46 protein-coding genes and 1 pseudogene are annotated in these 49,934 nt (G+C 70.6%); 29 read left to right on the top strand and 18 right to left on the bottom strand.

Translation table 11 applies throughout. The annotated features are described in order from the left end of the window. Positions 1-95: 95 nt before the first annotated feature. Positions 96-1,451, bottom strand: coding sequence for an amino acid deaminase (locus tag IG54_RS0133855; protein ID WP_420712310.1), 1,356 nt, complete (start codon positions 1,449-1,451; stop codon positions 96-98). 97 nt (positions 1,452-1,548) lie between these two features. On the opposite strand from IG54_RS0133855, the gene IG54_RS0133850 reads away from it, so the two are divergent. The 4 genes from IG54_RS0133850 (at position 1,549) to IG54_RS0133835 (ending at position 5,385) form a co-directional block, all read left to right on the top strand. Beyond that, positions 1,549-2,631 (top strand): sugar kinase, encoded by a 1,083-nt coding sequence (locus IG54_RS0133850; protein ID WP_030793762.1) that lies wholly within the window; start codon positions 1,549-1,551, stop codon positions 2,629-2,631. Further along, complete coding sequence (locus IG54_RS0133845; protein ID WP_030793760.1) at positions 2,628-3,404, top strand: IclR family transcriptional regulator; 777 nt, start codon at positions 2,628-2,630, stop codon at positions 3,402-3,404. Before IG54_RS0133850 ends, IG54_RS0133845 begins: the two co-directional genes overlap by 4 nt. A gap of 7 nt (positions 3,405-3,411) precedes the next feature. Then, positions 3,412-3,822, top strand: a complete 411-nt coding sequence (locus IG54_RS0133840; RefSeq protein WP_030793757.1) for a RidA family protein — start codon at positions 3,412-3,414, stop codon at positions 3,820-3,822. Between the two features lie 117 nt (positions 3,823-3,939). After that, the gene (locus tag IG54_RS0133835) at positions 3,940-5,385 is read left to right on the top strand and encodes a GntP family permease (RefSeq protein ID WP_030793754.1); all 1,446 of its coding nucleotides are present in this window, start codon (positions 3,940-3,942) and stop codon (positions 5,383-5,385) included. 196 nt (positions 5,386-5,581) lie between these two features. On the opposite strand, the gene IG54_RS0133830 is transcribed toward IG54_RS0133835, so the two are convergent. After that, positions 5,582-6,922: a M14 family metallopeptidase gene (locus tag IG54_RS0133830; protein WP_030793751.1), complete on the bottom strand. Its 1,341-nt coding sequence runs from the start codon at positions 6,920-6,922 to the stop codon at positions 5,582-5,584. Between the two features lie 207 nt (positions 6,923-7,129). Between IG54_RS0133830 and IG54_RS0133825 the strand changes: the two genes are divergently transcribed. The 14 genes from IG54_RS0133825 (at position 7,130) to IG54_RS0133755 (ending at position 19,816) form a co-directional block, all read left to right on the top strand. Beyond that, positions 7,130-8,461 (top strand): Nramp family divalent metal transporter, encoded by a 1,332-nt coding sequence (locus tag IG54_RS0133825; RefSeq protein WP_030793748.1) that lies wholly within the window; start codon positions 7,130-7,132, stop codon positions 8,459-8,461. 129 nt (positions 8,462-8,590) lie between these two features. Beyond that, complete coding sequence (locus IG54_RS0133820) at positions 8,591-9,484, top strand: hypothetical protein (RefSeq protein ID WP_030793745.1); 894 nt, start codon at positions 8,591-8,593, stop codon at positions 9,482-9,484. A 92-nt stretch (positions 9,485-9,576) separates the two neighbouring features. Further along, positions 9,577-10,287, top strand: coding sequence for a Flp pilus assembly protein CpaB (cpaB, locus tag IG54_RS0133815; protein ID WP_030793742.1), 711 nt, complete (start codon positions 9,577-9,579; stop codon positions 10,285-10,287). A 221-nt stretch (positions 10,288-10,508) separates the two neighbouring features. Then, positions 10,509-12,134, top strand: a complete 1,626-nt coding sequence (locus IG54_RS0133805) for an AAA family ATPase (protein WP_030793735.1) — start codon at positions 10,509-10,511, stop codon at positions 12,132-12,134. Between the two features lie 401 nt (positions 12,135-12,535). Continuing rightward, positions 12,536-12,862 carry a TadE/TadG family type IV pilus assembly protein gene (locus IG54_RS0133800; RefSeq protein ID WP_030793732.1) on the top strand — a complete coding sequence of 109 codons (327 nt, stop codon included), beginning with the start codon at positions 12,536-12,538 and terminating at the stop codon, positions 12,860-12,862. A gap of 33 nt (positions 12,863-12,895) precedes the next feature. Continuing rightward, positions 12,896-14,233: a CpaF family protein gene (locus IG54_RS0133795; RefSeq protein ID WP_030793729.1), complete on the top strand. Its 1,338-nt coding sequence runs from the start codon at positions 12,896-12,898 to the stop codon at positions 14,231-14,233. A gap of 34 nt (positions 14,234-14,267) precedes the next feature. Further along, positions 14,268-15,215 carry a type II secretion system F family protein gene (locus IG54_RS0133790; RefSeq protein WP_030793726.1) on the top strand — a complete coding sequence of 316 codons (948 nt, stop codon included), beginning with the start codon at positions 14,268-14,270 and terminating at the stop codon, positions 15,213-15,215. Positions 15,216-15,228: 13 nt separating this feature from the next. Beyond that, a complete protein-coding gene (locus IG54_RS0133785; RefSeq protein WP_030793724.1) occupies positions 15,229-16,119 on the top strand; it encodes a DUF5936 domain-containing protein in 891 nt (296 codons plus the stop codon). Positions 16,120-16,461: 342 nt separating this feature from the next. After that, positions 16,462-16,665, top strand: coding sequence for a hypothetical protein (locus tag IG54_RS0133780; RefSeq protein WP_030793722.1), 204 nt, complete (start codon positions 16,462-16,464; stop codon positions 16,663-16,665). A 35-nt stretch (positions 16,666-16,700) separates the two neighbouring features. Then, a complete protein-coding gene (locus IG54_RS0133775) occupies positions 16,701-17,270 on the top strand; it encodes a pilus assembly protein TadG-related protein (protein WP_030793719.1) in 570 nt (189 codons plus the stop codon). Positions 17,271-17,302: 32 nt separating this feature from the next. Then, positions 17,303-17,890 (top strand): hypothetical protein, encoded by a 588-nt coding sequence (locus IG54_RS0133770; RefSeq protein WP_030793716.1) that lies wholly within the window; start codon positions 17,303-17,305, stop codon positions 17,888-17,890. Between the two features lie 2 nt (positions 17,891-17,892). Further along, positions 17,893-18,531 (top strand): OmpA family protein, encoded by a 639-nt coding sequence (locus IG54_RS0133765; RefSeq protein WP_030793713.1) that lies wholly within the window; start codon positions 17,893-17,895, stop codon positions 18,529-18,531. A gap of 79 nt (positions 18,532-18,610) precedes the next feature. Further along, positions 18,611-19,405, top strand: coding sequence for a class I SAM-dependent methyltransferase (locus tag IG54_RS0133760; protein WP_030793709.1), 795 nt, complete (start codon positions 18,611-18,613; stop codon positions 19,403-19,405). 48 nt (positions 19,406-19,453) lie between these two features. Further along, on the top strand, positions 19,454-19,816 hold the full coding sequence (locus IG54_RS0133755; RefSeq protein ID WP_030793706.1) for a winged helix-turn-helix transcriptional regulator: 363 nt from the start codon (positions 19,454-19,456) through the stop codon (positions 19,814-19,816). 211 nt (positions 19,817-20,027) lie between these two features. On the opposite strand, the gene IG54_RS0133750 is transcribed toward IG54_RS0133755, so the two are convergent. After that, positions 20,028-20,402, bottom strand: a complete 375-nt coding sequence (locus tag IG54_RS0133750) for a DUF192 domain-containing protein (RefSeq protein WP_199809628.1) — start codon at positions 20,400-20,402, stop codon at positions 20,028-20,030. A 332-nt stretch (positions 20,403-20,734) separates the two neighbouring features. Here IG54_RS0133750 and IG54_RS39510 point away from each other — a divergent pair, with 332 nt between their 5' ends. Next, positions 20,735-21,244, top strand: a complete 510-nt coding sequence (locus IG54_RS39510) for a hypothetical protein (protein WP_158708979.1) — start codon at positions 20,735-20,737, stop codon at positions 21,242-21,244. 52 nt (positions 21,245-21,296) lie between these two features. Here IG54_RS39510 and mgrA read toward each other — a convergent pair whose 3' ends face one another. Continuing rightward, complete coding sequence (gene mgrA / locus IG54_RS0133740) at positions 21,297-22,334, bottom strand: L-glyceraldehyde 3-phosphate reductase (protein ID WP_030793696.1); 1,038 nt, start codon at positions 22,332-22,334, stop codon at positions 21,297-21,299. 130 nt (positions 22,335-22,464) lie between these two features. Between mgrA and IG54_RS0133735 the strand changes: the two genes are divergently transcribed. The 4 genes and pseudogenes from IG54_RS0133735 (at position 22,465) to IG54_RS38580 (ending at position 27,297) form a co-directional block, all read left to right on the top strand. Continuing rightward, a complete protein-coding gene (locus IG54_RS0133735; protein ID WP_030793693.1) occupies positions 22,465-23,226 on the top strand; it encodes an isoprenyl transferase in 762 nt (253 codons plus the stop codon). A gap of 330 nt (positions 23,227-23,556) precedes the next feature. Beyond that, positions 23,557-24,879 carry a PhoH family protein gene (locus IG54_RS0133730; protein WP_030793690.1) on the top strand — a complete coding sequence of 441 codons (1,323 nt, stop codon included), beginning with the start codon at positions 23,557-23,559 and terminating at the stop codon, positions 24,877-24,879. A 380-nt stretch (positions 24,880-25,259) separates the two neighbouring features. Beyond that, complete coding sequence (locus IG54_RS0133725; protein ID WP_199809626.1) at positions 25,260-26,006, top strand: lytic transglycosylase domain-containing protein; 747 nt, start codon at positions 25,260-25,262, stop codon at positions 26,004-26,006. Between the two features lie 134 nt (positions 26,007-26,140). Then, positions 26,141-27,297: pseudogene (locus IG54_RS38580) on the top strand (AI-2E family transporter). A gap of 60 nt (positions 27,298-27,357) precedes the next feature. Here the strand turns inward: IG54_RS38580 and IG54_RS0133715 are convergent. After that, a complete protein-coding gene (locus IG54_RS0133715; RefSeq protein ID WP_030793685.1) occupies positions 27,358-27,888 on the bottom strand; it encodes an alkyl hydroperoxide reductase in 531 nt (176 codons plus the stop codon). Positions 27,889-27,903: 15 nt separating this feature from the next. After that, complete coding sequence (locus IG54_RS0133710) at positions 27,904-28,458, bottom strand: peroxiredoxin (protein WP_030793682.1); 555 nt, start codon at positions 28,456-28,458, stop codon at positions 27,904-27,906. A gap of 133 nt (positions 28,459-28,591) precedes the next feature. On the opposite strand from IG54_RS0133710, the gene IG54_RS0133705 reads away from it, so the two are divergent. Next, entirely contained in the window at positions 28,592-29,545 is a 954-nt protein-coding gene (locus IG54_RS0133705; RefSeq protein WP_420712309.1) for a LysR substrate-binding domain-containing protein, read from the top strand. Positions 29,546-29,593: 48 nt separating this feature from the next. On the opposite strand, the gene IG54_RS0133700 is transcribed toward IG54_RS0133705, so the two are convergent. The 3 genes from IG54_RS0133700 to IG54_RS0133690 are packed head-to-tail and all read right to left on the bottom strand — an operon-like array spanning position 29,594 to position 33,218. Further along, positions 29,594-32,011: an FtsX-like permease family protein gene (locus tag IG54_RS0133700; protein ID WP_030793676.1), complete on the bottom strand. Its 2,418-nt coding sequence runs from the start codon at positions 32,009-32,011 to the stop codon at positions 29,594-29,596. After that, complete coding sequence (locus tag IG54_RS0133695) at positions 32,008-32,694, bottom strand: ABC transporter ATP-binding protein (RefSeq protein ID WP_030793673.1); 687 nt, start codon at positions 32,692-32,694, stop codon at positions 32,008-32,010. Before IG54_RS0133695 ends, IG54_RS0133700 begins: the two co-directional genes overlap by 4 nt. Then, positions 32,691-33,218, bottom strand: coding sequence for a PadR family transcriptional regulator (locus IG54_RS0133690; protein ID WP_030793671.1), 528 nt, complete (start codon positions 33,216-33,218; stop codon positions 32,691-32,693). Before IG54_RS0133690 ends, IG54_RS0133695 begins: the two co-directional genes overlap by 4 nt. 278 nt (positions 33,219-33,496) lie before the next feature. On the opposite strand from IG54_RS0133690, the gene IG54_RS0133685 reads away from it, so the two are divergent. After that, a complete protein-coding gene (locus IG54_RS0133685) occupies positions 33,497-35,758 on the top strand; it encodes a transglycosylase domain-containing protein (RefSeq protein ID WP_030793669.1) in 2,262 nt (753 codons plus the stop codon). Positions 35,759-35,824: 66 nt separating this feature from the next. On the opposite strand, the gene IG54_RS0133680 is transcribed toward IG54_RS0133685, so the two are convergent. The 4 genes from IG54_RS0133680 to IG54_RS0133665 form a co-directional block, all read right to left on the bottom strand. Then, the gene (locus IG54_RS0133680) at positions 35,825-37,858 is read right to left on the bottom strand and encodes an ATP-binding SpoIIE family protein phosphatase (protein WP_030793666.1); all 2,034 of its coding nucleotides are present in this window, start codon (positions 37,856-37,858) and stop codon (positions 35,825-35,827) included. Positions 37,859-37,920: 62 nt separating this feature from the next. After that, on the bottom strand, positions 37,921-38,562 hold the full coding sequence (locus tag IG54_RS0133675; protein ID WP_234336449.1) for a methyltransferase domain-containing protein: 642 nt from the start codon (positions 38,560-38,562) through the stop codon (positions 37,921-37,923). A 116-nt stretch (positions 38,563-38,678) separates the two neighbouring features. Further along, complete coding sequence (locus IG54_RS0133670) at positions 38,679-39,368, bottom strand: DUF402 domain-containing protein (protein WP_030793661.1); 690 nt, start codon at positions 39,366-39,368, stop codon at positions 38,679-38,681. A 65-nt stretch (positions 39,369-39,433) separates the two neighbouring features. Continuing rightward, on the bottom strand, positions 39,434-40,846 hold the full coding sequence (locus IG54_RS0133665; protein ID WP_030793657.1) for a class II fumarate hydratase: 1,413 nt from the start codon (positions 40,844-40,846) through the stop codon (positions 39,434-39,436). Between the two features lie 133 nt (positions 40,847-40,979). Here IG54_RS0133665 and IG54_RS0133660 point away from each other — a divergent pair, with 133 nt between their 5' ends. After that, on the top strand, positions 40,980-42,518 hold the full coding sequence (locus tag IG54_RS0133660; protein WP_030793654.1) for a ricin-type beta-trefoil lectin domain protein: 1,539 nt from the start codon (positions 40,980-40,982) through the stop codon (positions 42,516-42,518). 95 nt (positions 42,519-42,613) lie between these two features. On the opposite strand, the gene IG54_RS0133655 is transcribed toward IG54_RS0133660, so the two are convergent. After that, positions 42,614-44,281: a fumarate hydratase gene (locus tag IG54_RS0133655; RefSeq protein ID WP_030793652.1), complete on the bottom strand. Its 1,668-nt coding sequence runs from the start codon at positions 44,279-44,281 to the stop codon at positions 42,614-42,616. Positions 44,282-44,459: 178 nt separating this feature from the next. Between IG54_RS0133655 and IG54_RS0133650 the strand changes: the two genes are divergently transcribed. Further along, positions 44,460-45,146, top strand: coding sequence for a DUF1707 SHOCT-like domain-containing protein (locus IG54_RS0133650; protein WP_030793648.1), 687 nt, complete (start codon positions 44,460-44,462; stop codon positions 45,144-45,146). 125 nt (positions 45,147-45,271) lie between these two features. After that, positions 45,272-45,646: a WhiB family transcriptional regulator gene (locus tag IG54_RS0133645; RefSeq protein WP_030793646.1), complete on the top strand. Its 375-nt coding sequence runs from the start codon at positions 45,272-45,274 to the stop codon at positions 45,644-45,646. A gap of 97 nt (positions 45,647-45,743) precedes the next feature. Here IG54_RS0133645 and glpX read toward each other — a convergent pair whose 3' ends face one another. Continuing rightward, positions 45,744-46,775 (bottom strand): class II fructose-bisphosphatase, encoded by a 1,032-nt coding sequence (gene glpX / locus IG54_RS0133640; RefSeq protein WP_030793645.1) that lies wholly within the window; start codon positions 46,773-46,775, stop codon positions 45,744-45,746. Positions 46,776-46,939: 164 nt separating this feature from the next. On the opposite strand from glpX, the gene IG54_RS0133635 reads away from it, so the two are divergent. Continuing rightward, positions 46,940-47,458, top strand: a complete 519-nt coding sequence (locus IG54_RS0133635; protein ID WP_030793644.1) for a DUF4245 domain-containing protein — start codon at positions 46,940-46,942, stop codon at positions 47,456-47,458. A gap of 94 nt (positions 47,459-47,552) precedes the next feature. Here IG54_RS0133635 and IG54_RS0133630 read toward each other — a convergent pair whose 3' ends face one another. From IG54_RS0133630 to xseA, 3 genes are all read right to left on the bottom strand, one after another. Then, entirely contained in the window at positions 47,553-48,143 is a 591-nt protein-coding gene (locus IG54_RS0133630; protein ID WP_030793643.1) for a malonic semialdehyde reductase, read from the bottom strand. 128 nt (positions 48,144-48,271) lie between these two features. After that, a complete protein-coding gene (locus IG54_RS0133625; protein ID WP_030793641.1) occupies positions 48,272-48,520 on the bottom strand; it encodes an exodeoxyribonuclease VII small subunit in 249 nt (82 codons plus the stop codon). A gap of 9 nt (positions 48,521-48,529) precedes the next feature. Next, complete coding sequence (xseA, locus tag IG54_RS0133620) at positions 48,530-49,747, bottom strand: exodeoxyribonuclease VII large subunit (protein WP_030793639.1); 1,218 nt, start codon at positions 49,745-49,747, stop codon at positions 48,530-48,532. Positions 49,748-49,934: the final 187 nt, after the last annotated feature.

Genomic DNA, 49,934 nt, shown 5'->3' with positions numbered 1-49,934 from the left:
GGTGGGCGGGAGACGGCCGTCGCGCAGCGACGGGACAGGGGATGACGCCGAGCAACGGGCCGGGTGGCGGAGGCAGTTCCCCCCAGACCCCCCGGTCAGAAGAACGTACGGATGTAGTCCGTGACCGCCCCATCCCCCTCCACCAGAGGAATCAGCTGCCACTTGTCGAACACCGTGCACGGATGGGAGAGGCCCATCCCCACCCAGTCGCCCACGGCGAGTTCCGCCTCCGGCGAGGTCCGCAGCCATCCGTGCTGGTCGGAGAGGCCCGTCACCGTGATGCCGGTCGCGGGGCCCTCCACCCCGCCCCGGCGGACGACCTGCGCCTCGGGCAGGTCGAGGTCGTACGCCGCGTCCCGCTTCCCCGCGTTGGTGAACGCCTGCTCCGAAGAGGGACGCGACACCACCTGCGACCAGAGACGGAACGCCGGTTCCAGGCCGCCCTCCCCCGGGACGCGGTTGAAGGGCGTCAGCTTCCGGTAGTGGCCGTCGTCATGCGAGACGTACGCACCCGAACGCAGCAACTTCAGTACCGGCGAGGAGAGTTCCGGCACCTCGGCGAAGACCGACGCCACCGCGTCGAACCACGCGCTGCCCCCCGCGCTGAGCACGACCTCCGGAAGGTCCGCGAACCGCCCCGACCTGTCGAGTTCGACGAGCAGCGCGACGAGCCGCCGCAGCCACGCGGTGACCCGCTCCGTGGAGGGCCGCGGCACCTCTCCCTCGTATCCGGCGACGCCCACGAGCCGCAGCGTGTCCGCGCCCGCGACGGCGTTGGCGATCTCGAAGCACTCGGCCTCGGTCCGCACCCCGGTCCGTGCCTCGTCGCCCGCCGCCAGTTCGATCACGACGTCCACGGGGCGGCTCGCCCCCGCCTCGCTGAGCGCGGCGTGCATCAACTCGATACCGCGTACGGAGTCGACGTAACAGATGAAGCCGAAGGACGGGTCGGCGCTCATCTCGCCGGCCAGCCAGCGCAGCGCCGCCGCGTCGACCAGTTCGTTCGCGAGGAAGATCCGCGAGGTGCCGAACGCCCGCGCCACCCGCACCTGATGGGGCACCGCGAGCGTGATGCCCCACGCCCCGCGCTCCATCTGCCGGGCGAAGAGCTGCGGCGCCATCGACGTCTTGCCGTGCGGCGCGAAGGCCAGACCGTGCCGCTCGGCGTACGTCTCCATGAGGGCGAGGTTGTGTTCCAGGCGTTCCGCGGAGAGCGCGAGGACGGGCGTGGTGAACCCGCCGGCGAAGAGGTTCCGGCGCTGGGCCGCCAGCTCGCCGACAGTAAGGCCCGCCGCGTCCGGCGGCAGGCCCTTGAAGCGGTGGTCGATCCGCTCGTCCGCGAGCGCGGCCAGCGGATCGGCGGACCGGGCGACGGCGTTACCGGTGTCGGCGGCGGTCTCGTCGGCGTGGTCGGCGGCCATGGGCGCCTCCTCCAGAGTGCGTTGCAGCATCTGCAACAGTCATTGCGTATGGCGTTTACTGCTGTCTAACATCCGAGCCAACGCCGGGTCAACGGATCCGGAGGGACGGTTGAGGGGCTGGAAGAACGTGACCGCACAGGCAGCCGCGCAGGCGCCCGCGCAGGCAGCAGTCGACGTCGTGGCGCTCGGCGAGTCCATGGTCACCTTCCTGCCCGCGCGACCCGGCCGCCTCGCCGACGTGCCCTCCTTCGACCGCGGAATCGGCGGCGCCGAGTCGAACGTCCTGTGCGCGCTCGCCGCGGCCGGGCACACCACCCGCTGGGTCAGCCGCGTCGGCGCCGACGGCTTCGGCGACCACCTCGTCGAGGCGATCGCGCGCTATGGAGTGGACACCTCCGCCGTCCGCCGCGACCCCCACCGCCCCACCGCCATCTACTTCCGCACCGCCGACGACCGCGACACCGACGCCCACGAGGTCGTCTACTACCGCGCGGGCTCGGCCGCCTCCGCCATGGCGCCGGGCTCGGTCGACGAGGACGCGCTCGCCTCGGGCCGCGTCCTGCATCTGTCGGGCATCACACCCGCCCTCTCCGCCGACTGCCTCGATCTCGTACGCCACCTCTGTACCCGGCGCGCCGACCGCGGGCCGCTCGTCTCCTTCGACGTCAACTACCGGCCGCGGCTGTGGGAGGCCGCGGACGCCGGCTCCTCCCGCGCGCCGGGTGTCCTGCTCGACCTGGCCCGCGGCGCCGACCTCGTCTTCGTCGGCGAGGACGAGGCCGCCAGGGCCTGGGGCGTGACCGGCGGCCCCGCCGCCCTGCGCGCCGTACTGCCCGAACCCGACACCCTCGTCGTCAAGCAGGGCGGCCGCGGCGCCACCGTCCTGCGCCACGGCGAGGACCCCGTCTTCCAGCCTGCCCTGCGCGTGGACGTCGTCGCGCCCGTCGGCGCCGGTGACGCCTTCGCCGCCGGGTTCCTCTCCGCCGCCCTGCGCGACCTGCCCACCAACCGGCGCCTGCGCCACGGCCACCTCATGGCCGCCGCGGCCCTCACCGTCCCCGGCGACCTCGCCGCACCCCCCGCCCGCCCACACGCCGACCGCCTCGCCGCTCTGGACGACGCCGCCTGGGAGACACTTCGTCTCGGTCCCGGCTGGACGGCGAACGCCCCGGAGGAACCCGGGGCCGACGAGGAGGTACGTACCCCATGAGCCAGACCGTCGACCGCGCGCTCTCGATCCTGCCGCTGCTCGCCGAGGGCCCCGCCGACCTGGGTCAGGTGGCCGACCGGCTCGGCGTCCACAAGTCCACGGCGCTCCGGCTCCTGCGCACCCTCCACGAGCACGGCCTGGTCTTCCGCCAGTCCGACCAGCGCTACCGCCTCGGCGCGCGCCTCTTCGCGCTCGCCCAGGAGGCCGTCGAGAACCTCGACGTGCGCGAGATCGCCCACCCCCACCTCCTCGCCCTCAACGAACGCTGCGGCCACACTGTCCACCTCGCCGTCCACGAGGACGGGGAAGTCCTCTACATCGACAAGGTCGAGAGCCGCTACCCGGTACGGATGTACTCCCGCATCGGCAAACCGGTCGCCATCACCGTCGCCGCCGTCGCCAAGCTGCTGCTCGCCGACTTCCCGGAAGCCGAGCGCCGCGCCTTCGCGGAGAAGCTCGACTACCCCACCTACACGTCCCGTTCCACCCCCAACGCCGCCGCTTTCCTGCGGGAGTTGGAGAAGGTGCGCGAACAGGGCTGGGCCACCGACCTCGGTGGCCACGAGGAATCCATCAACTGCGTCGCGGCCCCCGTCCGCGGCGCCGACGGCCGCGTCGTCGCCGCCATGTCGGTCTCCGCGCCGAACGTCGTCGTCACCGCCGAGGAACTCCTCTCCCTCCTCCCGCTGGTGCGCCGCACGGCGGAAGCCATCAGCCGGGAGTACTCCGGCGCCGCTCCCGACGCGAGAACCGCCCCTACCAAGGAAGCCTGATCAGCAGATGACCGAGAAGACAGCCCTCACCCCGGCCACCCACACCACCCCGCCCGCGAAGTTCTCCCACGGCGTCAAGAAGGGCAACATCCTCCAGGTCGCCGGGCAGGTCGGCTTCCTCCCGGGCGAGGAGGGCAAGGCGCCCACCCCCGCGGGCCCGACCCTGCGCGAGCAGACCCTCCAGACCTTCGCCAACGTCAAGGCGATCCTCGAAGAGGGCGGTGCCACCTGGGACGACGTGATGATGATGCGCGTCTACCTCACGGACGTGGACCACTTCGCCGAGATGAACGAGATCTACAACGCCTACTTCGAGGAGCAGGGCCTCACGGCCCCCGCCTCGGCCCGCACCACCGTCTACGTGGGACTGCCCAAGGGCCTGCTCATCGAGATCGACGCACTCGCCGTGCTCGGCTGACACCCCTTCACTTCCCGCAAGCCGTACGTCGTCACGGCACGGCACCCCCTTCCCCCGGGGGCGCCGTGCCGTGATCCGCCCTGCCCACGAAAGCCCCATGCACTTACGAGGTCAACCATGTCCCCGTCCCACACCGGCGGTCTCCTCGCCCTGATCGACGGCACGGCGGGCCTGCTGACCGTCGCCGCGCTCGGCATCGCGCTCCTGCTCCTGCTGATCATCAAGGTCAGACTCCAGCCCTTCGTGGCGCTGCTCGCGGTCTCCATAGCCGTCGGCCTCGCGGCCGGCCTCTCCGTCACCGAACTCTTCGGCACCGTCCAGAGGTCCGACGCCGTCTCGGTGGTCGAGTCGGGCATGGGCGGCATCCTCGGGCATGTGGCGATCATCATCGGCCTCGGTACGATGCTCGGCGCGATCCTCGAGGTCTCGGGCGGCGCGGAGGTGCTGGCGTCGCGCCTGCTGGGCTTGTTCGGCGAGAAGCGCGCGCCGCTGGCCATGGGCCTGACGGGCCTGATCTTCGGCGTCCCGGTCTTCTTCGACGTGGGCATCTTCGTCCTGGCCCCCATCGTGTACGCCGCCGCCAAGCGCAGCGGCAAATCGATCCTGCTGTACTGCCTGCCCCTCCTCGCGGGCCTGTCGATGACCCACGCGTTCCTGCCCCCGCACCCCGGCCCCGTGGCCGCCGCGGGCCTGCTGAAGGTGGACCTCGGCTGGGTCATCCTGATGGGCGTCGTCTGCGGCATCCCCGCGGTGCTCGCCGCCTGGGTGTTCTCCGCGTGGGTCGGCAGGCGCATCTTCGTGCCCGTCCCGCAGGACATGGTCGAGGCCGCCGAGGAGGCGAGGGCGGCGGTCGTCGCCGAGCAGCGCGCCGCCGGGGTGGAGCCGTGCGAGAAGCCGGTGCCGCTGGGAATGGTCTTCGCGATCATCGGCACGCCGCTGTTCCTGATCCTCCTCGCGACCTTCTCGTCGATCGCCTTCGACCCCTCGACCCCGCGCAGCGTCATCGAGTTCTTCGGCAGCCCGTTCGTGGCCCTGACCATCGCGCTCCTGATGGCGTACTACCTGCTGGGCATCCGGCGCGGCTGGTCCCGCAAGTCCCTGGAGAGGGTCTCGACCTCGTCCCTGAAGCCGGTCGGCAACATCCTGCTGGTGGTCGGCGCGGGCGGTGTCTTCGGCGCGGTCCTCAAGGCGAGCGGTGTCGCGAAGGCCCTCTCGGACACGTTCCAGGACGTGGGCCTGCCCATCATCGTCCTCGCCTACCTGCTCTCCCTGGTGCTGCGTGTCGCCCAGGGCTCCGCGACGGTCGCGATCGTCACGACGGCCGGCATCGTCGCCCCGCTCCTCGCGGAGGGCGACCACTCACAGGCCTTCGTGGCCCTGGTCATCATGGCGATCTCGGCGGGCTCCATCTTCGCCTCGCACGTCAACGACGGCGGGTTCTGGATGGTCGCGAAGTACTTCGGCATCTCGGAACGGGACACCCTCAAGTCCTGGACGGTCCTGGAGTCGGTCCTCTCCGTGGCGGGATTCGCGGTGGCGGCGGTCGTCAGCGTGTTCGTGTAGCGCTCACCGAGGGTGTGCGGTTGTGTCCCGGTCACGGGTGAACAAGGAGATGAAGAGCAAGGGCGTCGCCGTGGTCGGGATGAACGTGGACGCGTCCGTGACGAACGCCCGCTCCTTCGAACAGGACAGGAAGCTGTCCTACCCGAGCCGCGCAGGGCCCGTACCAGCACGTGGGTACGGGCCCGCCGGCACGAGGTCAACTCGTGCAGTACTGCTGCTCCTTGCCGATGGACCGGTACATGCAGTCCGAGTTCTCCAGGAGTTGCAGGACCGCGTCGCGGTTGCGCGAGGTCTCGCGTTCGATGACCTCGTCGGGCGGGTAGAAGCCGCCGCCGCCCGTGGACGACGGGTACATCTCGAAGGTGTAGCTGAAGATCTTCTGGCTGCCCCACAGCCAGTCGTTGATCGACCCGTCGGTGATGTAGAGGTCGCTGGACTGCTGCGGCGTGTAGCCGTTGCTCGCGGCCATCTTGCGGCCGACGGTGGCGTGCGCGTCGCGGTCGTCCTGGGTGAGGCCGGGGCCCGTGTCGCTGTACGTGTAGCCGTAGGGCCACAGGATCAGTTCGCTGTACGTGTGGAAGTCGATGGAGGCCCTGATCTGCTGCTTGCCGCCGACGACGCGGCTGCGGACGAAGTTGGCGACGACCTTCACCTCGGGGGCCGACTCGGCGCTCGGGCCGCGGTAGGTCTCGGAGCCGGTGCTGCCCGAGGACCCGCCGCAGCAGCCCCACCGGTAGGCCCAGTTGCGGTTCATGTCGGTGCCGACGTTCGACGAACCGCTGTTGGGCTGGCGGTTCTTGCGCCAGCTGCGGTAGGAGCCGGTCGCGATGTCGTACTCGCCGCCGTCCGGGTTCAGGTCGGGCACGATCCAGATCTCGCGCTCGTCGACCATCTTCTTGACCCGGGCGTCGGTGGCGTAGTCGTCGCCCAGCTCGCGCAGCAGGTAGAGCGCCATCTCCACCGTCAGGTGCTCGCGGGCGTGCTGGTGGTGGGTGAAGAGGACCTCGGGCTCGGCCTCGTCGGTGGCCACGTTGTCGCTGATCTTGATGGCGACGATGTCCCGGCCCTGGTAGGACTTGCCGATGACGCGCTTGCTCATCAGGTTCGGGTGGGCCGCGATGCGCTGGTCGATCGCCGCCGTCATCTCCGCGTAGTTGTGGTAGCGCGAGTCGGCGGGCGGGAAGTCCTTGGCCTCCACCGGCAGTCCGTTCGTACGCTTCGGGGGGCCGGCCAGAGCCCTGAGTTCGTAGCCCGCCTCGCGCAGCCGGGCCGCCTCGCGGCCGTCGGCGGAGACGACCACCGCGCGGGCGTGGACCTCGTCGATCGCGACACCCGTGCGGGCGAGCGCGGTGCGGGCGGCCCGGTCGTCGGCCAGCGGGATCTCGTACTGACGGGTCTCCTCATCGGCGGCCGCCGCGCTCCGGGCGGCGGGGCCGGGTTCGGACGGGGAGGCGTTGGCGGTGAGGGGTGCCGCCACGGCGAGGGCGAGAAGGGCCGCGAGGGTGGCGGATCTTCTGCCGCGTATGCGGAGTCGCATGAAGTCTCCTCAGGGGTGGGGGGGTGTTTCAGTGCGACGCGTGGGGTGCGTGGGGTACTGGGACGCGGGATGTTGTGCGAGGTTCGCACTGCCGTGCGGGCGGTGCGGGCCGCGCCGCCCCATCGTGGAGGCGTGGCATGCCCCGGTCAATGCTGTCTTCCGGCCAACCCCTTGTGCCCCGCGCCGCTTTGCGCTTTCTTGATCGGCATGGCTGACACCACAGGCAGTGGAACCACCACCGGCGCATCCGCACCCCAGCCGCGCAGATCGAGCTGGAAGTACATCGGCCCCGGCATCGTCGTCGCCGCGACCGGCGTCGGTGCGGGCGACCTCGTCGCGACCCTCATCGCGGGCAGCAACTTCGGCTACACCCTGCTGTGGGCCGCCGTCATCGGCTGCGTCGTGAAGATCTCACTCGCCGAGGCCGCCGGTCGCTGGCACCTGTCCACCGGACGCACCCTCTTCGACGGCTGGGCGAGCCTCGGCCGCTGGACGACGTGGTTCTTCGTCGTCTACGTGGTGATCTGGGGGTACGTCTACGGGGCGGCGGCCATGTCGTCCTCGGGGCTGCCCCTCCAGGCGCTCTTCCCCGACGTCATGGCACTCAAGTGGTGGGCGATCCTCACCGGCCTCGTCGGCCTCGTCTTCGTCTGGTTCAACAAGTACGCCGTCTTCGAGAAGGTCATGACGGTCCTGGTCGGCATCATGTTCGTCGTCACCGTCTATCTCGCCGTCCGCGTCACCCCGCACCTCGGCGACGCCTTCGCCGGCCTGCTGCCCGTCCTGCCCGACGAGAAGGACTCGATCCTCAACACGCTCGGCCTGATCGGCGGCGTCGGCGGCACCATCACGCTCGCCGCGTACGGCTACTGGGTGAACGCCAAGGGCTGGACCAACACCGGCTGGATGAAGGTGATGCGGCTCGACAACCGCGTCGCGTACATCACCACCGGCGTCTTCGTCGTCGCCATGCTCTTCGTCGGCGCCGAGATGCTGCACTCCGCGAACGTCGCCATCGCGAGCGGAGACAAGGGCCTCGTCCAGCTCTCCGACATCCTGGAGAAGGAGTACGGCAACGCCACCGCCAAGCTGTTCCTTATCGGCTTCTTCGCCACCTCGTTCACCTCGCTGATCGGCGTGTGGCACGGCGTCAGCCTGATGTTCGCGGACTTCGTCGAGCGCTACCGCAAGCAGCGGGCGGGCGCCGACGAGAAGGCGCTCAGCGGCGAGGAGGTGGCGTCCGGCGCGCGCGAGAAGTCCGTGCCGTTCCGCGCGTACCTGCTCTGGCTGACCTTCCCGCCGATGATCCTGCTCTTCCAGGGCCAGCCCTTCCGGCTGATCATCATCTACGGCGTGCTGGGCGCGGCCTTCATGCCCTTCCTGGCGCTGACCCTCATCTGGCTCCTCAACTCCTCGCGCACACCCACCGAGTGGCGCAACGGCCGGCTCAGCAACGGCATGCTGGCCGTCGCGGGCCTGCTGTTCCTGGTCCTGTGCGTCAAGCAGATCTCCGACCAGGACTGGAGCAGCTTCTTCTAGCTCTCCGTCACCAGTACGGGACAGCCACCTCCACGTGAACACTGGGGAGTTGGGTGTTGAGGGGGCCCTTGCCTGGATATGGTGCTGGGGCCGAGGAGAAGCGCAGGGTGAGCCGCAGGGGGTGCGCGCATGCCGATCGCCATAGCCGTCACCGGCCCCGACCTCGTGCTGCCCTCACCCGACCGGCACACGCCCTCCGCCGCCGTCCTCCAGTCCGCCGTGCGGCCCCCGAAGGCGTATTCGCTGGACCAGGCGCTCACGGAGATGCACACGCTCATCGAGCACCACGGCTATGTGATCGCCCTGTGCCCCGCCTCGGCGCCCGCGGCCGTCACGCAACGCCTGTACGCGGTCCGCTCGGTCCTGGAGAGCGACCGGATCGCCGTCGTCCGCTCCGACCTGCCGCCGCTCGGCCTCGCCGTGCTCGCCCTCCAGTTACGGCAGTTGTCGGTCTGCGACTTCAGCCCCGGCGTCCTCGCCTCCGCCGCCCGGCTGCTCTCCCACTACATCTACGCGGGCGCCCTGCTCGGCTCCGTCACCAAACTCGACCGCGTCCCCGTCACCCTCCAGTCGCACGCCAAGTCCTGGCTCCCCGGAGCACAGTTCGCCGTCCTCGCCACCCCGCGGCCCGAGCTGGTGAAACTCTCGGGCGACGGCTCGCAGGCGCGGCTTACGGGACCGGCCTTCGGTACGAAGATGCTGTACGCGCCCGGGCAGTTGGCGCCCGTCTGGGTCACCGGGCACCTCGCCCCCGCCTGGCGCTCCCAAGGCGTCGAGGAGGCCCGCCTGCCCGCCGAGTCCGCCCGCTGGTGGGCCACCGGCAAGCTCGTCGAGTTCGCCGCGGCCATCCCGGACATCTCGGTCCTCTACCAGCTCGTGTCATCCGTCCGCCGCGACGACTGCCACTGGTGCGGGCTCGAACTCATCGGCGACCGCTGCGCGTTCTGCGCCGCCCCGCTGCCGCCGCCCGAGGACCGCCCCGGGCGCCCCGTCCGCGCCCTCCTGCCCCGCGGCGCGACCTAGCCGCCCCACCCTCGTACGCGACCCGCGACCGACGACGCGCCACCCCGCTCACTGTCCGTAGCCACCCGCACTCGATCGAGGTAGTCCGGCCCATGAACTCACGCCAGCGCCGCGGCGTCATCCTGCTGGTCCTGTCGGTCCTGTGCGCGTTCGGCGCGTTCGCGGGCGTCCTCTCGGTGATCCGTGACGTGAATGCGAAAGTGGGCCCCGAGGTCACCGCGTACAAGCTCAAAGGGGACATCGCGCCCTACAAGGAGCTGACCGCCGAGCAGTTCGAGAAGGTCGAGATGCCCGAGCGCTGGCTCTCCGACAACGCCGTCACCAACCTCCGCGAGATCCGCGGCAAGATCGCCGTCACCCAGCTCCGCGAGGGCTCGCTGCTCCAGTCCGACATGATCGTCAAGCGGCCCGAACTCGGGCCGGGCCAGCAGGAGATCGCCATCATGATCGACGCGGCGACCGGTGTCGCGGGCAAGATCACGCCCGGCTCGACGGTCAACATCTACGCCACCTTCAAGGGCGAGAGCGACAAGGCGAAGGACCAGTCCAAAGTCATCGTGGAGGGCGCCAAGGTCCTCGACGTCGGCAAGCTGACCCCGCTCGAACCGGACCAGGACGACCGCACGCGCCGCAGGGCCAGCGAGGCCGTGCCGATCACGTTCGCCCTCGGCACGGCGGACGCGCAGCGCGTGGCGTACGCCGAGTCGTTCGCCACGCACGTCCGCCTCGCCCTCATCGGCGCGGGCGGCGACCCGACGGTCCCGCCGCGGGACCGGACGTACACCCTCGACGAGGACAAGTAGGAGGTCTCGCATGGCCACTCGGATCCTGCCCGCCGTGGGGGACATCGAGGCTGCCCGCGCGCGGTCTGTGCGCACCGGCGGGCTGCCGGGCGGGGTGTCGGCTCGGGCCGTGGTGCTCGCGTTCCGTGGGCGGTCGGTTTTTTCGGGTGCGGGCGGGGCTGCGGTGTTGTCGCCGTGTGGTCGGGCGTGCACCTTCGACGAGGACAAGTAGGAGGTCTCGCATGGCCACTCGGATCCTGCCCGCCGTGGGGGACATCGAGGCTGCTCGCGCGTTGTCCACGCTGACCGGGCAGCTGCCCGACGCCGAGCCCTCCCTGCCCGTCGGTGACTCCACCGCGCTGCTCGACACCCTCGCGCGCCTCGCCGCCGAGTCCGTCGACGAGCTGCCGGAAGTCGTCCTCGTCCACGAGCGGATCGGGCCGGCCCCGGCGCTCGACCTCATCCGCGACCTCGTCCTGCGCTTCCCCGCCGTCGGCGTCGTCCTGATCACCGCCGACACCAGCCCGGGCACCCTCACGGCCGCCATGGACTCCGGGGCACGCGGCATCGTCGGCTTCCCCCCCGCCTACGACGCCCTCGCCGAACGCGTCCAAGCCGCCGCGGCCTGGTCCGCAGGCATGCGGCGCCACCTCGGCAGCGGAGGGCTCGAACTGTACGGCGGCGGTACGGGCGGGCCCGGGGCGCCCGGCGGCGCGGGCACCGTCGTCACGGTCAGCGGGGCCAAGGGCGGCGTCGGTACGACCCTGACGGCCGTCCAACTCGCCCTCGCCGCACAGGCGTCGGGCCGCACCACCGCCCTCCTCGACCTCGACCTCCAGTCCGGCGACGTCGCCTCCTACCTGGACGTACAGTTCCGCCGCTCGGTCGTCGACCTCGCCGCCATCACGGACATCACGCCCCGCGTACTCCAGGACGCCGTCTACACCCACGAGAGCGGCATCGGCCTGCTCCTCGCCCCCGCCGAGGGCGAGCGCGGCGAGGAGGTCACCGACCGGGTCGCCCGGCAGATCCTCGGCTCCCTGCGCGCCCGCTACGACGTCGTGGTCGTCGACTGCGGCGCCTACGTCACCGCCGCGAGCGCCACCGCCGTCGAACTCGCCGACCACGCGTTGCTGCTCCTCACCCCCGACGTCGTCGCCGTACGCGCCGCCAAGCGGATGGTGCGGCTGTGGGACCGCCTCCAGATCCGCAAGGCCGAGGAGACCCTCACGGTCGTCAACCGCCACGGCAAGGCCACGGAGATCCAGCCCTCCCTGGTGGAACGCGTCACCGGCACGCGCGTGGCCCGCACCACCGTGCCCGCCGCTTTCAAGGAACTCCAGGCCGCCGTGGACGCGGGCCGCATGCAGGACCTCGACAGCCGCTCCTCGGTGAAACAGGCCCTGTGGGGTCTCGCGGGCGAGCTGGGCCTCATCGACGCGGACAAGGCCGACGCCGGCAAGCGCGGCGGCCTCACCCTGCGGAGGAAGGCGGCCACCGGCGACCGCGGCGCGGTCACCCTCGAATTCGCCGGGATGTTCCCGCTGCTCCTCACGGTCATGGCGATCCTCTGGCAGTGCGCCCTGTACGGCTACACGTACTCCCTCGCCGGGAACGCCGCGGACGAGGCGGCACGGGCGGCCACGGCGGCGTACGCGGCCGGGGAGGGCGAGGCCGGCGCCTGCTCCGCCGCGGCCCAGGAGCACCTGCCCGCCGCCTGGCAGGGCGCGGAGGTCTCCTGCACGGACGAGGGCGCGGTGTGGAAGGCCACCGTGTCGGTGGACGTCCCGGTGTTCTTCCCCGGCTTCGACGCGGGCTGGCACGTCGACGGGAAGGCCGGCGCGGCGAAGGAGGGGGAGGACGGGTGAGGCGGGCTCGCGGGTGGGGTGATCGTGGGTGGGGTGATCGTGGGGGGCCTCGCTGCTGGGGCTACGGCGAGGGGTCTCGCCGGTCGGGCGACTGTGGGGGGCCTCGCTGGTGGGGCGACCGTAAGGGGCCTCGCCGGTCGGGCGACCGTGGGGCGCCTCGTCGGTGGGGATATCCCGGGGTGTTTCGTCGGTGGGGTGGTCGCGGGGGGCCTCGCTGCTGGGGTGATCGTGGGGTGTTCTCGCGCCGGGGTGGCCGCAAGGGGCCTCGCCGCTGGGGCGATCGCGGAGTGCCCGGCCCCTCGTACGACCGCGGAGCACCCCGCCGCTGGGGCAACCGAGGGGCACCCCGCCGCCGGGGCAACCGAGGCGCACCCCGCCGCTGGGGCGACCGCGGGGTATCGATGCTGGAGTTCGCCGGCTTTCTGCCGATCCTGCTCCTCGTCGGCCTCGCCGCCATCCAGCTCGGCCTGGTCGGCTACGCCGCCAACCAGGCGGGGTCCGGCGCCCGCGCGGCGGCCCGCGCGGCCTCGCAGGGCGACTCGGGGGAAGCGGCCGGGGCAGCGGCGATGGACGGCCGCCTGGACTCCTCCGTCGCGGTCGGCTCGGGCGGTGACACGACGACCGCCACGGTCGAGGTCCAAGTACCGACGCTGCTCCCCTTCGTGGACGCGGGCTGGAGCGTCACCAAGGAGGCCACCATGCCCAACGACGACGACGCCGAGTACTGAACCCCGTACCCCTGAAGGAGGTCGAAGGACGCCATGAGCCTGCGCGACCGCGTGGCCCCCGCCCACCAGACCGAGCCGAGCCGCGACGACGGCCTCGTCGCCGTCTACCGCTCCAAGCTCCTGGAGGAGATCGACCTCGCCGAGATGTCGTCGCTCACCGCCGCGGACCGCCGCGTCCGCCTGGAGCGCGTCCTCGGCCACATCATCAGCCGCGAGGGACCCGTCCTCTCCACCTCCGAACGCGCCCAGCTGATCCGCCGCGTCGTGGACGAGGCACTCGGCCTCGGTGTCCTCGAACCGCTCCTCGCCGACACCTCCATCACCGAGATCATGGTCAACGGCCCCGACTCGGTCTTCGTGGAACGCGCCGGCCGCGTGGAACAGCTCCCGCTCCGCTTCGCCTCGAACGACCAGCTCATGCAGACCATCGAACGCATCGTCTCCACGGTCAACCGACGCGTCGACGAGTCGAACCCCATGGTCGACGCCCGCCTGCCCACCGGCGAACGCGTCAACGTCATCATCCCGCCGCTCGCCCTCACCGGCGCCACCCTCACCATCCGCCGCTTCCCCCGCGCCTACACGCTCCCCGAACTGATCGGCCTCGGCTCGCTCGACGAGCACATGCTGATGCTGCTCGCGGCGTTCGTACGCGCCCGCTTCAACCTCATCGTCAGCGGCGGCACGGGCAGCGGCAAGACCACCCTCCTCAACGCCCTCTCCGGTCTCATCCCGGCCCACGAACGCATCATCACCATCGAGGACTCGGCGGAACTCCAGCTCCAACAGGACCACGTCATCCGCCTCGAATCGCGCCCCGCCAACGTCGAGGGCAAGGGCCAGATCACCATCCGCGACCTCGTCCGCAACAGCCTGCGCATGCGCCCCGACCGCATCATCGTCGGCGAGGTCCGCGGCGGCGAGACCCTCGACATGCTCCAGGCCATGTCGACCGGCCACGACGGCTCCCTCGCCACCGTCCACGCGAACACCGCGGAGGACGCCCTGATGCGCCTCCAGACCCTCGGCTCCATGTCGGAGGTCCAGATCCCCTTCGAGGCGCTGAAGGACCAGATCAACTCCGCCGTCGACGTCGTCGTCCAGCTCGCCCGGCACAGCGACGGCTCCCGCAAGGTCTCCGAGATCGTGCTGCTCGTCTCGCACGGCCGCCAGCAGTTCCGCATCGCGCCCGTCACCCGCTTCGTGGCCCAGCCCATCGGCCCCGACCGGGTCGTACGCGGCTGGTTCGAACACCTGCCCCTGCCCCGCGAGATCGCCGACAAGCTGTACGGCGCGGGCGAGCCGGTACCCCCGGCGTACGGCGTGGCGGAGGCGATCGACGCCCTGGACACGAGGGAGGCGATCGGATGACCCGCCCGTCCCCGCGCGAGGAAGGCGGCGCCCGATGAACAACCCCGCGCTGCTCGCCCTGGGCGCCACCATCCTGTGCGGCACGCTCGCCGTCGCGGGCGTCCATTCGTACGCGTCCGGGCGCGCCCAGCGCCAGGCGCTCGTCGACCGGCTGGCGCTCGGCCCCGGCAGCGGGGACGGCGGCCCGCCCGGCCGCGCGCGCCGTTTCGCGGGCGTCGACCGCCGCCTGCGCCGCACGCGCCTCGGCAGGTCGATCCAGCTGCGGCTCTCCTCGACGGGGCTCGACCTGACCGCGGGCGAGTTCTTCACCTATGTCGTCGCGGTCGTGGCGGCGCTCTGGCTGATCGCGGCGGCGACGCTCGCGCCCTTCTTCGGCCCGATCGCGGGCATCGTCGCGATATGGGGCGCGGTCGCCTTCCTCAACTGGCAGCGCCAGAAGCGCATCGAGGCGTTCATCAACCAACTCCCGGACGTGGCCCGCATCCTGGCCAACGCGACAGCGGCCGGGCTGGCCCTGCGTACGTCCCTGGCGATGGCGGCGGAGGAGCTAGAGGCCCCCGCGGGCGAGGAACTGTCCCACGTAGCCGACCAGTTGACGCTCGGCCGCTCGATCGACGACACCCTGGGCGAGCTGGCGGCCCGCCTCCCCTCCCGCGAGCTGATAGTCCTCGTCACGACGCTCGTCCTGTCGAACAAGGCGGGCGGCACGGTGGTGAACTCCCTGCGCAACCTCACCCAGACCCTGGAGGACCGCAAGGAGACCCGGCGCGAGGTCCGCACGATGCTGTCGGAGGTCAACGCGACGGCGTTCACGGTCCCCCTGCTCGGCCTGGGCTCCCTGCTCCTGATCAACTCCTCGAACGAGGGTGCGCTGGAGCGCGTGACCGGCTCCCCGATGGGCCAGACGCTGATCCTGATCTCGCTCGGACTCTATGGGATCGGCTTCTTCGTGATCAGACGCCTCGGAAAGATCGAAGTGTAGGGAGGGAGTTACGTTGATCGCGCTGGCGTTGGCGGCGGTGATGGGCCTTGCGGTGGCGGGCGTCTGCCAGGGCGTCCGGATGTACCGCGCGGAGGCGAAACTCCCCTCCGACCTGGCCGTCGCCCTGGAGGTCGGAGCGACCCGCGTCTCGGCGGCGGGCTCCGCGGTGGACCGCCTGGGCATGCGCTTCGCACCGCTCGTGCTGCGCCTGATGGGCGCGAGGCGGGTCGACGCCAAGCGCCGCCGCATCGACATGGCGGGCAACCCCGGGGGCCTCACGATCGACCGCTACGCGGCGCGGCGCGCGGTCTACGGCGTCTTCGGCGTGGTCCTCGGCCTGGTCTTCCTCACGAACGGCTCCCCGCTCCTCGGCCTGCTGACCCTCGCTTTCGGGGCGACGGCGGCGGACGCCCTGATCTGGCAGGCCATCCGCGAACGCCGCGAGGTCATCGACCGCACCCTGCCGGACTTCCTGGACGTCCTCGCGGTGGTGGTCTCGGCGGGCCTCGGCTTCCGCCAGGCGCTGGACCGGGTCGCGGAACGGTACGAGGGTCCGTGGGCGGACGAACTGCGCATCACCCTGCGCCAGATGGACATGGGCGTCAGCCGCCGCCAGGCCTTCGACGAACTGCGCCGCCGCAACGCGTCGGAGCAGGTCGCCCAGTTCGTCTCCGCGCTCCAGCAGGGCGAGGAACTGGGCTCGCCGATCGCGGACACGCTGATCCAGATCGCGACGGACATGCGCCGCACGGACGCGCAGAACTCCCGCCGCAGGGCGGCGAAAACCATCCCCAAGGCGACGCTGGTGACCCTGGTCTTCATGCTCCCGGCCACGATGATCCTTATCGCGGCGGGCATGTTCCTCGGCTCGGGTTCCGACTTCGGTTCGATTCTGGGGCGCTGACCATGCGCCGTTCAGCACCCGCGCCGACTGCGTCAACCGCGTCAGCTGCGTCAACTTCTCCAACTGTGCGAAACCCCTTCGCGGATGCAATGCGATGTGGGACAGTCGGCTCTGAGTTCACGGTCCGCGGTTCGCGGGAGGGGGCTTCGTGCATGGTGATCTCGAAGAGGGGGAAGGGAATCCGCCAACTTGCGGGCGGGCGCCGCCTGTTAGGGCTTGGGTTGCGCAGAGTGGCTGCCGAAACACGTGTTGTCGCGTACGTTGCCCATGACGACACCGCCGGAGGTTGCGGCCGTCGCGGAATCGGGTGGACGAGAAGGGGCCGTCGTGCTGAAGGAACGCGTGCTCAGAGTCTGGGTCGACTGGACGGTGACGGTGGCATCCCGGGTCCGGGGGAGGGATCGGGATGCGGGGGCGGGGTTTGTGGAGTATGCGGGGCTCATGATTCTTATTGCGGGGATCTTTACGTTGATCGACCAGCTGGGGCTGGACGGCAAGATCTCTCAGGCGATCGGCAACGCGGTCAACGACGTCATTGGCGCCTGACGTTAAGTTGCAGCCGGAATGATCAAGGGCAGACCTTGCCCATCTATATCTGGCTGACAGGTGTCCTGCTCTTTGTCGGCCTCGTCTTTTTCGCCTTCGCTCAAGCGGCGTCGGCACGCAACGGCGCACAATCTGCTGCGGATGCGGCGGCGTTGGCCGCCGCTCAGGACGCCAGAGACGAACTGATGGACGGGCTAGGGCTGGCCATAGGCAACGGGGATGACTGGCTGGACTGGCTTGCTGGGGATGACTTCACCGGCGCGGGGGCCCGAGGTGCTGCTGATGCGCTGGCCGCAGAGAACGATTCCGTCGTCGTCGGATTCGGGCCCGCTGAAGTGAACGGCTACCCAGGTTTCCGCGCGGAGATCGAGACCACGTACACCGTCGGCGATTCGATCATCCCGGGTACGGAATCCAAACACGCCAAGGCCGACGCCACCGCCATCGTTGAGCCGCGATGTGACATCGACCCGTCGGCCGATCCGGAGAAGGCCGTCGAGTTTATTTGCGGCGACGGCGAATCCTTCGAGATCGACCCGGATGACTTCGAACCGGATGATCTACCTGACGCATCCGTCCTCTTCTCTGTCCACCTGGCCGACTGACCGGAGATCGACGAAAGAAGGAAGCGGTAGCGATGAGCATTCGGCGCGCCATGACGACTCGCAGGGCAATGACCGCTGCGGCGATCACGACTGGGCTGGTCCTCACGGTCGCTGGCTGCGGCGGTGGGGGAGAGGGCGACAAGTCGGACAAGAGTGACTCGCCCAGCGCAACCAGCAAGGGGAGTAGCGACAAGGGGGAGTCACAGGCCCCCGATACTCAGAAGACTTTGGCAGAAGTTAAGAGCAATGGCATCACCCTCACCGTCACTTCGGCGAGCCGTGATGAGGGCGGCTTTCTTACCGTCAACGGCAAAGTCACGAACGGCACGTCGGGTATCTGGGTCGGTAGCGAGTGGCGCAGTGATGAGAACGAGCTGAAGAAGAACGGCGGATCCCTGGCGGGGGCAAGCCTGATCGATCAACAAGGCAAGAAGAAGTATCTCGTGCTCAGGGACACTACGGGACGGTGTCTGTGCACCAAGTTTGAAGGCGGCATCAACGAAAGTCAGTCGGTTGATTGGTACGCGCAGTTCCCGGCGCCGCCGGAAGGCACGACCGAGGTGGAGTTCCAGGTACCGACGATGCCCCCCGCCCCCATCAAAATCTCCGAGGGCGAATAACCATGACCCCCCACCCCCTCCGAACCGCCGGCGCCGCCACCCTCACCGCCCTCGCTCTCCTCCTCGGCCCCGCGCCCGCCTGGGCCGACGAAGGGGACCCCAGCTCACCACCCGGCAGCACCACCACCTCCCCGCCCCCCGAGGTCGACTCCAACAGCCCGGGGCTGAAGCTTGCCGACGGGGCCACGCTCGCGCCTGCCAAGGTGCTGGACATCAAGTCCGTCGTCGAGGACCTCGGCGGCGAGGAGCGGCGCGAGGACACCAATACGGACGTGAAGTTCGCGTTGCAGGCCGAGGTCCTCTTCCCCAAGGACAGCGCGAAGCTGAACCCGGAGGCGAACGCCCGGATAAAGGCGATCGCCGAAGAGGCCAAGACGCAGAAGGCCACGGACGTCCGAGTGTTCGGCTTCACGGACAACCTCGGCTCCTACGGCCACGGCAAGAAACTCTCCCGCCAGCGCGCGGAGGCCGTGCACGACGAGCTGGCCGGCCACCTCGGCCCCGAGGTCACGTTCTCCGTACGCGGCTACAGCGAGGACTACCCGATCGCGGACAACGGCTCGGAGGAGGGCCGCAAGAAGAACCGCCGCGTCGAGGTCTCCTTCCCCCGCGGGACGGCGGCCACCGGCACCAACGGCTGACCCCCTCACCGGCCCGGCCGCGGCGCGGCGCGCGCGAAACCCGGATGTGCCGCGCCGCGCCGGATGCCAGGATTGCCCCATGAACGCCCACCCCACCGGCCCCACCACCCCCGCCACCTTCGATGACCTCGTCGCCGAAGCCGAGGCCGCGCCCACCGAAGGATGGGACTTCTCGTGGTTCGAGGGGAGGGCCACCGAGGCGCGGCCCTCGTGGCGGTACGCCGAGGCGATGGCCCGGCGGCTCGCGGAGGCCGCGGCGAGCCTCGACATCCAGACCGGCGGCGGCGAGGTGCTGGCCTCCGCGGCCACCCTGCCGCCGCTCGCCGTCGCCACGGAGGGCTGGCCCGCGAACGTCGCCAAGGCCACCGCCCTCCTGCACCCGCGCGGCGTCGCCGTCGTCGCGTCGCCGGAGGACGCGCCGCTGCCCTTCGCGGACGGCGCCTTCGACCTCGTCACCAGCCGCCACCCGGTGCGGGCCCGCTTCGACGAGATCGCCCGCGTGCTCCGCCCCGGCGGCACGTACTTCGCGCAGCACGTCGGACCCGCCAGCGTCTTCGAGGTCGTCGAGTACTTCCTCGGGCCGCAGCCCGAGGACGTCAGGAACGGCCGCCATCCGGACCGCGAGCGCGCCGAGGCCGAGGCGGCGGGCCTGGAGGTCGTGGACCTGCGGGCCGAACGGCTGCGGATGGAGTTCTTCGACATCGGAGCCGTCGTCCACTTCCTGCGCAAGGTGGTGTGGATGGTCCCCGACTTCAGCGTGGAGAAGTACCGGCCGAGGCTGCGCGAGCTGCACCATCAAATCCAGGCGCAGGGGCCGTTCGTCGCCCACAGCGCCCGCCACCTCTTCGAACTCCGCAAGCCTGTACGGGCGTAGTCTGTACTGTCCTTCTGGTAAGTGACCCAGTGAGCAGAGGAGTTGGCCGTGGCGAAGGAACGAGGGCCGTACGCCTGTGGGCTCGACGCCGCGGTGGATGTCGTCGGCGGCAAGTGGAAGCCGATGATCCTGTGGGCCCTGCACGCGGGCAGGACGCTGCGCTTCGGGGAGCTGAAGCGGCATATCCCCGGCGTCAGCGAGAAGGTGCTGATCCAGCAGCTGCGGGAGCTGGAGTCGGACGGCATCGTGCACCGCGAGGTCTACCGGGAGGTGCCGCCGAAGGTCGAGTACTCCCTGACCGACCTCGGCCAGTCCCTCAACGCGGCGCTGCGGCCCCTGGGATCGTGGGGCGACCAGCACATGCGGCAGATCGTGGCGAGCAAAGAGGGCAAGCCGTCGAACGCCGCCTGACGGGGCGATTGGTAGGGACTGGGGCAAAGCCCCCCTACCGCTCGCACCATGACGTACGGGTCAGAATCGAAGCCTTGATTCCGCATCGTTATCAATACTGGCTCGATCTGCCCCTGAACGTCACGTAAGTTCAGACCAAGGCTAATTCGCGCAAGCAAAGCTGTGCGTGCGGTGCCGTGCGGTGGAGGGGGCCGCGCGGCACCGCGAGCCGTCATCCCGCGTCGTGTACGACGATCCGCGCGCCCCGGCGTACGCCCCACCCCGCCATCGCCCCTGCCGCCGCCTCCAGCACATGCCGGGCGCGGGGCCGCGGCAGCCCGAGGCGGCCCGGACGCATCGTGCGGACGGCCAGCACTCGCAGCTCACGGTCCAGATACGCCACATCAATGGCGAACCGCATCCGCACGGTGTGCACGCTCCTCGCCGGCGTCAGCAGCAGCGCTCCCGTCACACCCGCCCGCCCGAGCAGCCCCCGTCGCCGCGCCCCCGCGGAGTCCGCGATCTCCAGCGGGACCTCCGGAGGGGGCTCGGCGGAGGCCGCCGTCGGGTTCCCCGCCACCCGGCCCTCGGGTCCGATGGCCCTCATCGTCGCCATGCCCGCGAAATTAGCGCTCCGCACACCCGCCGCGTCAAGGACGCGACTCCATTCGGGGTCCCCCATGAGGAGTACTGCCGCGCGCGGCCGAAATCCGCCTCTGAACCCCGTATTCCGCCGGAAGAACGGGGTCTCGCAGTCGTCGCGCGGTCTCGGAGAGTAGTTGTGGAGCGCCAATGCACGCAGCATCACTTACGAAGGGTTATGGTGGAAACCCCCCCTCGGGCCGGTCCGTCTCCCCCCCACGGACCGGCCCGTTTTTTGTGCCCGCGCGCCGGAGCCCGTCGATCAAGGCCGCCGCCCTCCCCGTTATGGTCAGGGACATGTCGAACGATTTCCCCCCGCCGCAGCAGAACCCGCAGGTCACCCCCGAGGCCCACCCCCAGCCCGGCCCCCCGCACAACCCCCAGCCGGGCCTGCCCACTTACCCCGGCCCGGCCCAGGACCCCGCGTACGCCTACGGCCCGGTGGCGCCGCAGCGGATGCCCGGCTCCGTCCGTGCCGCGCGGATCGTCCTCTGGGTGCTCGCCGGCCTCGTCATCATCGGCTCGATAGGGATCGCCGCCACGGGCGACTCGGAGACCGCGGGCGCCGCCCTCGGGGTGAACGTCCTGGTCATGGTGGCCGCCGGCCTGGCCTTCCGGTTCCCGAAGGGGGGCGGCGGTCTCCGCGTGGCCTGCATCGCCCTGATGGCGTTCCACGCCCTGAGCGCGCTCGGCGGGGCGGCGAGCGGCAACCCCGGCGGCCTCGTGCCGCTCCTCGGCGCCATCGCGGTGATCGTCCTGCTGGCCCAGGGGACCGCGGGCGCCTGGTTCAACCGCCCGCGCCCCTAGTACCGCCCCTTCTCAGCCGCGTACCGCCCCTCCCAGCCGCGTACGGCCCTCCTCAGCCGCGCCCGGCCCAGATGTTGGTGCCGGGCGTCGAGACCGCGAACGTGTCGATGGCCGAAAGCTCCGCGTCCGTCAGCTTCGGGCCCGCCAGCGCCGCTACGTTCTCCTCCAGCTGCTTCACGCTGGAGGCGCCGATCAGGGCCGAGGTCATCCGCTCGTCGCGGAGCACCCAGTTGAGGGCGAGCTGGGCGAGCGACTGGCCGCGGGCCGCGGCGATGTCGTTCAGGCCGTTGAGCCGGCGCACGACCTCGTCGCTCAGCAGCTCCGGGTCCAGGGACTTGCCCTGTGTCGCGCGCGAACCCTCCGGAATGCCCTTCAGATACTTATTGGTGAGCAGCCCCTGGGCGAGCGGAACGAAGGAGATGCAGCCCATCCCGGCCCGCTCCAGCGTGTCGAGGAGGTTGTCCTCCTCGGTCCAGCGGTTGATCATCGAGTACGACGGCTGGTGGATGAGCGCCGGCACGCCCATCTCCCGCAGCAGCCGCGCTGCTTCGGCGGTCTGCTCGCTGTTGTACGAGGAGACGCCCACGTAGAGCGCCTTGCCCTGCTGGACCGCGGACGCGAGCGCGCCCATCGTCTCCTCCAGCGGGGTGTCCGGATCGAAGCGGTGCGAGTAGAAGATGTCGACGTAGTCGAGGCCCATCCGCGACAGCGAGGCGTCCAGCGAGGAGAGCAGGTACTTGCGGCTGCCCCACTCGCCGTACGGGCCGGGGTGCATGAGGTAGCCCGCCTTGGTCGAGATGATCAGCTCATCGCGGTACGAGGCGAAATCCTGTGCGAAGAGCTTGCCGAAGTTCAGCTCCGCCGAGCCGGCCGGGGGGCCGTAGTTGTTCGCCAGGTCGAAGTGCGTGACGCCCAGGTCGAAGGCGCGGCGCAGGATCGCGCGCTGCGTGTCCAGGGCCTTGTCGTCACCGAAGTTGTGCCAGAGGCCGAGGGAGACCGCGGGCAGCTTCAGTCCGCTGCGGCCCGTACGCCGGTACTCCATCGAGTCGTAGCGGTCCGCCGCCGCGCGGTACAAAGACGTGTCGTTCATGGGTATGAAGCTACTTCAGCGGCGCCGACCCGACTTCGGTGGGAGGCCCCCGCAGCGGTAGGGTGTCGCCCTCGGGGCTGCCCTACGCGCGCCCCTTGAGGACCGCCATCTGCTGGAGGGGCTGACACACGTGAACCTGCGCGACCTGGTGTACGGACTTTACGCACGCCGGGTGGAAGGCCGCCTCGACCACGACCAGGTGCCCAAGCACATCGGGGTCATCCTCGACGGCAACCGCCGCTGGGCGAAGGCGTCCGGCGGCACCACCGCACAGGGCCACCAGGCGGGCGCGCACAAGATCGAGGAGTTCCTCGGCTGGTGCGCCGAGACCGACGTCGAGGTCGTCACGCTGTGGATGCTCTCCACCGACAACCTCGACCGGCCCGAGGAGGAGCTGACTCCGCTCCTCGGCATCATCGAGGCCACCGTCCGCTCGCTCGTCGCCGACGGCCGCTGGCGCGTGCACCACGTCGGCGCCCTCGACCTGCTGCCCGCCCGCACCCAGGCCGTCCTGAAGGAAGCCGAACAGGCCACCCACGCCAACACCGGGATACTGGTCAACGTCGCGGTCGGCTACGGCGGCCGCCAGGAGATCGCCGACGCGGTGCGCTCGCTGCTCCTGGACCACGCCGACAAGGGCACCAGCCTGGAGGAGATCGCGGAGAGCGTCGACATCGACCTCATCTCCAAGCACCTCTACACCAGCGGCCAGCCCGACCCCGACCTGGTGATCCGCACGAGTGGCGAACAGCGCCTGTCGGGCTTCATGCTCTGGCAGTCCGCTCACTCCGAGTACTACTTCTGCGAAGTCTTCTGGCCGGCCTTCCGGAAGGTCGACTTCCTGCGTGCGCTGCGCGATTACGCGGCCCGCCACCGCCGCTACGGCGGCTGACACCCGTACGCCCCTGAGGTCGGGGTCACCCGGAGTTAACCAACGCGTCGTCATATGCCCTGGCATGGCTGCGCTTGTTCGAGGGAATAAGCCTTCCAGGTCGACGTCCTAGCAGTACCCGAAAGGGACGTCGTATCTCAGCGGACGCCATGAGGCCGTCCGCCCGGGAGGCCCTTTGCACCAGGACGACCGTGTGAGCAGCGCGGGCGACGTGGAGGGCCGGCGCTCGGCCCGCGCATCGCGGCCGCGCCGGGCCTGGATCACACCCGCCGGCCCGCCCGGAATCCCTCCCGTCGCTCCCCGACCTCATCCGAGGGGGTACGTCCTTCCGTGGTGACCAGCACAAAGCGCCGCATGCCCGACAGGCGCACCTATGTTCTCGACACCAGCGTCCTGCTGGCCGATCCGAACGCCCTGACCCGCTTCGACGAGCACGAAGTCGTGCTGCCCGTCGTCGTGGTGACGGAGCTGGAGGCCAAGCGGCACCATCCGGAGCTGGGCTACTTCGCCCGGCAGGCGCTGCGCCTGCTGGACGACTTCCGCATCCGGCACGGCCGGCTGGACGCCCCGATCCCGATCGGGGACCTGGGCGGCTCGCTGCGCGTCGAGCTCAACCACTCCGATCCCGGCGTGCTCCCGGCCGGCTACCGGTTGGGGGACAACGACTCCCGCATCCTCGCCGTGGCCCGAAACCTCCAGGCCGAGGGGTACGACGTCACGGTCGTCTCCAAGGACCTGCCGCTCAGAATCAAGGCGTCGTCCGTCGGGCTCCTCGCCGAGGAGTACCGCGCGGAGCTGGCCATCACGGACTCCGGCTGGACCGGCATGTCCGAACTGACCCTCTCCGGCGAGCAGGTCGACCTCCTCTTCGAGGAAGACCACCTGTACGTCCCCGAGGCGGCGGAACTGCCCGTGCACACCGGCCTGACCATCCAGTCCGAGCGGGGCAAGGCGCTGGGCCGCGTCACGGCCGAGGGCAACGTCCGTCTCGTACGCGGTGATCGGGAGGCCTTCGGCATCAAGGGGAGGAGCGCCGAACAGCGGATCGCCCTCGATCTGCTCCTCGACCCGGACATCGGGATCGTCTCGATGGGCGGGCGCGCGGGAACCGGCAAGTCGGCGCTCGCGCTCTGCGCGGGCCTGGAGGCCGTCCTGGAGCGCAGGCAGCACCAGAAGGTGATGGTCTTCCGGCCGTTGTACGCGGTCGGCGGGCAGGAGCTGGGCTACCTCCCCGGCACCGAGGCCGAGAAGATGGGCCCCTGGGCGCAGGCCGTCTTCGACACGCTCGGTTCGGTGGCGGGCAAAGAGGTCATCGAGGAGATCACCGCGCGCGGGATGCTGGAGGTCCTGCCGCTCACCCACATCCGCGGGCGCTCACTGCACGACGCGTTCGTGATCGTGGACGAGGCCCAATCCCTGGAGCGGAACGTCCTGCTGACCGTTCTGTCCAGGATCGGGGCGAACTCCCGTGTCGTCCTCACCCATGACGTCGCCCAGCGCGACAACCTCCGCGTGGGGCGGTACGACGGAGTGGTCGCTGTGGTCGAGAAGCTGAAGGGGCATCCGCTCTTCGCCCACGTCACCCTCACCCGGTCCGAGCGCTCGCAGATCGCCGCCCTGGTGACCGAAATGCTGGAGGACGGCCACATCTGAGTCAGTTCACGGCGTATACGCGGTAGTTGGCGCCGCCCGGCGAAGCGAAGGAGCCTAGCCGGGCGGCGTCGTCGTGCGCGCCTCTTTCCGGAAAACTCCTGGGACAAACGGCGTGTGAGCTTTCCCACGCAACGGAGAATTGCCTTGCGGTGTCGAGCTGGGGCAGAGTCTGGGTCCTGTCAGGCCCCGCATGCGACACACGTGTACCCCCAGCGGTACGAAACCCCAGAACTTCATAGTGGCCGTCGCATGCCGCCCGAGCACCACGCGGCGCTCCCCACGCGGGAGTTGTCCACCGGGCCCGCGCCTCCCGTGACCGATCGCAAGCGGAGGCCAGCGCCAGGGGCACGATTGCGTCCGCGAGGTCACCTATGCGGGCGATGCTGGAAGGAAACCGTGTGAGCCGGATTTCGGTCCGGGGATTCGCCGTGGCATCCGCCACCGCGGTCACCACCGTCGGAGCTGTCGTGGGTGTCGCCTCGGGCAACGCCCAGCCCTCGAACACGAACGACTTCGAGGCAGCGGCAAGCGACGCGACGCTTCTCGCAGAGATCCCCGCGGGTCAGCAGGCCCAGGTCCAGACCGCGTCCCTGACGCAGCAGGCCGACGCGCAGGCCCTGGCCGCCGACACCGCCGCCAAGAAGACCGCCGCGGAGGAGGCCCGCAAGCAGGCCGCCGCCTCGGCTATCGAGAAGCAGAAGGCCGCGGAGAAGGCCGAGAAGGCGGAGGCGGCCCAGAAGGCCGCCGCGAAGAAGGAGCGCGAGGAGAAGGCCGAGACCAAGGCCAGCCGCTCCTCCACCCGCGACGCCGGCAGCTTCAAGCCCCAGGGCTCCTACACGGTCGCTCAGGTCCAGGCGATGGCGCGGCAGATGGTGCCCGCCGGCCAGTTCCAGTGCTTCAGCAACATCGTCAACCACGAGTCCACGTGGAACTACAAGGCCACCAACGCCTCTTCCGGCGCGTACGGCCTCGTCCAGGCGCTGCCCGCGTCCAAGATGGCCTCGGCGGGCGCCGACTGGCAGACCAACCCGGCCACGCAGATCAAGTGGGGCCTGAACTACATGAACGACCGCTACGGCAGCCCGTGCGGCGCCTGGGACTTCTGGCAGGCGAACAACTGGTACTAGGCCGCTTGCGGCCCTACCGCGCTCAACCTCGTCAGACCCCCCACCGTCCTTCGGTGGGGGGTCTGTCCCGTGTACGGTCGGTGCGAAAGCTCCAGGGGGGAGTGGTGGGGAAAGACGGGGGTAGAGGACGGATCATGTCGCGAGTGCCAGGGTGGATCGGTCGGCTCGGCGCCGGACTGAGCGAGATGGGCGAGCGGTTGAACGAGAAGCGTCGCGAAGAGGACGCCGACTCGGACACCGATGAGTCGAACGACCCCGCCAACGCGGAGCAGGAGCACGTGCCGCCGCCGCCCGCGTACGCGCCGGACGTGGCGGCCAGGCCCGATCCCGTGGCGGCCCTGCCGTGGGGGATGCGGGTCCGCGCGGCCTCGCGACGGCGGTCACCGCGATCCTCGGCTTCGTCATCATGGGCCTGGTCGGCTGGTTCGTGGTCTGGCAGGTCATGGAGAACGCCGACGAACTCTCGGGGCAGGTCCAGGACGGCATCGAGGACCTGCGCAAGTGGCTGCTCAACAGCCCCTTCCACGTGACCGAGGACCAGATCAACGACATCGCCAAGAGCCTGCGCGAAGCCGTCGGTGCCAACACCGAGGAGCTGACGTCCGCCGGCCTGGAAGGCGTGACGGTCATCGTCGAGACGCTGACCGGCATGCTGCTCGCGATGTTCTCGACGCTCTTCCTGCTGTACGACGGCAAGCGCATCTGGCAGTGGTTCCTGAAGCTGGTGCCGGCGAACGCCCGGCCCGGCATCGCCGGCGCGGGCCCCCGGGCCTGGCGCACGCTCACCGCCTATGTGCGCGGCACGGTGATAGTGGCCATGATCGACGCCATCTTCATCGGCCTCGGCATCTACTTCCTCGGCGTGCCGATGGCCGTGCCGCTGGCCGTCATCATCTTCCTGGCCTCGTTCGTGCCGCTGGTCGGCGCCGTGGTCTCCGGAGCCCTCGCGGTGGTCGTCGCGCTGGTCACGCAGGGCGTGTTCACGGCCGTGATGGCGCTGGCCGTGGTCCTCGCCGTGCAGCAGATCGAGGGGCACATCCTCCAGCCGTTCATCCTCGGCCGCGCGGTGCGGGTACATCCGCTGGCCGTGATCCTGTCCGTCGCCGCGGGCGGCATGGTCGCCGGGATCGGCGGGGCGGTCGTGGCGGTGCCGCTGGTCGCCGTCACCAACTCGGTCGTCGGCTATCTGCGGTCGTACTCCCGCGAGGCGGCGCTGAAGAAGCGGGCGCCGCTGCCGCCGGGGTCCGCGGCGGTGGAGGCCGCCGAGGAGAAGGCCGCCGGTCAGGCTTGATATGCGAGTGGCCCGGCCCGAAACCTTGAGGGTTTCGGGCCGGGCCACTCGTATGAGGAGCTACGCGAGGACGTCCTCGGAGTCCAGCGTGACGCCGACAGCCTGGATGACCGCGGCGATCTTGACGGCCTCCTGGATGACCTCACGGTCGACACCGGCCTTGCGCAGGACCTGCTCGTGCGAGTCCAGGCACTGGCCGCAGCCGTTGATCGCGGAGACCGCGAGGGACCACAGCTCGAAGTCGACCTTCTCGACACCCGGGTTGCCGATGACGTTCATCCGCAGACCGGCGCGCATCGTCCCGTACTCCGGGTCGGAGAGCAGGTGACGCGTGCGGTAGAAGACGTTGTTCATCGCCATGATGGCGGCGGCCGACTTGGCGGCCGTGTACGCCTCGGGGGAGAGGTTCGCCTTGGCCTCGGGCTCCAGCTCGCGCAGCACCTTCGGGGAGCGGGACGCGATGGCGCAGGCCAGCACGGTGCCCCACAGCTGCTGCTGCGGCAGGTCGCTGTTGCCGATGACCGAGCCGAGGTTCAGCTTCAGGTCCTTGGCGTAGTCCGGTACGGCGGACTTCAGTTCGTCGAGTGCCATGTCAAAGGCTCCTGTTCACTCGCCGGAGAGCAGCGCGACCGGGTCGAGGGTCTCGTCGCCCTTGGTCCAGTTGCAGGGGCACAGCTCGTCGGTCTGGAGGGCGTCGAGGACCCGGAGGACCTCCTTGGGGTTACGGCCCACGGAACCGGCGGTCACCATCGTGAACTGGATCTCGTTGTTCTGGTCGACGATGAAGACGGCGCGCTGCGCGAAGCCGTCCTCGCCCTCGATGCCGAGCGCGCGCATCAGCTCGTGCTTCGAGTCGGCCAGCATCGGGAAGGGCAGGTCGGTCAGGTCCGGGTGGTCCTTGCGCCAGGCGTGGTGCACGAACTCGGAGTCACCGGAGAAGCCGAGGATCTGGGCGTCACGGTCGGCGAACTCGTCGTTCAGCTTGCCGAAGGCCGCGATCTCGGTCGGGCACACGAAGGTGAAGTCCTTGGGCCACGCGAAGACGATCTTCCACTTGCCCTCGTAGGTCTTGTGGTTGATCTGCTCGAACTCCTTGCCCTGCTCCAGGGAGACACAGGCGGTCAGGTCGAACTCGGGGAACTTGTCACCGACAGTGAGCACGCATACTCCTTGCGACGAAGAAAATCCCTTTTGGGGATTTTCCTGCGGGGTTGGACTGATGACGATGGTGGCACAGGGTGCATTGATTAGGGAAATAGCTAGAGTGGGTCATGTTGATCGGAGGTAGTTATCAGTGCGAGCCATAAATAGGGGCAAGCAGAGCAACGGCAAGCAGCCCAGCCTGGCGCAGCTGCGCGCCTTCGCCGCGGTGGCCGAGCATCTGCACTTCAGGGACGCCGCCGCCGCGATCGGGATGAGCCAGCCCGCCCTGTCGGGTGCCGTGGCCGCGCTGGAGGAGGCACTGGGTGTCCAGCTCCTGGAGCGCACCACGCGCAAGGTGCTGCTCTCCCCGGCCGGCGAGCGTCTCGCCGTGCGGGTCAGGGCGGTCCTCGGCGAGGTCGAGGCGCTCCTGGAGGAGGCGGACGCCGTCAAGGCGCCGTTCACCGGGGCGCTGCGGCTCGGCGTGATCCCGACCGTCGCGCCCTATCTGCTGCCGACGCTGATCACGCTGGTCCACGAAACCTACCCGGACCTGGACCTCCAGGTACACGAGGAGCAGACGTCCTCGCTCCTGGAGGGGCTCGCGGCGGGGCGGCTCGACCTGCTGCTGCTCGCGGTGCCGCTCGGCATGCCGGGGGTGACCGAGCTGCCGCTGTTCGACGAGGACTTCGTACTCGTCACGCCCCTCGACCACTGGCTCGGCGGCCGCGAGGGCATCCCGCGCGAGGCCCTCAAGGAGCTGAACCTGCTGCTGCTCGACGAGGGGCACTGCCTGCGCGACCAGGCCCTGGACATCTGCCGCGAGGCGGGCCGCGCGGACGCCCCGGTGACCACGACCGCCGCCGGACTCTCCACCCTCGTCCAGCTGGTCGCGGGCGGTCTCGGCGTGACACTGCTGCCGCGCACCGCCGTGCGCGTGGAGACCAGCCGCAGCAACCAGCTGCTCACCGGGTACTTCGCGGACCCGGCGCCGACCCGGCGGATCGCGCTCGCGATGCGGACCGGTGCGGCGCGGGCGGCCGAGTACGAGGAGCTGGCCGAGGCGCTGCGGGGGGCGGTGCGGCCGCTGCCGGTGCGGGTGGTGTGAACCCGCACCGGCAGCGGCCGGTTCGATGCCGGTGCGCGGCGGGCGGGCCTACTCCGTGCGCAGGCCCTCCGGCCGCATCATCCGCCACAGCGGCGGCAGGCTGAGCAGGGTCACGACCGCGACCAGCACGGCGCCCGCGGCCGTCAGAGGGACGAACATCCACCAGTCGGTGACCGACTTCTGGATCATGCGGACCATGACGTAGCCGAGGCCGAGGCCGCCCACGACGGCGAGCGCCAGCCCGATCGCGACGGGGATCGCCGTCTGCCAGAGCACCGACCACGCCATCGAGCCGCGCCGCGTACCGAAGGCCGTCAGGGCCGCCAACAGGCGCTTGCGCTCCCGTAGTTGCTCCAGCATCGACACCAGCATGGACGCCGCGATCAGCGCCATCGTGGCCATCGCGCCGATCTGTAGCCCGGTCTGGATGGTGGCGTACTGCTGGTCGCGCTCGACCGCGCGCAGCGTGATCACGTCGAGGAACGGGTCGATGCGGGCCGCGGTGTTGCGGATGTGCTCCTCGGCGTCCGGGTCGTCCGGATCGACCTGCATCATCGCCGTCGTCGTGGCGTCGACCAGCTTGGACCGGTCGACCGCGCCGGGGGTGGCGTAGACGCCGTCGTGCAGCTCGCCGCCCGGGTCGGGGCGCGCCCTGACCGTGCGGGAGTCGGCGGGCAGCGTCCACAGGACGTGCTTGCTGACGGGCTCGTCCCAGCTGGAGGGGTTGAGGTCGAGCTGCTCGCCGGGGCGGGCCGACGCGTCGACCCACTTGTTCATCCGCTTGTTCCCGGTGTGTACGACGAAGGTGTCACCGTCCTCGCACGAGCCGATGCGGGCCAGCTCGCGCAGGTTGGCGCAGGTGCCGACGGTCAACTCCGTGGTGGGGCGCAGGGCGTCGGGGTCCTTCAGCCTGCCGGGCCTGACGGCGTACGTGGAGACCGTGCCGATGACGTTCTTGACACCCTTGGTCGTACGGAACTCGTCGATCATCCGCCCGGCGAGCCTCCCGTCCCCGACATCGGCCGAGACCACCAGCTTGGCGCGGCCGGGGTCGTTGCCCGTGACCCGGTTGAAGTCGTCGTGCATGGCGCCGAACAGCATCTGGAGGGCGACCGCGCCCGCCACCGCGACGGTGATGCCGCTGACCGCGCGGGCCGCCGTACCGCTGCTCAACTGAAGTCTGCGGGTGGCCAGTTGCCAGGGCACCGGGCCGCCGCCACGCAGCCGGGCCATACTCGCCTCGACCAGCCACGGCAGCAGCGCGGCCAGGCCCACCAGGGTGAGCGTCGAGCCCAGGCCGATGGCGTAGACCGACGGGGCCATGCCGCCGGCGACGCGGCCCGCCGCCAGCAGGACGGCGAGCCCGATGAGCGGCATCAGGATCCGCCACCACATCCGGCGCTTGCGGGGCTTGGCACTGCGCACGACACCGAGGGGCTCGATGGAGACGGCACGCAGCGAGATCATCGTGACCACGACGGCCGTGACCGGAACGGCCACCAGGATCAGCGCGGCGAGGGCGGGCAGCGGCACCACGTCGGAGGGGAAGGCGCTGACCCGGTACAGGTCGATGACACCGGCCAGTTGGCGCAGGGCGAGGAAGAACGCCCAGCCCAGGGCCAGGCCGAGCAGCGCCCCGCACAGGGCCTCGCCCGCCGCGATCCGCCGCACGCTCCGCGCGTCGGCGCCGACCAGGCGCAACGCGGCCAGCCGCCGGTCGCGGCGCTCCCCGCCGAACCGGACCGCCGTACCGATGAAGATGACCACGGGGGTCAGCAGGACCACGCAGATCATGACGACGAGGACGAGCAGGAGCGGATCCAGCGGCTCGGCGGGCAGGTGGAAGCCGTAGGTGTCGACGCGCTGGCCGCCCTTCTCCCTGGTGAGGGAGTCGGAACCGGCGTAGTAGTACAGCTCCTGAGGGCTCGTCAGGCCCGCGTCGCCGAGGGTGCCGGTCACGCGGTAGGCGCTGAAGCGCTCCTTGAGGAGGGCGCCCTCGGAGCTGTCGAGGAGCTTGCGCAGGGCCGGGGAGACGACCATCTCGCCGGGGCCGGGCAGTGCGTCGAGGCCGGGCGGCAGCACCGGGTGCTCGCCCTCGGCGCGCACGATACGGCCGCTGACCGTCACATCCCGGAAGTCGGTGGGGGAGTCGCGCTGGAGGACCGTCCTGTCGGAGCGCTTGATGCCGTCGGAGGAGAACTGCCCGGAGGGCGTGCGGGCCGCGCCGCGGTCGTCCAGTGCCTGCAACAGCTGCGGCACGGACGCCGCGCCGAGCAGCAGCGCCACCCCGAGCCCCACGCCGACGGCGGTCAGGATCGTGCGGGCCCAGCCCTCGCGGCCGCCGCCGAGGGCGAAGCGTATGCCGAGGGCGAGGTCGCGGAGGAAGCCGCCGCCGGGGCGCGCGCCGCCCGGGGGGTGCGGCGCCCCCGGTCCCGTACGCGCCTTCGTGGGGGCGTCGAGGCTCATATGACCCGCTCCATGTCGCGCGACCTGCCGTCGCGTACGACGATCTCGCGGTCGGAGTAGGCGGCGACACGGGTCTCGTGGGTGACCAGGACGACGGCCGTGTTGGCCGAGCGGGCGGCTTCGGTCAGCAGCTCCATCACGCGCTCGCCGTTGAGCGAGTCGAGGGCGCCGGTCGGCTCGTCGGCGAAGATCACGCGCGGGCTCGTGGCGAGCGCGCGGGCGACGGCGACGCGCTGCCCCTGGCCGCCCGAGGCCTCGCCGGGCCGCTTGGCGGCGACGTCGTCGACCTCCAGGCGCTCCATCCACGTACGGGCGATCGCCTCGGCCTCCTTGCGCTTGGCGCCGTTCAGCCGCAGCGGCAGCGCGACGTTCTCGACGCAGGTGAGTTCCGGCACGAGCTGGCCGAACTGGAAGACGAACCCGAACTCGCTGCGCCGCAGCGCGCTCAGCTCGGCGTCCCGCAGGCCGGTCAGCTCGCGGCCGTCGTAGGTGATGGTGCCCTCATCGGGGCGGACGATCCCGGCGAGGCAGTGCAGCAGGGTCGACTTGCCGGAGCCCGAGGGGCCCATGACGGCGACGACCTCGCCGGGGTGGATGGAGAAGGCCGCGCCGTCCAGCGCGGTGGTCGGGCCGTAGGTCTTGCGGAGTCCGTGGGCCGTGAGGAGGGAGCCTGCGGGGGTCATGGGGAGCGCACCTCCTGGGCGAGCTTGCCGAGGCGCGCGGCGGTCAGCTCCAGCCAGCGCAGATCGGCTTCGAGATGGAAGAGCGCGTGGTCGCAGATGAGCTGGTCGGCGAGGTCGCCCTTGCGTTTGCGGTCGGTGAGGATGCGCATCAGGCGCAGGTGCTCGGCGCGCTGGACATCCAGGAGTTCGGCGGCGTCGCGGTCGGTGAGGAGCGCGAGGACGACCTTGGTGTAGAGCGTCGACTGGAGGTAGGGCTCGGGCTTCTCCGGGGTGGCGAGCCACCGCTGGACGTCGGTGACGCCGGCGTCGGTGATCGCGTACCGCTTGCGCTCGGGACCGCCGCCCGCCTCGATGCCGTCGACCTCGACGAGGCCGTTCTTCAGCAGCCGGGACATGGTCGAGTAGACCTGTCCGTAGTGCAGGGGCTTGTCGTGCCCGAACTTCTCGTCGAAGGCCCGCTTGAGGTCGTAGCCGTGCCGGGGGCCCGATTCCAGGAGACCCAGAAGGGTGTGGGCGATGGACATGGCGAGCACTATACATGGGGTGTATACGTGCCGTGTATACGCCCTGTGTAGAGCGCACAAGTTCGAAAAGGGGGGCAACCTTCCGGCCTCTGAAACCGTCGGTTCCTTAGGGGCAGGTGCTCATTGTCACGTCCGGAAAAGACCGGATCGCAAGACGTTTGTCCCTAGGTGCGGTGTTAGCTTCATGAGCTGACTTAGCGACCAGCGACTTGCCAGTGAGAAGACGGGGCGTACGGGACGTACGCGTCGTACGAGACGGAAGCGGAGCACTCTCAGTCATGGGCCGAGCCGAAGAACGACAAGCGCGGCAGCGCGGTGCCCGCCGGGCAGTGCGCGGGCGCCCGTCCGGCGGGGGCAAGCCCAAGCGCACCGGCATACGCCGCTTCTTCACCTGGAAGAAGCTCCTTGGGACGTTCTTCGGATTCATCCTCCTCGGCATGGGCGCCTTCGTCGTGCTCTACCTGGTGATCGACATCCCCGAGGGCAATGCCGCGGCGAAGCGGCAGAGCAACGTCTACAAGTACAGCGACGGGACGATCCTGGCGAGGGACGGCAAGGTCAACCGCGAGATCGTCGACCTCGACAAGGTGCCCGAGGAGGTCCAGAAGACCTTCGTCGCCGCCGAGAACAAGTCCTTCTACAAGGACCAGGGCGTCGACTTCAAGGGCACGGCGCGCGGCGTCCTCAACACGCTGACCGGCAAGGGCAAGCAGGGTGGCTCGACGATCACCCAGCAGTACGTGAAGAACTACTACCTCACGCAGGACCAGACGGTCAGCCGCAAGCTGAAGGAACTGGTCATCTCGCTGAAGGTGGACCGCGAGAAGAGCAAGGACGACATCCTCGCGGGCTATATCAACACCAGCTACTACGGCCGCGACGCCTACGGCATCCAGGCCGCCGCCCAGGCCTACTACGGCGTCGACGCCAAGAAGCTGAACGTGCAGCAGGGCGCCTACCTCGCCGCCCTGCTCCAGGCCCCCAGCCAGTACGACTGGCAGGCCGCCACCCCGACCGGCAGGAAGCTCGTCAAGGCCCGCTGGAACTACGTACTCGACAACATGGTCGAGGAGGGCTGGCTGGACTCCGGCAAGCGCGAGGGGATGAAGTTCCCCGTGCCGGACGACCCCAAGGCGCCGCCCGGCCGTGAGGGCCAGATCGGCTACCTCGTGGAGGAGGCCAAGCGGGAGGTCCTGCGCAACAGCGGCCTCAGCGAGGCCGAGTTCGCGGCCGGTGGTTACACGGTCACGCTGAACATCGACCCCAAGAAGCAGAAGCAGCTCGAGAAGGCCGTCGACAAGAAGCTGAACGACAGGCTCGACCGCAAGAACAACAAGGCGGACGCGCGGGTCCAGGCGGGTGCCGCCTCCGTCGACCCCAAGACGGGCAAGGTCCTCGCCATGTACGGCGGCGTGGACTACGTGAAGCACTACACGAACAACGCCACGCGCCGCGACTACCAGTCGGCGTCCACCTTCAAGCCGCTGATCCTCGCCGCGGCCCTGGAGAACGGCTCCAGGACGCAGGAGGGCCTGCCGATCACCGCGAGCACCGTCTACGACGGCACCAGCGAGCGGCCGGTCAAGGGCGGCGACGTCGCGTTCGCACCGCCCAACGAGGACGACAGGAGCTACGGCCCCGTCACCGTCCAGAAGGCGATGAACAAGTCCGTCAACTCCGTCTTCGCGCAGATGGGTGTGGACGTGGGCATGCCCAAGGTCATGGAGACGGCGGGCAAGCTCGGCATGGACGTCAAGGGACTGCCCGCCGTGCCCGCCCAGACGCTCGGCTCCATGGGCGCGAGCCCGCTGGAGATGGCGGGCGTGTACGCCACGCTCGACAACCACGGCAAGAAGGTCACCCCGGCCCTGGTCGGCTCCATCGAGCACAAGGACCGCACGGTCGACCTGCCGGACCCGATCGGCGACCAGGTCGTCCAGCGCGGCACCGCCGACTCGGTCACCTCGGTCCTGACCGGCGTGGTCGACGACGGCACCGGCAGCGCGGTCCGCAACCCCGCGCAGGACGTCGCCGGCAAGACCGGTACCTCCGACGACAACAAGTCGGCCTGGTTCACCGGCTACACGCCGAAGCTGGTCACCTCCGTAGGCCTCTTCGGCGAGGGAGCGGCCGACACCAAGGAAGCGGGCAACCAGGTGTCGATGAGGGGCGCGGGCGGCCGTCCCCGCGTCGACGGCGGCAGCTTCCCGGCCCAGATCTGGGCGGCGTACACCTTCGACGCGATGGGCTCGCCCAGCTCGTTCGACCTCGACACGAACATGGGCGCCGCCATCGCGCCGGTCCCGGACCCGTCGTCGAAGGCCCCGAAGGACCCGTCGAGCACGCCGACGAAGCCGGAGGACGACGACGAGCCGTCCAAGGAACCGTCGAAGACGCCGTCCCCGACGAAGTCGTCGACGACGCCGACCCCGACGCCCACGCCGACGCCGACCAGGACGACGCCGACCCCGAGCGCCGACCCGGACCCGACGGAGACCGACGGGCCCCCGGACCCGGAGGACGGCCGACCCAGGGACTGATCCGTGCACGACAGGCGCCCCGGACCACCATGGTCCGGGGCGCCTGTCGTACGCGCGGTCCTCGGCTCAGTTCCGGTTCAGCTCGAACCAGACCACCTTGCCGGTGCTCAGCCGTGTGGCGCCCCACCGCCGCGCCATCTTGTTGACCAGGTAAAGACCGCGACCGCCCTCGTCCGTGGCGCGCGCCTGGCGCAGGCGGGGCAGCTGCGGCACGTCGTCGCCGACCTCGCAGCGCAGTACGTCCGTACGCAGCAGCCGCAGCGTGATCGGCCGCGAGGCGTACCGCACGGCGTTCGTCACGACCTCGCTGACCAGCAGCTCCACCGCGTCCGTCATGTCCTCCAGGCCCCAGCGGACCAGCGCGCTGCGGGCCAGGCGGCGGGCGCGGGAGGGTGTCGCGTTCTCCGGTTCCAGGAACCAGTACGCGACATCGCTCGGCGCGATCCCGTCGAAGCGGGCGGCGAGCAGCGCGATGTCGTCGTCCCGGTCGCCCGGACCGAGCATGTCGAGCACCTCGTCGCAGAGCGCCTCCAGCGGCGGCGGATGGTCCGGCCCCGTCAACTGGGCGGTCGCCGCGAGGCGTTCGCGCAGCTGCTCTATGCCGGTCCACACATCGCGCAGGCGGGACTCGACGAGCCCGTCCGTGTACAGGAGCAGCGTCGCGCCCGCCGGGGCGTCCAGCTCCACGGCCTCGAAGTCCACGCCGCCCACACCGATGGGGGCGCCCGGCGGCACACGCAGCACCTCGGCGCGGCCGCCCAGATGCAGCAGGACGGGCGGCGGGTGACCGGCGTTGGCGATGGTGATGCGGTGCGAGACCGGGTCGTAGACCGCGTACAGACAGGTCGCCATGCGGTCGGAGCCGAGCCGCTGCGCCTGCTCGTCCAGGTGGTGCAGGACCTCCTGGGGCGGCAGATCGAGCCCGGCGAGGGTCTGCGCCGTCGTCCGCAGCTGGCCCATGATCGCCGCCGATGTCATGGAGTGCCCCATGACATCGCCCACGACCAGCGCCACCCGGCTGCCCGGCAGCGGGATCGCGTCGTACCAGTCGCCGCCGACCCGGGCCGTCTCGGCCGCCGGGAGATAGCGCGAGGCGAGCCGCACCCCGGTCGGGCGCGGCAGCGTCTCGGGAAGCATCGTGCGCTGCAACTCGTCGGCGATGTACGCCTCGCGGCCGTACAGGACCGCCTTGTCGATGCCGAGCGCGCTGTGCGTGGCCAGCTGGGCGGCGACGAGCAGGTCGTCCGCCTCGAAGGGGTGGCGGTCCGGGCGGCGCAGGAACACGGCCGCGCCGATCACCCGCCGCCGGCCCCGCAGCGGCGCCAGGATCGCCCGCTGCCCGGACGGCACGGTCCGCCCCTCGCCGAGCAGTTCGGGCAGCGCGGCCCGCGCCGCCGCCGAGTCCGCGAAGACGGGCCGCACGCCGCGCAGCACCTCGGCGAGCGCGCCGCCCTGGCGCACCTCGCACAGCTCGGCGGTCCCCATCACGTCCGTGATGTCGGGCGTCACCACCTGGAGCGAGGGCGGCGGGCCGCCGTCGGTGTCCGGCTCCTCGGCGCCCTCCTCGATGGAGCGCAGCCGGTCCGTGCGGCGCAGGCGCAGCACCAGCGGGCCCGAGGGCCGCTCGTCGCCGACGGGCAGCGGGTCGCGCAGATAGACCAGGATCGCGTCGGAGAAGGTCGGGACCGTCGCCCGGCACAGACCCATCACGATCTCGTCGAGGTCGATGCCGCGCGCGATCCGCCGGGTCGCCGCGCCCACGAAGCGCAGCCGGTCGCCGTCGCGGCGCATCGCCACGGGACCGGCGCCCGGCGGCTGCGGCCGGCCGGTGCGCCGCTCCTCGCCGTGCGGCGGGCCCGACGGCGGGCCGGGCTGCGCGGGCACGCCGTCGGGCGCGGGGCGCGGGCGGCCGGGGTCCGGCTCGGAGGCGGACGGCTGGGAATGCTCACTGGTCGGCGGCACCGATGCTCCCGGGGATGTGTCGCGCGCGCCCTGTGACGTCTCGGGGGAACGCAGCAGCGCCCCGCGGGGATCCGCGGGGGCGGTCGGCCGGGCAACTGGTGCCTTGCGACCCTCGTGGGGGGTGAGGTGCTCCGTCACGCGTTTCGAATCCGTCCGTCCGGGGCTGCGCGCCGTGCGCGCCGTCCAGCGTTGCACGTCGCTCAGCCGCGTCGGCAGTGCAGAAAGATCTGATGTTCCGGTGGTACGTCGCTGCTGGCGGGCGCGTACGCGTACGTGTCCTCGCCGGTGATCTCGAAGCCCGCGTCCCGCACGACCTGCCGAAGTTCGTCCCGCAGGTAACCCGATACCCGGATTGTGTGGCCCAGGAACGGGATCGCCGCGTCGTCGAGGTCGGCCTCGACCATGGACAGCTCCATCAGGCCTCCCGGCCGCAGCAGCCCGTGGAGCCGGCGCAGCGCCCCGGGGATCTCCGGACGCGGCAGCATCAGCAGGGCGAAGAAGCAGGCGATGCCGTCGAACCGGCCGATTCCGGCCGGGCCGTCCGCCGCCAGGTCCGCGATGTCGATCTGCCGGAACTCGGCCGCGGGCACGTTCTTTTCGGCCAGGGCCAGCATGCCCGCCGAGAGGTCCGTGCCGAGGACGGAGTGACCCTTCTCGGCCAATTGCAGCGCGGTCGGCAGACCCGTGCCGCAGCCCACGTCCAGGACCCGGGAACCGGGTGCGAGCGCGTCGGCGAGACGGCGGCCCGCGGCGAGCTGACCGTCCTTGTGCGGGAAGGCTTCGTCGTAGTGCTGTCCGATGGCGTCAAAGGCCTCGGCCTGGCCCCTGCGGTCCTCGCTCACGTTCTGCCGCCCTTCAATGACTTCCTGTCAGACAGCGCGCGGACTCTCGGAGTTGTCGCTGTGCGCCCTTGCGGAGGACGATCCTACGTTTGAACCACGGGGGCGCATCAAGGGTCTCATGAGGACACATGCGCGGGCGTACGGTCCCAGTCATCCGGAAGGGGTGGTACGACCCAGGACGGATCGGGACGCCAGTGCTGCCAGCCGTCCGAAAACGGTGCCCCCCAGGCCTCGATCACCTGGAGGGCGGCCCGGCCGGCGGCGCGTACGTCAGCGGCCTTTTCCGGGTCCATCAGGCCCACCCGCAGGGCCTCGGCGAACTCGTCCTCGTCGTGCCAGCGCCAGCTGCCGTCGGGGCGCACGGAGATGTCCAGAAAGTGATCCTCGGAATCCACGCCGCCCGTCCAGCGGGTGCGCGGTTCCTCCAGGTTCACGTACCAGTTCTTGAACCGCCAGCCCGGGTCCCAGAACAGCCAGACCGACCACGGGTCGCCGGGGCGGGCCAGCTTGAGGACGCCGGTGCCGAACCAGCGGTCCCTGCGCACGGCGCGCGGTTTGGTGTAGCGGGTGGCCAGGGGCTCGAGGTGCAGGGGGGTCCCGTCGGCCAGCACCGGCTTGACGCATTCGGTGCCGGGCGCCATCCAGACGGCGAGCAGGTCCTCGCTGTCCTGGACGACGGTGACGGGACGACAGATGTGCACGCGGTCCCCCGCGTTCTCCCGGTACCGCCACAGGATGTGGTCCCCGGGGGCCCACCGGGCCGCCGCACCGTCACCGTCCGTCGTCTTCCCGTCGAGGTCTGTCATGGACAGATATTAGACGGGCCTCCTGTGACGGGTCGGCGCGCTGAGCCCGGTGCTGCGGACGCGCCCTAGGGGCGCGTCATGCGCAACACGTCCAGGGCCTGGTCCAGTTGCTCCAGGGTGAGGTCGCCCCGGTCGACGTAGCCGGCCTCCAGGACGACCTCGCGGATCGTCTTCCGCTCGGCCAGGGACCTCTTGGCGACCTTCGCCGCCTCCTCGTAGCCGATGTACTTGTTCAGCGGCGTCACGACGGACGGCGAGGACTCGGCGTACTCCCGGGCGCGTTCGCGGTTGGCGGTGATCCCGTCGACGGTCCGGTCGGCGAGCAGCCGGGAGACGTTGGCGAGCAGCCGGATCGACTCCAGTACGTTCTTGGCGATCACCGGAAGCATGACGTTCAGCTCGAAGTTGCCGGCGGCGCCCGCCGCGGCGACCGTCGCGTCGTTGCCGGTGACCTGGGCGGCGACCATCAGCGCGGCCTCCGGGATGACCGGGTTCACCTTGCCCGGCATGATCGACGAACCGGGTTGCAGATCCGGGAGGTTGATCTCCGCGAGGCCGGTGCGCGGGCCCGATGCCATCCACCGCAGGTCGTTGGCGATCTTCGTCAGGCCCACGCCGATGGTGCGCAGCTGGCCGCTGGTCTCGACGATGCCGTCCCGCGCGCCCTGCGCCTCGAAGTGGTCGCGCGCCTCGGTCAGCGGCAGCCCCGTGGCCCGCGCGACCTCGGTGATGACGGCGGCGGAGAAGCCGGGCGGGGTGTTGATGCCCGTACCCACGGCCGTGCCGCCGAGCGGCAGTTCGGCGAGCCGGGGCAGGGAGGCCTCCAGGCGCTCGATGCCGTACCGCACCTGGGCCGCGTAACCGCCGAACTCCTGGCCGAGGGTCACCGGGGTGGCGTCCATGAGGTGCGTGCGCCCGGACTTCACGACGTCCGCGAACTCCTCGGCCTTGCGCTCCAGGGCGGCGGCGAGGTGGTCCAGGGCGGGGATCAGATCGCCGGTCACCGCGCCCGTCGCCGCGATGTGGATCGAGGACGGGAAGACGTCGTTCGAGGACTGCGAGGCGTTGACGTGGTCGTTGGGGTGTACGTCGCGTCCGAGCCGTTCCGTCGCGAGCGTGGCCAGGACCTCGTTGGTGTTCATGTTCGACGACGTGCCGGAGCCGGTCTGGAAGACGTCCACGGGGAAGTGGGCGTCCCAGCGGCCCTCGGCGACCTCGGCCGCCGCGTCCGCGATGGCGTCGGCGATGTCCTTGTCGAGCACGCCGAGGTCCGCGTTGACCTTGGCGGCGGCCCCCTTGATCCGCGCGAGGGCGGCGATGTGGGCGCGCTCCAGGCGCTGTCCCGAGATGGGGAAGTTCTCCACCGCGCGCTGGGTCTGGGCACGCCACTTGGCGTCGGCGGGGACCCGCACCTCGCCCATGGAGTCGTGCTCGGTCCGGTACTCGCCGGTGCGGTCTTCGCTGGCGTCGCTGGTCATGCCGTGAACCTACCTCTCCGTTCGAAGCCCGTCGAAAAGCCCCGCGAAGTTGAGCACTTGTCTTGTTGCAGGTATTCCCAAGCTCTCTACCCACCAGTAAAAACCGTGGGTAACACCAATCCGGGGAGGCGCGATGAAGCGCATCAGACGCAGCGGACGGGCTCGGCTGCGAGGTACGTTCGCGGCGGCCGTCGCGATGGCGGCCGTGCTCGGCACGGCGGCCGGGGCACCCGCCCGGGCGGCGGACGGGCCGAAGGCGAGGGCGGCCGCGTCCGCGCCGCTGCCGCCCGACCTGGAGAGGATCCGGGCGGCCGAGGCGACCAAGCTGTACGGCAGCCCCGCCGAACGCCCGATGGCCGAGCGAAAGACGGGCCTGATCTCCCTCGGCGACAGCGAGATCTCCGGTGAGGGCGTCGGGACGTACGAACCGGGCACCGACGGCCCCGACAACTGGTGCCACCGCTCGCCGGACGCCGCGATCCACCGGACGGGCATCCCCGCCGACGTGACGTACAACGTCGCCTGCTCGGGGGCGCGGACCGACAACATCAGGATCGGCGGCCAGAAGCAGTACGCCGACGAGCTGGTGCAGAGCGACAACCTCGCCATCAAGGCGCGCAACACGAGGATCAAGACGATCCTGCTCGTCGTCGGCGCCAACGACGACCTTCAGTTCTCACCCGTGATGACGGACTGCGTGACCCGCTATCTGCTCAGCCAGGGACCCTGCGCGGGCAAGTACCACGACGGCTGGCAGGCGCGCGTGGACGCCCTCGTGCCCAAGGTCGAGCAGTCCATCCGCGACCTCAGGACCGTCATGAGGGACGCGGGTTACCAGGAGGGCGACTACCAGCTCGTCGCCATGGGCTACCCGAGCCCGATCGGACCGGACTTCCGCGACAACCCCGCGTTCCCCGGCAAACTGGTCTGCGGCGGGCTCGGTTACGACTCCGACACCGAGTGGGGCCGCAACTACGCGGTACCGACCTTCGAGACCGGCATGCGCCGGGCCGCCAGGAACGCCGGCGCGACCTACCTCGACAACTCCCGCCTCTTCCACGGCCACGAGGTCTGCATGGAGGACACCTGGGCGCGCGGCCTCCACGTCGACCTGACCAACCCCTTCCCGCCGGACGCCAACTCCGTACGCCAGTCCTTCCACCCCAACGCCCGCGGCCACGCCGCCTTCGCCTCCTGCCTGACGCAGCTGTACGCCTCCGGCAAGCGTGAGGCCAGCTGTGCCGACCCGGCGAGCACGGGCAGCCCGAAGCTGTACGAGGGCGCCTGGGGCGATGTGTTCAAGCCCCTGAGGAACGAGGCCACCGGGACGTGTGTGGACGTCGACGCGTCCAAGAGCCGTAACGGGACGAAGGTGCAGGGCTGGGAGTGCACCGGCAATCGCAATCAGACATGGTGGTACGACGGCTCGCGGGGGTCCCTGCATACGGGGCTGACCCAGGACCGGTGCCTCGACGTGCCTGACGGCGCCTATAAGGAAGGCGCCGCCGTGGTGTTGTGGAACTGCCACGGGGGTGGCAACCAGAAGTTCGTCCGGGAGGGCGGGACGGTGCGGCCCGCTGCCGCGAGCGGGCTGTGTCTCACCCTTGCGGGGGGCAAGGAGCCGGTGCGGCTTCAGAAGTGTGCCGGGACCGCGAATCAGCGGTTCGCCTGAGGGTTGGCTTTGTGCGGGTGCGTCGTGGCTGGTCGCGCAGTTCCCCGCGCCCCTTCGGGGCGCGTCCCCTGAGGGGCGCGCCCCCTTACGGTTGCTTACGCCAGGCCCGGGCCCCGCACCGGGATGTGCGTGAACGTCGGCTCAGGGGCCGGGTTCTGGAAGAAGTCGTTGCCCTTGTCGTCGACGACGATGAACGCCGGGAAGTCCTCGACCTCGATCTTCCAGACCGCCTCCATGCCCAGCTCCTCGTACTCGACGACCTCGACCTTCTTGATGCAGTCCTGCGCGAGGCGCGCGGCCGGGCCGCCGATCGAGCCGAGGTAGAAGCCGCCGTGCGCGTCGCACGCGTCGGTGACCTTCTGGGAGCGGTTGCCCTTGGCGAGCATCACCTTGGAGCCGCCGGCGGCCTGGAACTGCTCTACGTAGGAGTCCATCCGGCCCGCCGTGGTCGGCCCGAAGGAACCGGAGGCGTAGCCCTCGGGGGTCTTGGCGGGACCGGCGTAGTAGACCGGGTGGTCCTTCAGGTACTGCGGCATCTCCTCACCCGCGTCGAGCCGCTCCTTGATCTTGGCGTGCGCGATGTCGCGGGCCACGACCAGCGGGCCGGTGAGCGACAGGCGGGTCTTCACCGGGTGCTTGGTCAGCTCGGCGAGGATGGCGTCCATGGGCTGGTTGAGGTCGATCTCCACGACGTCCGCGGCCTCATCGAGGTGCTCGTCCGTGGTCTCCGGCAGGAAGCGCGCCGGGTCCGTCTCCAGCTGCTCCAAGAAGACGCCCTCGGCGGTGATCTTCGCGGTGGCCTGGCGGTCGGCCGAGCAGGAGACGGCGATGGCGACGGGCAGCGAGGCGCCGTGCCGGGGCAGGCGCACCACGCGTACGTCGTGGCAGAAGTACTTGCCGCCGAACTGCGCGCCGATGCCGATCTTCTGCGTCAGCTCGAAGACCTTCTCCTCCAGCTCCTTGTCCCGGAAGCCGTGCCCGGTCGGCGACCCCTCGGCGGGCAGCTCGTCCAGGTAGTGCGCGGAGGCGTACTTCGCGGTCTTCAGGGCGAACTCGGCGCTGGTGCCGCCGACGACGATCGCCAGGTGGTAGGGCGGGCAGGCCGCCGTACCCAGGGAGCGGATCTTCTCCTCCAGGAACTTCATCATGGAGGCCTCGTTCAGGACGGCCTTCGTCTCCTGGTAGAGGAACGACTTGTTGGCGGAGCCGCCGCCCTTGGCCATGAAGAGGAACTTGTAGGCGCCGCCGTCGGTCGCGTACAGCTCGATCTGCGCGGGGAGGTTGGACCCGGTGTTCTTCTCCTCCCACATGGTGAGCGGGGCCATCTGCGAGTAGCGCAGGTTCAGCTTCGTGTACGCGTCGTAGATGCCCTGGGAGAGCGCCTTCTCGTCCTCACCTTCGGTGAGGACGTTCTGTCCGCGCTTGCCCATCACGATCGCCGTGCCGGTGTCCTGGCACATGGGGAGCACGCCCGCGGCCGCGATGTTCGCGTTCTTCAGCAGGTCGAGGGCCACGAACTTGTCGTTGGACGACGCCTCGGGGTCGTCGACGATGCGCCGCAGCTGGGCCAGGTGCGCGGGCCGCAGATAGTGCTGGATGTCGTGGATCGCCTCGGCGGCGAGCTTGCGCAGCGCCTCCGGGTCGACCTTGAGGAACGTCCGCCCGTCGGCCTCGAAGGTGGAGACACCCTCGGAGGTCACCAGCCGGTACGGGGTGGTGTCCTCTCCCAGCGGGAGCAGATCGGAGTACTCAAACTCTGGCATTACGGCCATTCCTCACTCGGCAGACAGCGGCGCGGCCTCCATTGGCGACGCGCCAACCAGCGTAGAACGCGCGAAGCGGGCCGAGTCTGTGAGGTAAGGCTCAGTAGGGCGCGGCCGGGCTCCCGCGGGTTGTCCACAGGGCTAGTCGCGATCTATCGCGTCTGGGTACGCTGCTGGGGTGGACCTCGAAAAGCGCCTCCCGCAGCCCGATCCCGCCGCAGCCGACGAGCCGGGACCGCTCCGCGCCTCGGACGCCGACCGGGACCGCACGGCGGACATCCTCCGCGACGCCCTGGCCGAGGGCCGCCTGACCGCGGAGGAGCACGCCGACCGCGTCGAGGGGGTCTACCGCGCCAAGACCATGGCCGAACTGCGGCCGCTGGTCAGCGACTTGCCCGCGGGACAGGAGCAGCCGCGGGCGGAGTTCAGGCCCGGGCCCGCCCCGTTCCGCCCCTCCCCGGGAGCGGTCCCGCCGGTCGCCGACGAGAACATGGTCGCGGTGTTCAGCGGCTGCGTCCGCAAGGGCCGCTGGCGCGTGGCCCGCCGCACGCACGCGTACGCGATCTTCGGCAGCGTCGAGATAGACCTGAGCGAGGCGATCTTCGAGCAGCGCCAGGTGGTCATCAAGGCCATCTCGATCTTCGGCTCGGTCGAGGTCCGCGTCCCGGAGAACGTGTCGTTGCGCGGCAGCGGCGCGGGTGTCCTCGGCACTTTTGAGGTGGACACGCTCGACTCCGTCGACCAGGACGCCCCCGTCGTCTTCGTGGACGGCCTGGCGGTCCTCGGCAGCGTCGAGGCGCGCCCCCAGCGCGGCAAAATCGTCCGTGACCTGCATCAGCGCCTGCGCAAGCACCTCGGGCACTGACGGCCGGGGCCCCGGGAGGGGAAGGCGGACCTCCGCGTATCGGAACTCAGTGCATAGGCGCGCACACAGCGGGTAGAGCTTGCTGCATCGTCTCTCGCTCGCGAAGCCGTCGTCAGGAGTAGACCGTGCTGCAACCGTCGCATCAGTCCCTCAAGGTCGCCGCTGTCCCGGCTCAGCGGGGCCCGGCGCGGGACCGGACCGATGACGCGCCATGGCATACGGAGGCCGTGTGCCGCCGCGACGAAGCCGGACTGTTCTTCGCCCCGTCCAAGGAACCGACCGCGGCCAGGCTCTCGCGCGAGGAGGCGGCCAAGCGCGTCTGCGCCCGCTGTCCCGTGATGGTCGCCTGCCGTGAGCACGCCCTGCTCCAGCCCGAGCCGTACGGCGTGTGGGGCGGCCTCACCGCCGCCGAGCGCCGCGTGGTCCTCGCCCGCAGGCGCAGGCGCGACCTGGAGCTTCAAAAGGCGGCGCACGCGGCGGGAGTCGCCGCCGCGGGATAGCCCCCGGGCACAGGGGAAACGAGAGGTAACGCGAGGTAAGGGGGCGTCCCCCGCACGGGACGCCCCCTTACCTCGTACTACGTGGCGCGACCTCGTACTACTTCGCGCGGTCGAAGTCGACCGCGCTGTAGGCGCGCAGCTTCGAGAGCCGGTGGTCGGAGTCGATCTTGCGGATCGTGCCCGACTTGGAGCGCATGACCAGCGACGAGGTGGATGCGGTGGCCGCGCGGTAGCGGACGCCCTGGAGCAGCTCGCCGTCGGTGATGCCGGTCGCGACGAAGAAGACGTTGTCGCCCTTGACCAGGTCGTCGGTCGAGAGCGTGCGGTCCAGGTCGTGGCCCGCGTCGAGGGCCCGCTGGCGCTCGGCGTCGTCCTTGGGCCACAGCTTGCCCTGGATCACACCGCCCAGGCACTTGATCGCACAGGCCGAGATGATGCCCTCGGGAGTGCCGCCGATGCCCATCAGCAGATCGACGCCGGTGCCCTCGCGCACGGCCATGACCGAGCCCGCCACATCGCCGTCCGAGATGAACTTGATGCGGGCGCCGGTCTCGCGGATCTCCTTGACGATGCCCTCGTGGCGGGGGCGGTCCAGGATCATGACCGTGACGTCCTCGGGGGAGGAGTTCTTGGCCTTGGCGACGCGGCGGATGTTGACCGACGCGGGCGCGTTGATGTCGACGTAGTCCGCGGCCTCGGGTCCGGTGACCAGCTTGTCCATGTAGAAGACGGCGGACGGGTCGAACATGGCGCCGCGGTCGGCGGCGGCCAGGACGGCGATGGCGTTCGGCATGCCCTTCGCCGTCAGCGTCGTGCCGTCGATCGGGTCGACGGCGATGTCGACCTCGGCGCCGGTGCCGTCGCCGATGCGCTCTCCGTTGAAGAGCATCGGGGCCTCGTCCTTCTCGCCCTCCCCGATGACGACGACGCCGTTCATCGAGACGGTGTGGACGAGGGTCCGCATGGCCCTGACCGCGGCGCCGTCCGCGCCGTTCTTGTCGCCGCGGCCGACCCAGCGGCCCGCGGCCATGGCGGCGGCCTCGGTGACCCGGACGAGCTCCAGGGCGAGGTTGCGGTCGGGGGCCTCGGGGGAGACCTCCAGCTCGGACGGAAGATGATGCTCGGTCATCGGGACGCACCTCTCTGCTGATACGACGACGGCCGGATGAGGGATTGTGAACGACTCTATCTGTAGGCCGACAAAATGAGCAGTGGGCCCCACGCATGAGCGGACCGGGCGGGAGGGGAGATACCGGCGGAAGGTCCGTGCCGGGCGCCTGAGACCATGGGGGCGTGGCAGGCAGACAAGGCAACCAGACCGTCAAGAACATGCTGTGGTCGTTGGTGGTGATCGCCCTGGTCGCGGGCGTGATCTACATCTTCGTCCCGCATGACGAGTCCGAGACCCCGGTCAAGCGGGTCGACTACCGCGTGGAGCTACTGACGGCCCGGCGGGCCGCGGCGTACCCCGTGGCGGCGCCCGAGGGCCTGTCCAAGGAGTGGAAGCCGACGTCCGTGCGGTTCAACGGCGCCGCGCACGACGACTGGCACCTCGGCTTCCTCGACCCCGGTGGTGAGTACGTGGCGGTCAAGCAGTCCACCGCCAAGCCGGCCAGGTTCATCGAGAAGGCCACCCAGGACGCCACGAAGACCGACGCCACCGAGAAGATCGGCGGCCGGACGTGGCAGCGGTACAAGGGTTCGACGTACGACGCCCTGGTGAGCACCGAGAAGGGCGCGACGACGGTCGTCACGGGCACGGCGTCGTTCGGGCAGCTCGCGAGGATGGCGCAGTCGCTGAGGACGGCGTGAGCGTGGCGCGGTGAGCGTCAAGTGACGCGAAGGGCCCCCGGCGGTGTGCCGGGGGCCCTTCGCGTGGCGGTGGAGCGTGCGGGGTCGCTGTCGCTCAGACCGTGGTGACGACGTCGTCGTAGGCCAGGCGCGGGGAGCGCGGGAACCAGGCGTCCTCGCCCGGCTTGCCGATGTTGACGATCATCAGCGGGGTGTGGTCGTCGTCCAGGAACTCCTTCTGGACGCCGGCGGGGTCGAAGCCGGTCATCGGGCCCGCGGCCAGACCGGCGGCGCGGACGCCGACGATGAAGTAGCCGGCCTGGAGGGTGGCGTTCACCAGCGCGGCCTGCTCACGGGCCGGGCGCTCGGCGAAGAACACGTCCTTGGCCTGCGGGAAGTGCGGGAACAGCGCCGGCAGCTCCTCGTGGAACTCGTTGTCCGCGGAGAGGATCGCGACCAGCGGCGCGGTCGCCGTCTTCGGGCGGTTGCCCTCGGCCATGTGGGCGACCAGGCGCTCGCGGGCCTCGGGGGAGCGGACCAGGGTGACGCGCAGCGGCGACTGGTTGAAGGCGGTCGGGCCGTACTTGACCAGGTCGTAGATCGCCTGGACCTGCTCCTCGGTGACCGGCTCGTCGGTGAAGGTGTTCGCGGTGCGGGCCTCGCGGAAGAGCAGGTCCTGGGCGGCGGGGTCAAGGGCGAGGGACATGGATCTACCTTCTCGTTGCGTGTTGTGGATCAACTGGCACCACCGACAGTACGGCACTTTACGTTTAAGATTCAACCAAAGCTGGGGCGTCGTGATCCGCTTCACATGAGCGTGTGTGCCCGGCCCGGTCAGTCCTCGGGGGCGTCCGCCTCGGCGTCCTCGCCCGCGAGGGCCGCGTCCAGACGGGCGCGCGCCCCGTCCAGCCAGCGGCGGCACACCTTCGCCAGCTCCTCGCCCCGCTCCCACAGGGCGAGCGACTCCTCCAGGGTCGTGCCGCCGGTCTCCAGGCGGCGTACGACCTCGATCAGCTCGTCCCGCGCCTGCTCGTACCCGAGCACGTCCGCCGGGCCCGCCGCCTCGTCCGTCTTGCTGGTCATGCGCCCACCCTAATGGTCGGTTTGTGTGGTTCGTACGGTGAATTCGCCCTCGGCGACACGGGCCCTCAGCTCCTCGTCGGCGCCCACCTCCGCCGGGGCCCGCACCACCGCGCCGTCCGCCTTCTGGAGCACCGCGTACCCCCGCTGGAGGGTCGCGGCGGGGGAGAGGGCCACCACGCGCGCGTGGGTGTGCGTCAGCTCCGACGAGGCCCGGTCGAGCAGGTGCCCGAGCGTGCGCCGCGCCCGGTCGGCCAGCGCCGCGACCTGCTCCTCACGCTCCTCGACCATGCGGTGCGGATGCTCCATGGAGGGGCGCCCCAGAGCGTGCGCGAGGCCGCGGTCCTCGCGGTCCAGGAAGGCGTCCATGCAGCGCCGGGCGCGCTCGCGCAGGGCCTGCACGCGCTCGTACTCCTCGCCGACGTCCGGTACGACCTTCTTCGCGGCGTCGGTCGGGGTGGAGGCGCGCAGGTCCGCCACGTAGTCCAGGAGGGGGTTGTCCGGCTCGTGCCCGATCGCCGAGACCACCGGCGTACGACACGAGGCCACCGCCCTGATCAGCTGCTCGTCCGAGAACGGCAGCAGGTCCTCCACGCTGCCGCCGCCCCGCGCCACGATGATCACGTCGACCTCGTCGAGCGCGTCGAGGTCCTGCACGGCCTGGACGACCTGCGGCACCGCGTGGACGCCCTGGACGGGGACGGTGCGCACCTCGAAGCGGACGGCGGGCCAGCGGTGCCTGGCGTTCTCCAGGACATCCCGCTCGGCGGCCGAGGCACGGCCCGTGACGAGGCCGATGAGCTGGGGCAGGAAGGGCAGGGTCTTCTTGCGCTCGGCCGCGAAGAGGCCCTCCGCGGCGAGGCTCTTCTTCAACTGCTCGATCCGCGCGAGCAGTTCACCGACGCCGACGGGCCTTATCTCGGCGGCCCGCAGGGACAGCTGGCCCCGGGGGGCGTACCACTCCGGCTTGGCGTGGACGACGACGCGGGCGCCCTCCGACACGACGTCCGCCACGGCGTCGAACACCTGGCGATAACAGGTGACGCTCACCGAGATGTCGTGCGACGGGTCGCGCAGCGTCATGAAGACGACGCCGGCGCCGGGCCTGCGCGACAGCTGGGTGATCTGCCCCTCGACCCAGACGGCACCGAGCCGGTCGATCCAGCCGCCGATGAGCCGGGATACCTGCCCTACGGGCAGCGGCGCGTCCGCGGATGTGTTGAGAGCCATGCGGCCGAGCGTAGCCGCAGGGTGTGACAGCGGGGCGCGGCTGGTCCGGAGCGCTTCGGCACGGGGCGAACGGCCCCCACTCCGTCGCTTCGGCACGGGGCGAACGGCCCCCACTCCGTCGCTTCGGCACGGGGCGAACGGCCCCCACCCCGTCGCTTCGGCACGGGGCGAACCGCCCCTACCCCGC

Source organism: Streptomyces sp. NRRL S-920 (assembly GCF_000717945.1).
Taxonomy (GTDB): domain Bacteria; phylum Actinomycetota; class Actinomycetes; order Streptomycetales; family Streptomycetaceae; genus Streptomyces; species Streptomyces alboniger.
This window is presented reverse-complemented; position numbering and strand designations above follow the sequence as displayed.

Bases quoted from the DNA above. Each gene is read 5' to 3' on its own strand.
- IG54_RS0133855 (WP_420712310.1), bottom strand. From the start codon at position 1,451: ATGCTGCAACGCACTCTGGAGGAGGCGCCCATGGCCGCCGACCACGCC.
- IG54_RS0133845 (WP_030793760.1), top strand. From the start codon at position 2,628: ATGAGCCAGACCGTCGACCGCGCGCTCTCGATCCTGCCGCTGCTCGCC.
- IG54_RS0133840 (WP_030793757.1), top strand. From the start codon at position 3,412: ATGACCGAGAAGACAGCCCTCACCCCGGCCACCCACACCACCCCGCCC.
- IG54_RS0133835 (WP_030793754.1), top strand. From the start codon at position 3,940: ATGTCCCCGTCCCACACCGGCGGTCTCCTCGCCCTGATCGACGGCACG.
- IG54_RS0133830 (WP_030793751.1), bottom strand. From the start codon at position 6,922: ATGCGACTCCGCATACGCGGCAGAAGATCCGCCACCCTCGCGGCCCTT.
- IG54_RS0133825 (WP_030793748.1), top strand. From the start codon at position 7,130: ATGGCTGACACCACAGGCAGTGGAACCACCACCGGCGCATCCGCACCC.
- IG54_RS0133820 (WP_030793745.1), top strand. From the start codon at position 8,591: ATGCCGATCGCCATAGCCGTCACCGGCCCCGACCTCGTGCTGCCCTCA.
- cpaB (WP_030793742.1), top strand. From the start codon at position 9,577: ATGAACTCACGCCAGCGCCGCGGCGTCATCCTGCTGGTCCTGTCGGTC.
- IG54_RS0133805 (WP_030793735.1), top strand. From the start codon at position 10,509: ATGGCCACTCGGATCCTGCCCGCCGTGGGGGACATCGAGGCTGCTCGC.
- IG54_RS0133800 (WP_030793732.1), top strand. From the start codon at position 12,536: ATGCTGGAGTTCGCCGGCTTTCTGCCGATCCTGCTCCTCGTCGGCCTC.
- IG54_RS0133795 (WP_030793729.1), top strand. From the start codon at position 12,896: ATGAGCCTGCGCGACCGCGTGGCCCCCGCCCACCAGACCGAGCCGAGC.
- IG54_RS0133790 (WP_030793726.1), top strand. From the start codon at position 14,268: ATGAACAACCCCGCGCTGCTCGCCCTGGGCGCCACCATCCTGTGCGGC.
- IG54_RS0133770 (WP_030793716.1), top strand. From the start codon at position 17,303: ATGAGCATTCGGCGCGCCATGACGACTCGCAGGGCAATGACCGCTGCG.
- IG54_RS0133765 (WP_030793713.1), top strand. From the start codon at position 17,893: ATGACCCCCCACCCCCTCCGAACCGCCGGCGCCGCCACCCTCACCGCC.
- IG54_RS0133760 (WP_030793709.1), top strand. From the start codon at position 18,611: ATGAACGCCCACCCCACCGGCCCCACCACCCCCGCCACCTTCGATGAC.
- IG54_RS0133750 (WP_199809628.1), bottom strand. From the start codon at position 20,402: ATGAGGGCCATCGGACCCGAGGGCCGGGTGGCGGGGAACCCGACGGCG.
- IG54_RS39510 (WP_158708979.1), top strand. From the start codon at position 20,735: ATGTCGAACGATTTCCCCCCGCCGCAGCAGAACCCGCAGGTCACCCCC.
- mgrA (WP_030793696.1), bottom strand. From the start codon at position 22,334: ATGAACGACACGTCTTTGTACCGCGCGGCGGCGGACCGCTACGACTCG.
- IG54_RS0133725 (WP_199809626.1), top strand. From the start codon at position 25,260: ATGCTGGAAGGAAACCGTGTGAGCCGGATTTCGGTCCGGGGATTCGCC.
- IG54_RS0133715 (WP_030793685.1), bottom strand. From the start codon at position 27,888: ATGGCACTCGACGAACTGAAGTCCGCCGTACCGGACTACGCCAAGGAC.
- IG54_RS0133700 (WP_030793676.1), bottom strand. From the start codon at position 32,011: ATGAGCCTCGACGCCCCCACGAAGGCGCGTACGGGACCGGGGGCGCCG.
- IG54_RS0133695 (WP_030793673.1), bottom strand. From the start codon at position 32,694: ATGACCCCCGCAGGCTCCCTCCTCACGGCCCACGGACTCCGCAAGACC.
- IG54_RS0133690 (WP_030793671.1), bottom strand. From the start codon at position 33,218: ATGTCCATCGCCCACACCCTTCTGGGTCTCCTGGAATCGGGCCCCCGG.
- IG54_RS0133685 (WP_030793669.1), top strand. From the start codon at position 33,497: ATGGGCCGAGCCGAAGAACGACAAGCGCGGCAGCGCGGTGCCCGCCGG.
- IG54_RS0133670 (WP_030793661.1), bottom strand. From the start codon at position 39,368: ATGACAGACCTCGACGGGAAGACGACGGACGGTGACGGTGCGGCGGCC.
- IG54_RS0133665 (WP_030793657.1), bottom strand. From the start codon at position 40,846: ATGACCAGCGACGCCAGCGAAGACCGCACCGGCGAGTACCGGACCGAG.
- IG54_RS0133660 (WP_030793654.1), top strand. From the start codon at position 40,980: ATGAAGCGCATCAGACGCAGCGGACGGGCTCGGCTGCGAGGTACGTTC.
- IG54_RS0133655 (WP_030793652.1), bottom strand. From the start codon at position 44,281: ATGCCAGAGTTTGAGTACTCCGATCTGCTCCCGCTGGGAGAGGACACC.
- glpX (WP_030793645.1), bottom strand. From the start codon at position 46,775: ATGACCGAGCATCATCTTCCGTCCGAGCTGGAGGTCTCCCCCGAGGCC.
- IG54_RS0133630 (WP_030793643.1), bottom strand. From the start codon at position 48,143: ATGTCCCTCGCCCTTGACCCCGCCGCCCAGGACCTGCTCTTCCGCGAG.
- IG54_RS0133625 (WP_030793641.1), bottom strand. From the start codon at position 48,520: ATGACCAGCAAGACGGACGAGGCGGCGGGCCCGGCGGACGTGCTCGGG.
- xseA (WP_030793639.1), bottom strand. From the start codon at position 49,747: ATGGCTCTCAACACATCCGCGGACGCGCCGCTGCCCGTAGGGCAGGTA.